This is a genomic window from Enterobacter cloacae complex sp. IR5412 (genome assembly GCF_049237385.1).
GTDB lineage: Bacteria > Pseudomonadota > Gammaproteobacteria > Enterobacterales > Enterobacteriaceae > Enterobacter > Enterobacter intestinihominis.
In genome coordinates this window covers 1-56,328 of the sequence record NZ_JBMKHQ010000014.1, presented here as the reverse complement: position 1 = coordinate 56,328, position 56,328 = coordinate 1, and the positions used below count along the sequence as shown (strand labels likewise).

At 55.5% G+C, this 56,328-nt stretch carries 55 protein-coding genes and 1 rRNA gene (1 of these 56 only partly in view); 15 read left to right on the top strand and 41 right to left on the bottom strand.

Annotation, left to right across the window (positions count from 1 at the left end):
- From sseB to trmJ, 11 genes are all read right to left on the bottom strand, one after another.
- A protein-coding gene (sseB, locus tag ACOTX2_RS20260; protein ID WP_063148285.1) for an enhanced serine sensitivity protein SseB crosses the window boundary here: on the bottom strand, positions 1 to 578 show its 5' portion. It extends 199 nt beyond the left edge of the window; only the first 578 of its 777 coding nucleotides appear in the window; the start codon lies at positions 576 to 578; its stop codon lies beyond the left edge, outside the window.
- A 96-nt stretch (positions 579 to 674) separates the two neighbouring features.
- Positions 675 to 1,961, bottom strand: coding sequence for an aminopeptidase PepB (gene pepB / locus ACOTX2_RS20255; RefSeq protein WP_022649015.1), 1,287 nt, complete (start codon positions 1,959 to 1,961; stop codon positions 675 to 677).
- Positions 1,962 to 2,014: 53 nt separating this feature from the next.
- Complete coding sequence (gene iscX, locus ACOTX2_RS20250) at positions 2,015 to 2,215, bottom strand: Fe-S cluster assembly protein IscX (protein WP_003860650.1); 201 nt, start codon at positions 2,213 to 2,215, stop codon at positions 2,015 to 2,017.
- 1 nt (position 2,216) lies between these two features.
- Entirely contained in the window at positions 2,217 to 2,552 is a 336-nt protein-coding gene (gene fdx, locus ACOTX2_RS20245; protein ID WP_003860652.1) for an ISC system 2Fe-2S type ferredoxin, read from the bottom strand.
- Position 2,553: 1 nt separating this feature from the next.
- A complete protein-coding gene (gene hscA, locus ACOTX2_RS20240; protein WP_063148284.1) occupies positions 2,554 to 4,404 on the bottom strand; it encodes a Fe-S protein assembly chaperone HscA in 1,851 nt (616 codons plus the stop codon).
- 14 nt (positions 4,405 to 4,418) lie between these two features.
- A complete protein-coding gene (gene hscB / locus ACOTX2_RS20235; RefSeq protein WP_022649017.1) occupies positions 4,419 to 4,934 on the bottom strand; it encodes a co-chaperone HscB in 516 nt (171 codons plus the stop codon).
- A 198-nt stretch (positions 4,935 to 5,132) separates the two neighbouring features.
- On the bottom strand, positions 5,133 to 5,456 hold the full coding sequence (gene iscA, locus ACOTX2_RS20230; RefSeq protein WP_003860659.1) for an iron-sulfur cluster assembly protein IscA: 324 nt from the start codon (positions 5,454 to 5,456) through the stop codon (positions 5,133 to 5,135).
- Between the two features lie 13 nt (positions 5,457 to 5,469).
- The gene (iscU, locus tag ACOTX2_RS20225) at positions 5,470 to 5,856 is read right to left on the bottom strand and encodes a Fe-S cluster assembly scaffold IscU (RefSeq protein WP_003860661.1); all 387 of its coding nucleotides are present in this window, start codon (positions 5,854 to 5,856) and stop codon (positions 5,470 to 5,472) included.
- A gap of 24 nt (positions 5,857 to 5,880) precedes the next feature.
- Positions 5,881 to 7,095, bottom strand: coding sequence for a cysteine desulfurase (iscS, locus tag ACOTX2_RS20220; RefSeq protein ID WP_006176692.1), 1,215 nt, complete (start codon positions 7,093 to 7,095; stop codon positions 5,881 to 5,883).
- A gap of 117 nt (positions 7,096 to 7,212) precedes the next feature.
- Positions 7,213 to 7,704 carry a Fe-S cluster assembly transcriptional regulator IscR gene (gene iscR / locus ACOTX2_RS20215; protein WP_003860665.1) on the bottom strand — a complete coding sequence of 164 codons (492 nt, stop codon included), beginning with the start codon at positions 7,702 to 7,704 and terminating at the stop codon, positions 7,213 to 7,215.
- 220 nt (positions 7,705 to 7,924) lie between these two features.
- Entirely contained in the window at positions 7,925 to 8,650 is a 726-nt protein-coding gene (trmJ, locus tag ACOTX2_RS20210; RefSeq protein ID WP_015572157.1) for a tRNA (cytosine(32)/uridine(32)-2'-O)-methyltransferase TrmJ, read from the bottom strand.
- 132 nt (positions 8,651 to 8,782) lie between these two features.
- Between trmJ and suhB the strand changes: the two genes are divergently transcribed.
- Positions 8,783 to 9,586 (top strand): inositol-1-monophosphatase, encoded by an 804-nt coding sequence (gene suhB, locus ACOTX2_RS20205; protein ID WP_022649020.1) that lies wholly within the window; start codon positions 8,783 to 8,785, stop codon positions 9,584 to 9,586.
- A 60-nt stretch (positions 9,587 to 9,646) separates the two neighbouring features.
- Here the strand turns inward: suhB and ACOTX2_RS20200 are convergent, their stop codons facing one another.
- A complete protein-coding gene (locus tag ACOTX2_RS20200) occupies positions 9,647 to 10,627 on the bottom strand; it encodes a nickel/cobalt transporter (RefSeq protein ID WP_063148283.1) in 981 nt (326 codons plus the stop codon).
- Entirely contained in the window at positions 10,618 to 11,256 is a 639-nt protein-coding gene (locus ACOTX2_RS20195) for a DUF1007 family protein (RefSeq protein WP_063148282.1), read from the bottom strand. Before ACOTX2_RS20195 ends, ACOTX2_RS20200 begins: the two co-directional genes overlap by 10 nt.
- Positions 11,257 to 11,381: 125 nt before the next feature.
- Between ACOTX2_RS20195 and csiE the strand changes: the two genes are divergently transcribed.
- Entirely contained in the window at positions 11,382 to 12,659 is a 1,278-nt protein-coding gene (gene csiE, locus ACOTX2_RS20190; protein WP_023300722.1) for a stationary phase inducible protein CsiE, read from the top strand.
- On the opposite strand, the gene ACOTX2_RS20185 is transcribed toward csiE, so the two are convergent.
- The gene (locus ACOTX2_RS20185; protein WP_003860673.1) at positions 12,660 to 13,799 is read right to left on the bottom strand and encodes a 3-phenylpropionate MFS transporter; all 1,140 of its coding nucleotides are present in this window, start codon (positions 13,797 to 13,799) and stop codon (positions 12,660 to 12,662) included. It lies immediately after the preceding gene.
- Between the two features lie 172 nt (positions 13,800 to 13,971).
- Between ACOTX2_RS20185 and ACOTX2_RS20180 the strand changes: the two genes are divergently transcribed.
- A complete protein-coding gene (locus ACOTX2_RS20180) occupies positions 13,972 to 14,394 on the top strand; it encodes a DoxX family protein (protein ID WP_038416512.1) in 423 nt (140 codons plus the stop codon).
- 53 nt (positions 14,395 to 14,447) lie between these two features.
- On the opposite strand, the gene glyA is transcribed toward ACOTX2_RS20180, so the two are convergent.
- Positions 14,448 to 15,701, bottom strand: a complete 1,254-nt coding sequence (glyA, locus tag ACOTX2_RS20175; RefSeq protein ID WP_003860678.1) for a serine hydroxymethyltransferase — start codon at positions 15,699 to 15,701, stop codon at positions 14,448 to 14,450.
- Between the two features lie 304 nt (positions 15,702 to 16,005).
- On the opposite strand from glyA, the gene hmpA reads away from it, so the two are divergent.
- Positions 16,006 to 17,196 (top strand): NO-inducible flavohemoprotein, encoded by a 1,191-nt coding sequence (hmpA, locus tag ACOTX2_RS20170; protein ID WP_032623756.1) that lies wholly within the window; start codon positions 16,006 to 16,008, stop codon positions 17,194 to 17,196.
- An 80-nt stretch (positions 17,197 to 17,276) separates the two neighbouring features.
- Here hmpA and glnB read toward each other — a convergent pair whose 3' ends face one another.
- From glnB to purL, 5 genes are all read right to left on the bottom strand, one after another.
- Positions 17,277 to 17,615, bottom strand: coding sequence for a nitrogen regulatory protein P-II (gene glnB, locus ACOTX2_RS20165; RefSeq protein ID WP_003860685.1), 339 nt, complete (start codon positions 17,613 to 17,615; stop codon positions 17,277 to 17,279).
- 80 nt (positions 17,616 to 17,695) lie between these two features.
- Positions 17,696 to 19,033, bottom strand: coding sequence for a two-component system response regulator GlrR (gene glrR / locus ACOTX2_RS20160; protein ID WP_015572150.1), 1,338 nt, complete (start codon positions 19,031 to 19,033; stop codon positions 17,696 to 17,698).
- The gene (qseG, locus tag ACOTX2_RS20155; RefSeq protein ID WP_022649028.1) at positions 19,030 to 19,782 is read right to left on the bottom strand and encodes a two-component system QseEF-associated lipoprotein QseG; all 753 of its coding nucleotides are present in this window, start codon (positions 19,780 to 19,782) and stop codon (positions 19,030 to 19,032) included. The genes glrR and qseG overlap by 4 nt, the downstream gene beginning before the upstream one ends.
- The gene (gene qseE, locus ACOTX2_RS20150) at positions 19,779 to 21,212 is read right to left on the bottom strand and encodes a two component system sensor histidine kinase QseE/GlrK (protein WP_032622390.1); all 1,434 of its coding nucleotides are present in this window, start codon (positions 21,210 to 21,212) and stop codon (positions 19,779 to 19,781) included. The genes qseG and qseE overlap by 4 nt, the downstream gene beginning before the upstream one ends.
- 532 nt (positions 21,213 to 21,744) lie before the next feature.
- On the bottom strand, positions 21,745 to 25,632 hold the full coding sequence (purL, locus tag ACOTX2_RS20145) for a phosphoribosylformylglycinamidine synthase (RefSeq protein WP_045308545.1): 3,888 nt from the start codon (positions 25,630 to 25,632) through the stop codon (positions 21,745 to 21,747).
- Between the two features lie 267 nt (positions 25,633 to 25,899).
- Here purL and mltF point away from each other — a divergent pair, with 267 nt between their 5' ends.
- A complete protein-coding gene (mltF, locus tag ACOTX2_RS20140) occupies positions 25,900 to 27,450 on the top strand; it encodes a membrane-bound lytic murein transglycosylase MltF (protein ID WP_032623752.1) in 1,551 nt (516 codons plus the stop codon).
- Here the strand turns inward: mltF and tadA are convergent.
- Genes tadA through murQ form a run of 4 tightly spaced genes read right to left on the bottom strand, consistent with a single transcriptional unit; the run spans position 27,338 to position 30,811 of the window.
- Positions 27,338 to 27,877: a tRNA adenosine(34) deaminase TadA gene (gene tadA / locus ACOTX2_RS20135; protein WP_022649032.1), complete on the bottom strand. Its 540-nt coding sequence runs from the start codon at positions 27,875 to 27,877 to the stop codon at positions 27,338 to 27,340. The two genes, mltF and tadA, sit on opposite strands and share 113 nt — an antisense overlap.
- Positions 27,878 to 27,901: 24 nt before the next feature.
- A complete protein-coding gene (gene yfhb / locus ACOTX2_RS20130; RefSeq protein WP_063148281.1) occupies positions 27,902 to 28,537 on the bottom strand; it encodes a phosphatidylglycerophosphatase C in 636 nt (211 codons plus the stop codon).
- Between the two features lie 3 nt (positions 28,538 to 28,540).
- On the bottom strand, positions 28,541 to 29,905 hold the full coding sequence (locus tag ACOTX2_RS20125) for a PTS transporter subunit EIIC (RefSeq protein WP_023306720.1): 1,365 nt from the start codon (positions 29,903 to 29,905) through the stop codon (positions 28,541 to 28,543).
- Between the two features lie 9 nt (positions 29,906 to 29,914).
- Positions 29,915 to 30,811, bottom strand: coding sequence for an N-acetylmuramic acid 6-phosphate etherase (murQ, locus tag ACOTX2_RS20120; protein WP_023306721.1), 897 nt, complete (start codon positions 30,809 to 30,811; stop codon positions 29,915 to 29,917).
- Between the two features lie 118 nt (positions 30,812 to 30,929).
- Between murQ and ACOTX2_RS20115 the strand changes: the two genes are divergently transcribed.
- Together ACOTX2_RS20115 and ACOTX2_RS20110 are read left to right on the top strand one after the other, a co-directional pair.
- Positions 30,930 to 31,778 carry a MurR/RpiR family transcriptional regulator gene (locus ACOTX2_RS20115; RefSeq protein ID WP_023300733.1) on the top strand — a complete coding sequence of 283 codons (849 nt, stop codon included), beginning with the start codon at positions 30,930 to 30,932 and terminating at the stop codon, positions 31,776 to 31,778.
- 56 nt (positions 31,779 to 31,834) lie between these two features.
- Positions 31,835 to 32,095 carry a YfhL family 4Fe-4S dicluster ferredoxin gene (locus ACOTX2_RS20110; RefSeq protein ID WP_023300734.1) on the top strand — a complete coding sequence of 87 codons (261 nt, stop codon included), beginning with the start codon at positions 31,835 to 31,837 and terminating at the stop codon, positions 32,093 to 32,095.
- Here the strand turns inward: ACOTX2_RS20110 and acpS are convergent.
- From acpS to rpoE, 11 genes are all read right to left on the bottom strand, one after another.
- The gene (acpS, locus tag ACOTX2_RS20105) at positions 32,092 to 32,472 is read right to left on the bottom strand and encodes a holo-ACP synthase (RefSeq protein WP_063148280.1); all 381 of its coding nucleotides are present in this window, start codon (positions 32,470 to 32,472) and stop codon (positions 32,092 to 32,094) included. The genes ACOTX2_RS20110 and acpS overlap by 4 nt on opposite strands.
- Positions 32,472 to 33,203 (bottom strand): pyridoxine 5'-phosphate synthase, encoded by a 732-nt coding sequence (pdxJ, locus tag ACOTX2_RS20100; protein WP_063148279.1) that lies wholly within the window; start codon positions 33,201 to 33,203, stop codon positions 32,472 to 32,474. The genes acpS and pdxJ overlap by 1 nt, the downstream gene beginning before the upstream one ends.
- A 75-nt stretch (positions 33,204 to 33,278) precedes the next feature.
- Positions 33,279 to 33,986 carry a DNA repair protein RecO gene (gene recO / locus ACOTX2_RS20095; RefSeq protein ID WP_015572142.1) on the bottom strand — a complete coding sequence of 236 codons (708 nt, stop codon included), beginning with the start codon at positions 33,984 to 33,986 and terminating at the stop codon, positions 33,279 to 33,281.
- 17 nt (positions 33,987 to 34,003) lie between these two features.
- Positions 34,004 to 34,909, bottom strand: coding sequence for a GTPase Era (era, locus tag ACOTX2_RS20090; protein WP_022649038.1), 906 nt, complete (start codon positions 34,907 to 34,909; stop codon positions 34,004 to 34,006).
- Positions 34,906 to 35,586: a ribonuclease III gene (rnc, locus tag ACOTX2_RS20085; protein ID WP_003860711.1), complete on the bottom strand. Its 681-nt coding sequence runs from the start codon at positions 35,584 to 35,586 to the stop codon at positions 34,906 to 34,908. The genes era and rnc overlap by 4 nt, the downstream gene beginning before the upstream one ends.
- 223 nt (positions 35,587 to 35,809) lie before the next feature.
- Complete coding sequence (gene lepB / locus ACOTX2_RS20080; protein ID WP_023306724.1) at positions 35,810 to 36,784, bottom strand: signal peptidase I; 975 nt, start codon at positions 36,782 to 36,784, stop codon at positions 35,810 to 35,812.
- Between the two features lie 15 nt (positions 36,785 to 36,799).
- Positions 36,800 to 38,605: a translation elongation factor 4 gene (gene lepA, locus ACOTX2_RS20075; RefSeq protein WP_022649041.1), complete on the bottom strand. Its 1,806-nt coding sequence runs from the start codon at positions 38,603 to 38,605 to the stop codon at positions 36,800 to 36,802.
- Between the two features lie 185 nt (positions 38,606 to 38,790).
- A complete protein-coding gene (gene rseC / locus ACOTX2_RS20070) occupies positions 38,791 to 39,267 on the bottom strand; it encodes a SoxR-reducing system protein RseC (RefSeq protein ID WP_022649042.1) in 477 nt (158 codons plus the stop codon).
- On the bottom strand, positions 39,264 to 40,217 hold the full coding sequence (gene rseB / locus ACOTX2_RS20065; protein WP_022649043.1) for a sigma-E factor regulatory protein RseB: 954 nt from the start codon (positions 40,215 to 40,217) through the stop codon (positions 39,264 to 39,266). The genes rseC and rseB overlap by 4 nt, the downstream gene beginning before the upstream one ends.
- On the bottom strand, positions 40,217 to 40,867 hold the full coding sequence (rseA, locus tag ACOTX2_RS20060; RefSeq protein ID WP_022649044.1) for an anti-sigma-E factor RseA: 651 nt from the start codon (positions 40,865 to 40,867) through the stop codon (positions 40,217 to 40,219). Before rseA ends, rseB begins: the two co-directional genes overlap by 1 nt.
- A gap of 31 nt (positions 40,868 to 40,898) precedes the next feature.
- On the bottom strand, positions 40,899 to 41,474 hold the full coding sequence (rpoE, locus tag ACOTX2_RS20055) for an RNA polymerase sigma factor RpoE (protein ID WP_006176728.1): 576 nt from the start codon (positions 41,472 to 41,474) through the stop codon (positions 40,899 to 40,901).
- A gap of 425 nt (positions 41,475 to 41,899) precedes the next feature.
- On the opposite strand from rpoE, the gene nadB reads away from it, so the two are divergent.
- Positions 41,900 to 43,519, top strand: coding sequence for an L-aspartate oxidase (gene nadB / locus ACOTX2_RS20050; protein ID WP_063148278.1), 1,620 nt, complete (start codon positions 41,900 to 41,902; stop codon positions 43,517 to 43,519).
- On the opposite strand, the gene trmN is transcribed toward nadB, so the two are convergent.
- Positions 43,504 to 44,241, bottom strand: a complete 738-nt coding sequence (gene trmN / locus ACOTX2_RS20045) for a tRNA(1)(Val) (adenine(37)-N(6))-methyltransferase TrmN (protein ID WP_022649046.1) — start codon at positions 44,239 to 44,241, stop codon at positions 43,504 to 43,506. The genes nadB and trmN overlap by 16 nt on opposite strands.
- 132 nt (positions 44,242 to 44,373) lie before the next feature.
- Between trmN and srmB the strand changes: the two genes are divergently transcribed.
- Positions 44,374 to 45,702, top strand: coding sequence for an ATP-dependent RNA helicase SrmB (gene srmB, locus ACOTX2_RS20040; RefSeq protein ID WP_022649047.1), 1,329 nt, complete (start codon positions 44,374 to 44,376; stop codon positions 45,700 to 45,702).
- A 51-nt stretch (positions 45,703 to 45,753) separates the two neighbouring features.
- Here srmB and grcA read toward each other — a convergent pair whose 3' ends face one another.
- The gene (gene grcA, locus ACOTX2_RS20035) at positions 45,754 to 46,137 is read right to left on the bottom strand and encodes an autonomous glycyl radical cofactor GrcA (protein WP_022649048.1); all 384 of its coding nucleotides are present in this window, start codon (positions 46,135 to 46,137) and stop codon (positions 45,754 to 45,756) included.
- Between the two features lie 314 nt (positions 46,138 to 46,451).
- Between grcA and ung the strand changes: the two genes are divergently transcribed.
- Positions 46,452 to 47,141: a uracil-DNA glycosylase gene (ung, locus tag ACOTX2_RS20030; RefSeq protein WP_003860729.1), complete on the top strand. Its 690-nt coding sequence runs from the start codon at positions 46,452 to 46,454 to the stop codon at positions 47,139 to 47,141.
- A gap of 39 nt (positions 47,142 to 47,180) precedes the next feature.
- Here ung and ACOTX2_RS20025 read toward each other — a convergent pair whose 3' ends face one another.
- Positions 47,181 to 48,266 (bottom strand): tRNA/rRNA methyltransferase, encoded by a 1,086-nt coding sequence (locus ACOTX2_RS20025; protein ID WP_023300740.1) that lies wholly within the window; start codon positions 48,264 to 48,266, stop codon positions 47,181 to 47,183.
- A gap of 204 nt (positions 48,267 to 48,470) precedes the next feature.
- Between ACOTX2_RS20025 and trxC the strand changes: the two genes are divergently transcribed.
- The 5 genes from trxC (at position 48,471) to ACOTX2_RS20000 (ending at position 54,192) form a co-directional block, all read left to right on the top strand.
- Positions 48,471 to 48,890, top strand: a complete 420-nt coding sequence (gene trxC, locus ACOTX2_RS20020) for a thioredoxin TrxC (protein ID WP_003860733.1) — start codon at positions 48,471 to 48,473, stop codon at positions 48,888 to 48,890.
- 70 nt (positions 48,891 to 48,960) lie between these two features.
- Positions 48,961 to 49,659, top strand: coding sequence for a tRNA-uridine aminocarboxypropyltransferase (gene tapT, locus ACOTX2_RS20015; protein ID WP_063148276.1), 699 nt, complete (start codon positions 48,961 to 48,963; stop codon positions 49,657 to 49,659).
- Between the two features lie 35 nt (positions 49,660 to 49,694).
- The gene (locus ACOTX2_RS20010) at positions 49,695 to 52,358 is read left to right on the top strand and encodes a bifunctional acetate--CoA ligase family protein/GNAT family N-acetyltransferase (RefSeq protein WP_063148275.1); all 2,664 of its coding nucleotides are present in this window, start codon (positions 49,695 to 49,697) and stop codon (positions 52,356 to 52,358) included.
- 109 nt (positions 52,359 to 52,467) lie between these two features.
- Positions 52,468 to 53,823 carry a CDP-diacylglycerol--serine O-phosphatidyltransferase gene (gene pssA, locus ACOTX2_RS20005; protein WP_023306731.1) on the top strand — a complete coding sequence of 452 codons (1,356 nt, stop codon included), beginning with the start codon at positions 52,468 to 52,470 and terminating at the stop codon, positions 53,821 to 53,823.
- 45 nt (positions 53,824 to 53,868) lie between these two features.
- Entirely contained in the window at positions 53,869 to 54,192 is a 324-nt protein-coding gene (locus ACOTX2_RS20000) for a YfiM family lipoprotein (RefSeq protein ID WP_022649053.1), read from the top strand.
- On the opposite strand, the gene ACOTX2_RS19995 is transcribed toward ACOTX2_RS20000, so the two are convergent.
- The 3 genes from ACOTX2_RS19995 to rrf form a co-directional block, all read right to left on the bottom strand.
- Positions 54,189 to 55,496, bottom strand: coding sequence for an MFS transporter (locus tag ACOTX2_RS19995; protein WP_038416531.1), 1,308 nt, complete (start codon positions 55,494 to 55,496; stop codon positions 54,189 to 54,191). The two genes, ACOTX2_RS20000 and ACOTX2_RS19995, sit on opposite strands and share 4 nt — an antisense overlap.
- Positions 55,497 to 55,647: 151 nt before the next feature.
- Positions 55,648 to 56,100, bottom strand: a complete 453-nt coding sequence (locus ACOTX2_RS19990) for a DUF4385 domain-containing protein (RefSeq protein ID WP_032622345.1) — start codon at positions 56,098 to 56,100, stop codon at positions 55,648 to 55,650.
- 129 nt (positions 56,101 to 56,229) lie between these two features.
- Positions 56,230 to 56,328: ribosomal RNA gene (rrf, locus tag ACOTX2_RS19985) — 5S ribosomal RNA — on the bottom strand; the annotation flags it as partial.

Sequence of the window (56,328 nt, the reverse complement as noted above, 5' to 3'; positions counted from 1 at the left end):
TCGGCCTCGATCCCTATCAGCAGAACAGGCTTTTCGTCAGCGCTCTCTTTGATGGAGCAGAGGAACGCGCGTTTTACCGGCTTGATGGTTTTAAACAGCGTGGTCAGGGAGTCAATCATCTGCGCGGGCGGCTCGGCCACTTCAGACAGTAGCAGCGTTTCGCCCCCTTCCAGCACCTCCTGGGTGCTGAGCGGGTTGCCCTCGTCACCAATCAGATGGCTGATTTCACGCGGAGTGAACTCTTTCCCGGTCGGCAGTTTGGCGTTGAGGAACAGCGTCTGCCCCAGGGTCATTTCGAACAGCGTGCGCACCGGCATCACCACGAACGCCTGTTCGTCTTCTACCGCTTCCTGCAAAGCCTCGAGCGAGGTAAAGAACGGGATCACCGACGTGCCGTCGTCTTTCTCCCAGTGCAGCAGATCCAGGGCGCTGTCTTCGACAACCTGCTCCCCTTCCGCGGCGGTGCCCGGCACCCAGACGGTGGATTCCAGCAGCGTGCGGAAAAAGGCCGGACGGTGGGCGGGCTCGGTCGCCGCCTGCTCCAGCAGGGTTTCTAATTCGTTTTTGGTTTCTGACATAGTTTGGCTACTTCACAATTGCCCGGCGGCGCTACGCTTGCACGGGCCTACGGATTTTGTAGGCCGGGTAAGCGTAGCGCCACCCGGCAAAAAAGATCACTCAGCCGTCAGCAGGTTCGCCACGGTACGCACACCCAGACCGGTTGCGCCTGCGGACCACTGCTCAACCGCCGCTTTACGGTAGGTAGCGGAGCAGTCAATGTGCAACCAGCCTTCATGGTAGTTCTCAACGAAGTGAGACAGGAAGCCTGCTGCTGTGCTGGCTCCCGCCGGGTACGCCGCGCTCGCGGTGTTGTTCAGCTCGGCGAAGTTAGACGGCAGCTGGCTGCGGTGGAACTCGGCCAGCGGCAGACGCCAGAACGGCTCGTTTTCCGCCGCCGCGCTGGCCAGCAGGCGAGCGGCCAGCTTGTCGTCGAAGCTGAACAGCGCATGGTAATCGTTGCCAAGGGCAGTTTTCGCCGCGCCGGTCAGGGTCGCCATGTCGATAATCAGCTCCGGCTTCTGCGCAGAGGCGTCGATCAGGCCATCGGCCAGCACCAGACGGCCTTCGGCATCGGTGTTCATCACCTCAACATTTTTACCGTTGCGGTAGCGAATGATGTCGCCCAGCTTGAAGGCGTTGCCACTCACCATGTTATCCGCGCAGCACAGGTAGAGCTTCACGCGCTTGTTCAGACCACGGGTGATGGCGAACGCCAGCGCGCCGGTAATGGTCGCCGCGCCGCCCATGTCGGACTTCATGGAATCCATGAACGCGCTCTGCTTCAGGCTGTAACCGCCGGTATCGAAGGTGATACCTTTCCCGACCAGACAGGCAAAGACCGGCGCTTCTTTATCGCCGGTTGGGTTGTAATCCAGCGCCAGCAGGACCGGAGGACGCTCGGAGCCACGACCCACGGTGTGGATACCCATGTAATTTTGTTCGCGCAGGTCTTCACCTTTGGTGATGCGGTAGGACATCTTGTCGTCCGCCACGCCGCACAGCAGGTCAACCGCGCGCTGCGCCAGCTGCTCAGGCCCCAACTCTTCCGCCGGGGCGTTGATGGTGTCGCGCACCCAGTCGATAATTTTCAGGCGGCTTTCCAGCTCTTTCTGACCGGCTTCATCGAGGTTCGCCCACTCAATTTTACGGGTGCCTTTCGGGCCTTTGTAACCCGCCCAGAAAGCCCAGCTGCGGTCTGTGTCCCAGCCTTCGCCAGCCAGAGTGACATGCTTAATGCCCAGGCCGTCAATTTTACGCGCGGCGCGCTGGATCAGGCCCAAATCATCGTTACCCGTCAGGTGCAGGGTAATACCGTCGTTATTGATGCTCCAGGTGGCTTTCTCGCCCCAGCGTGCGTCGGCTGGCTGCGTGGAGAGCGTAATCTTCATCGCTTCGGTCATTTTATTTGTCCTTATTAGCAAACGGGCCGCCTGAAGGCAGCCCGTTAAGTGATTTACTCTGCTTCATCTAACCAGACTAACAGAATCGCCTCCAGAATTTTTTCATTGGATGCGTTTGGATCGTCGTCAAAATCCTCTAAATCGCAGATCCACTGATGCATGTCGGTGAATCGTACGGTCTTCGGATCGAGATCCGGGTTCGCGTCGTAGAGCGCTTCGCCGATTTCACGGCTGTCTGTCCACTTCAGTCCCATATTAATGCTCGCGTGCGTGGTTGATGGTGTAGCGTGGGAATTCCACGACCAGATCTTCATCGGTCACCGCGGCCTGGCAGCTTAAGCGGCTGTCTGGCTCCAGACCCCATGCTTTGTCCAGCATGTCGTCTTCGTCTTCGGTGCTCTCGGCGAGAGAATCAAAACCTTCACGCACGATGCAGTGGCAGGTGGTGCAGGCACAGGATTTTTCACAGGCGTGTTCCACTTCGATACCTGCACGCAGGGCTACATCGAGAATGGTTTCACCGGTCTTCGCTTCCAGAACAGCGCCATCCGGACAGAGGTCCGCATGAGGCAAAATAACAATCTTTGGCATATTAAACCTCGTCCACGGACTGGCCTTTCAGCGCGACGCGGACAGATTTGTCCATGCGGCGAGCAGCGAAGTCCTGGGTTTGTTTATCAACGTTTTTAATGGCTTCTTCTATTGCGTCAGCGTCATTGCCTTCGGCCACGGCGCTTAAGCGCGCAGCAGCCTCGTCAATCACCTGGCGCTCAGCGGCGCTTAACAGCGCGGCATCGGCAGCAAGCGCGCCGTTCAGGCTCTCCAGCACGCGTGCGGCTTCCACTTTTTGTTCCGCCAGCATACGCGCCTTCACATCCTGCTCGGCGTAGCTCATTGAGTCCTGAATCATGGAGGCGATTTCGCCATCAGTCAGGCCGTAGGACGGCTTCACCTGGATAGACGATTCCACGCCGGTGGATTTTTCCATCGCCGTCACGCTCAGCAGACCGTCCGCATCTACCTGGAAGGTGACGCGAATATGCGCCCCGCCCGCCGGCAGCGCCGGAATTCCTCGCAGCGCAAAGCGCGCCAGAGAGCGGCAGTCCTGCACCAGCTCGCGCTCGCCCTGCATCACGTGGATGGACATCGCGGTCTGGCCGTCTTTGAAGGTCGTAAACTCCTGCGCGCGCGCCACCGGAATGGTGGTGTTACGCGGAATGACTTTCTCCACCAGGCCGCCCATGGTTTCTAAACCCAGAGACAGCGGGATGACGTCCAGCAGCAGCATTTCGCTGTCCGGCTTGTTGCCGACCAGGATATCGGCCTGGATAGCGGCACCCACGGCAACCACTTTGTCCGGGTCGATAGAGGTCAGCGGCGTGCGGCCAAAGAATTCCCCTACGCGCTCACGTACCAGCGGCACGCGGGTTGAGCCGCCAACCATGACCACTTCCAGCACCTCGTTAGCGTCAACGCCCGCATCTTTCAATGCGCGACGGCAGGCCAGCAGGGTACGCTTAACCAGAGGCGCAATCAGTTCGCTGAACTGGTCGCGGGTGATCTCACCCTGCCAGCCTGCGACGTTCACGCTGACGGACTGCGCATCGCTCAGGGCGATTTTGGCGTCGATGGCCGCATCCAGCAGTTCACGCTGGACGCGCGCATCGCTGCGATCGCTGATGCCCGCCTGCTCGCGGATGTAGTCCGCCAGCAGATGGTCGAAGTCATCGCCGCCGAGCGCGGAATCCCCGCCGGTGGCCAGCACTTCGAACACACCGCGGCTTAAGCGCAGGATAGAGATATCAAACGTCCCGCCGCCGAGATCGTAAACCGCAATCACCCCTTCCTGACCGGAATCGAGGCCGTAGGCAATGGCTGCCGCTGTCGGTTCGTTCAGCAGACGCAGCACGTGCAGGCCCGCCAGACGCGCGGCGTCTTTGGTGCCCTGACGTTGTGCATCGTCGAAGTAGGCCGGAACGGTGATTACCACGCCGTCCAGATCGCCACCGAGCGTCGCCGTCGCGCGCGCCGCCAGCGCTTTGAGGATGTCAGCGGAAACACGAATCGGGTTCAGCAGACCGGCAGATGTCGCAATCATCGGCAGGCCGTTTTCGCTGGCCTGTAACTGGTACGGCAGATGCGGATAACGGGTCTGGATATCCGCCAGCGAGCGGCCCATCATGCGCTTAACCGAGCTGATGGTGTTAGCCGGATCGCGCGCGGCATTGGCGCGGGCATCAAAGCCGACAGCGTGACCCTGCTGCTGGTAGTGGACCACGGAAGGCAGCAGATGGCGGCCCTGCTCGTCAGCCAGCGTTTCCGCCTGGCCGCTACGCACGGTCGCCACGAGAGAATTGGTGGTGCCCAGGTCAATACCGACCGCCAGACGACGCTGGTGCGGTGCGGCGCTTAAGCCTGGCTCACTAATTTGTAATAAGGCCATAATTGCTTCCGAAATTAAAAATCGAGCAGCTTTTCTTCGAGTTGTTCAGCACTGCTTCGCAGTTTATCGAGAAAACGGAGTTTGCGCACAGTGTCTGCCGCCACATCCCAGGTCTCGTTGTTCAGTTGCTCAACCATCTGCTGATGGCGGGTATCGAACATGCCCTTTACGCGCTGGAGAAAACGTTCCAGACGCGCTTCGTCTTTAGCCTGTTCAATTTCATCCAGCTCTTCGCGAAGCTCCAGCTGCTCCATCAGAAACGCGGTGTCGCGCACGGTATGCTGTTCGCTCGCCAGATCAAAACCGTGGAGCGAGAGCAGATATTCTGCACGCGCCAGCGGATGACGCAGCGTTTGCCAGGCCTGGTTGATGGTTGCGGAGTGTGATACCGCAGCCAGCTGCTCTGCCTGCGTCCCGCTGGCGAATTTATCCGGATGGTACTGACGCTGGAGATCCTGAAAACGGATCGTCAGCGCCTGGAGATCAATCGGGTATTGAGCTGGTAGTCCGAAGAGAGTGAAGTAATCCATAACAATCTCAGGGGTAGCCTGTTAGAACAAACCCCACGCGCAGCAAAGCCACGGTGGGGTTATACCTTCTTACTTCGCGCTGCAGATGCGTTGTCTGCGCTCGTTCACCCCAGTCACTTACTTAAGTAAGCTCCCGGGGATTCACTCGCTTGCCGCCTTTCTGCAACACGAATTAATCGGTATAACAGCGGAACGCGGTTAAACGTGGAAGCTTTCGCCGCAACCACACTCGTCTTTAACGTTCGGGTTCGTAAATTTGAACCCTTCGTTCAGGCCTTCTTTTACAAAGTCCAGCTGAGTGCCGTTGAGAAATTGCAGGCTTTTGCCATCGACCACCACCTTCACGCCCTTGTCTTCAAACACGGTGTCATCAGACGCCGGTTCGTCAACAAACTCCAGTACGTAAGCCATACCAGAACAGCCGGAGGTACGTACGCCCAGTCGCAGGCCAAAGCCTTTACCACGGTTCGCCAGAAAAGAGCTTACTCGCGCGGCAGCGCTGTCGCTAAGGGTAATCGACATACTCAAACCTCAATTATTTTGCTTCACGTTTGCTTTTGTAATCCGCAATGGCGGCTTTGATCGCGTCTTCTGCCAGAATTGAACAGTGAATTTTCACCGGCGGCAGTTCGAGTTCTTCAGCAATGTCCGTGTTTTTGATTGCCTGTGCTTCGTCCAGAGACTTGCCCTTCACCCACTCGGTGACCAGGGAGCTGGAGGCGATAGCAGAACCGCAGCCGTAGGTCTTGAAGCGCGCGTCTTCAATGATACCTTCATTGTTGACTTTAATCTGCAACTTCATCACGTCGCCACACGCTGGCGCGCCAACCATACCGCTACCGACAGATTCGTCGCTGTTGTCAAAAGAGCCAACGTTGCGCGGGTTCTCGTAATGATCGATAACTTTTTCGCTGTATGCCATGATTGAATTCTCCTTATGTACCGATTAGTGATGTGACCATTCAATGCTGTTCAGATCCACGCCCTGCTTGAACATTTCCCACAGTGGAGAAAGGTCGCGCAGACGGCCGATGGAGTTACGAACCAGTTTGATGGTGTAGTCAATCTCTTCTTCGGTAGTGAAACGACCTAAAGAGAAACGGATAGAGCTGTGCGCCAGCTCGTCAGTCATGCCCAGCGCACGCAGCACGTAGGATGGCTCCAGGCTTGCAGACGTACAGGCAGAACCGGAAGAAACGGCCAGGTCTTTCAGCGCCATGATCAGCGACTCGCCTTCAACATAGTTGAAGCTGACGTTGAGGATGTTCGGCGCGCCCTGCTCGAGATCGCCGTTCAGATAGACTTCTTCCATATCCTTCACGCCGTCCCAAAGACGGTTACGCAGCGTACGCAGGCGTGCCATCTCGCTTTCCATCTCTTCTTTCGCGATGCGATACGCTTCGCCCATGCCCACTATCTGGTGAACAGGCAAAGTACCGGAACGCATGCCGCGCTCGTGACCGCCGCCGTGCATCTGTGCTTCGATGCGGATACGTGGCTTACGACGAACGTACAGCGCGCCGATGCCTTTCGGGCCATAGATTTTGTGACCGGAGAAGGACATCAGGTCCACTTTCAGCTGGCTCAGGTCGATAGGCAGTTTGCCCACGCTCTGGGTCGCATCCACGTGGTAGATGATGCCGCGCGCACGGCACATTTCGCCGATGGTGGCGATGTCCTGCACAACACCGATTTCGTTGTTAACGTGCATGATGGAAACCAGAATGGTGTCATCACGCATCGCCGCTTCGAGCTCTTTCAGGTCGATGATCCCGTTGCTCTGCGGCGCCAGGTAAGTCACTTCGAACCCTTCACGCTCCAGCTGACGGCAGGTGTCCAGCACGGCTTTGTGTTCGGTTTTGCTGGTGATGATGTGCTTGCCTTTTTTCTGATAAAAGTTGGCTGCACCTTTGATCGCCAGGTTGTCGGATTCGGTCGCACCGGAGGTGAAAACAATTTCACGCGGGTCGGCACCGACCAGGTCAGCAATCTGATTACGGGCGATATCAACCGCCTCTTCAGCATGCCAGCCAAAACGGTGTGAACGGGAAGCTGGGTTACCAAAGTTTCCGTCCAGGGTCAGACACTGCATCATTTTCTCGGCAACACGCGGGTCCACCGGCGTGGTTGCGGAGTAGTCGAGATAAATCGGTAATTTCATTGCTCTATAAACTCCGTACATCGCTTCAATGCAAGGAATCAGGCAACCGGCTGGATGTACGACCGAGTACGCGGGGTGTGACCACCCCGGCCTGATTCTGAATACTTATCTTTTTAATTACGCGCGCAGTTTAACGTCGATGGCGTCCTGCGTGCGGGTGCTGCGTTGTGAATCCTGACTGTGCTGACGACCAGAAACATCCAGAACTTCCTGGTTATTAACCAGCTCACCCAGGGTGATGTTATTCAGGAAGCCGGTCAGACGGTCGCTCAGATCGCGCCACAGCGCGTGGGTAAGGCATTTATCGCCGCCCTGGCAGCCGCCTTTGCCCTGGCAACGGGTCGCATCAACGGATTCGTCAACTGCGCTAATCACTTCGCCAACCGCAATACTGCCCGCGTCTTTACCCAGCAGATAACCGCCGCCCGGGCCACGAACGCTGGACACCAGTCCATTTTTACGCAGTCTGGAGAACAGCTGTTCCAGATAAGAGAGGGAGATCCCCTGTCGTTCAGAAATATCAGCCAACGGAACCGGGCCCGCTTCGGAGTTGAGCGCAACGTCCAGCATCGCGGTCACGGCATAACGCCCTTTAGATGTCAGTCTCATGTCTTACTTAACCTCAAACTCGCCCCTGCCCGGGGTTTTTTATTGTAAAATGGGGGTATTGCATAGCAGGGCCAAGTCTGACATTCCTGACTAAATTGGTCAACTATTTACTTGACTGTTTTAGTCAGGTATTTAACCTTCTGTGCCTTCATAACAAAGGTGCGGACTGATGCCCTCACCCCGGCCCTCTCCCACAGGGAGAGGGAGAAAACACACGGCACTACTCTTTATTCTTCTGCTCAATCGACGCCAGGATCCCGCGCAGGATGTTCAGCTCCTGGCTTTCCGGACGCGCGCGGGTGAACATACGGCGCAGCTTGTTCATCACCTGCCCTGGATGGCCTTCACGGATAAAGCCGGTAGAGAGCAGCGTCTGCTCCAGGTGGCCGTAGAAGCGCTCCAGATCGTCCACCAGCGGGTAGGCCGTCTCTTCTTTAGGTTCGACCGGTTTTTCCTGCGTCGCCAGCCATGCCATGCGCACTTCGTAGGCAATCACCTGCACCGCCATCGCCAGGTTCAGCGAGCTGTATTCCGGGTTTGCGGCAATCGCCACGTGGTAGTGACACTTCTGTAGTTCCTCGTTGGTCAGGCCAACGCGTTCACGACCAAACACCAGCGCAACCGGCGCCTGTTCCGCTTCTGAGATACTTTTCAGGCCGCATTCGCGCGGGTCCAGCATCGGCCAGGGCAGCGTACGGGAGCGCGCGCTGGTCCCCACCACCAGACTGCAACCGGCCAGGGCTTCGTCCAGGGTGTCCACAATCTGTGCATTCCCGATCACGTCGCTGGCGCCGGCCGCCAGCGCAATAGCCTGAGAGTCTGGTTTCACCAGCGGATTAACCAGCCACAGGTTCGTTAAGCCCATAGTTTTCATAGCGCGGGCCACAGAGCCCATGTTGCCGGTGTGCGATGTTTCGACCAGCACGATTCGAATGTTTTGCAGCATAATTTTTAGATGTCTGGATTCAGTGTCTGAAGAATATTCGGGCATATTATCATAAACGAGAGACATAATCCGATCCCGCTGCTATACTCTGCGCCGATTTTCCTGTTCTTTAACATCCAGTGAGAGAGACCGATGCATCCGATGCTGACCATCGCCGTGCGCGCAGCGCGCAAGGCGGGTAATGTAATTGCCAAACACTACGAAACCCCAGACTCCGTAGAAACCAGCCAGAAAGGCAGCAATGATTTCGTGACTAACGTCGATAAAGCCGCCGAAGCGATTATTATCGAAACGATCCGCAAATCTTACCCGCAGCACACCATCATCACCGAAGAAAGCGGTGAACATGAAGGTACCGATCAGGATGTTCAATGGGTTATCGATCCACTGGATGGCACCACCAACTTCGTTAAGCGCCTGCCACACTTCTCTGTGTCTATCGCAGTACGCATCAAAGGCCGTACTGAAGTCGCCGTTGTTTACGATCCAATGCGTAACGAACTGTTCACCGCGACCCGCGGTCAGGGCGCGCAGCTGAACGGCTACCGTCTGCGCTGCAGCAATGCACGCGATCTGGACGGCACGATTCTGGCGACCGGCTTCCCGTTCAAGGCGAAGCAGCACGCAACCACTTATATGAATATCCTCGGCAAACTGTTCACCGAATGCGCGGACTTCCGTCGCACCGGCTCTGCTGCACTGGATCTGGCCTACGTGGCGACCGGCCGCGTTGACGGTTACTTTGAGCTGTCACTGAAGCCGTGGGACTTCGCGGCGGGCGAGCTGATCGCACGTGAAGCTGGCGCGATTGTTTGTGACTTCACCGGCGGCCATAACTATATGTCTACCGGCAACATCGTGGCAGGTAACCCGCGCGTTGTTAAAGCCATGCTGGCAAACATGCGTGAAGAACTGAGCGATGCGCTGAAGCGTTAATCCAGTCTGTTAAGCCCGGTGGCGCTACGCTTACCGGGCCTACAAACCCCTCAGGTATGGCTAAAAAGGCCGCAACCCCCTTCCCACCGGCACCGCACTTATCCACATCGTGACCGCAGCCACCAGCAGAATCACCCCGCCCGCCAGCGCAAGCGTCGTCCAGCCAACCTGTCGCCACAATACCGGCGTTTTATTGCCGCTGAGTTTTACCGCCAGCTGACGGAAGCTGTGCACCAGCAAGGCTAACGAAGAGATAGTCAGAGATGTTCCCGCCGCCATCGCCAGCGCCGAGATCATGCCCCAGCCAAATACACCTATCACTTTGCTGAACAACAGCACCATGATTGCGCCCGAGCATGGACGCATCCCCATTGAGAGAACAATCATCAGGCGCGCACGCCAGTCGTCACCATTCTGTAATTGTTCCTGCGTCGGCAGATGCTGATGCCCGCACCCGCAGTTTTCATGGTGAACGTGATGCGGCGTAAAGATTTTGAATTTTGGTTTTTGCAGCAACGCGCGCAATTTTTTCAGCGCCCGCCAGCAGAGAATCAGCCCCAGTAAGCCTACCAGCGCGTAACTTCCCTTCTCCAGCCAGAAGCTGCTCATATGCAGCTGGCGGGCCGGGAGCTGTAGCAGCGAAAGGACGACCACGACCAGCGCAATTGCCACACCGCCCTGAAGTAAAGAGGAAGCCAGCGTCAGGCCGATACTCGATTTCAGCTTCGACGGATGGGTGGCAAGCCAGGTCGTGATGACGATTTTGCCGTGCCCCGGCCCCAGGGCATGCAGCACGCCATAGATAAAGCTGAACGCCAGAAGAGAGCCGCCCGCTTTGGACGGATTTTCCGCCACGGCTTTCAGCAGCCCGCTCATCTGCTGATTAACTTCCCGCTGCCAGAGGATACTTTTCATCATCACCTGCGGCCATGCCTGCCACAGCCAGAGCGCGCCGCCAGACGCTAACAGCAAAAAGAGCGCCAGAGGCCAGAGGTGCAGCCAGCGACGCGGCTTACTGACGGGGGAGGAGATCACTGACATTGCAACGTCACCTCCTGCGCAAACTGTTTTCCTAATTCCATGTCTTCTGGAGGCGCATCTTCTTTATCAAGGGAAACGGCAAAGTTCAGCGTCTCTTCACTGGGCGTCGGCGTGTGCACGGCAATTTTGCAGCTTTTTTGCAATATTTCTGGCAACTGCACGTCGCTGTCCTGGGCGTAATGCATATCGACATAGTAGGTTGGGTCAAACGTGGAAAACCTGTACTTCTGCCCGGCCAGCGGCTGAGGGTGCGCCAGCGCAAGGATAAACGTCAGCACCGCCTGATGGCCGTCGCGGGTCATACCGTACTCCGTGGGACGGTTAAGAAATTTCACCTTTTGTCCGTTGTGCCAGAACTCGGTGAAGTAGTGCTGACCCAGCACGTTGGCCATGACTTCCGCCGCCAGCTTTTTCCAGATCTCGTCGACGGGCTTTGCGTTTCCGGCATCGTACAGCAGGTCGGCGGAGGTGATTTCATCCATCGTCCAGCGCATCTTCAGGCCGCTGAGCTGTGTGCCGTCCGTCACCAGTTCGGTTTTCAGGCTGATAAAGCTGTGAGGATGTGCGCTGGCGGCGGAGGTGATAACCGCCAAAAATAACGCTGTCACGCTTTGTTTAACTGTTTGCATCAATTCCTCACGTCAAAAATTCTGTGATGTTCGCCAGCAATCCTGAATGAAAGGCCTGCCGGCGCGCTTTTCAGCGCCCATCCTTTAACTATTCTTATCAAACATTCACACTGGATACCCGACAGATGATGACGACGCTTGAAATTCCATCTGTGCTTTCCAGTTCGCAGCGCCGTTGCCAGGTGCTTTTGATGCTTTACCTGCCCGATGCTGCCGTCACCGCACAGAGCATAATCGCTGCCAACGGCGTGGACGACGTCCTGGCACGGCAAGATATAGCCGAGACGCGCGATGAAATCCAGCGCTATCATCGGCTTGATATCGTCACGCACCATGACGGTTGCTACCGTATTGAGGGCTCCGCCCTGAATCAGCGTTTGTGCCTGCTGCACTGGCTGCGCAGGGCGCTTCGGCTGTGTCCACATTTTGTCGCCCAACAGTTTACCCCTGCCTTAAAAACCGCGCTCAAACAGCACGGCATTGCCCGCCCGCTTTATGACGATGCGAACCTTCGGGCGCTTATCAACTTTTGCGCGCGCAAGCTTCAGCGCCAGTTTGAGTCCCGCGACGTACAGTTTTTACAGCTTTATCTGCAATATTGTCTGATTCAGCATCATCTGGGCAATACGCCGGAGTTTTCACCCGTTCAGCGCAGCTGGACGCAATCGAGAGGGGAATACTTTACGGCGCAGGAAATTGTCCGTCACTGGAAACGGCGCGTCCCGCAGGGAACGCACTGTGATGAACAGCTGTTCCTGGCGCTGCTGTTTATGATGCTCCGCACACCCGACCCGGTACTGGATAAACACCAGCAGGATCAGCGCCTGCGTCGGGCCATCGTGCGTATGATTGCCCGTTTCCGGGCGCAAACCGGGATGAACTTCAGCGATGAGCAAGGGCTGACCGATCAGCTGTATATTCATCTGGCTCAGGCGCTGGACCGCTCCTTATTTGACATCGGCATCGACAACAGTCTGCCGGAAGAGATCCACCGTCTATACCCCCGGCTGCTGCGCACCACTAAAGAGGCGCTGTTTGAGCTGGAAGCCGAATTTGGCCTGCGATTCTCCGGTGAAGAGATGGCTCTGGTGGCGGTGATTTTTGGTGCCTGGCTGATGCAGGAAACCGATCTTCATGAAAAACAGGTGGTCCTGTTAACGGGGGAAGATAAAGCCTGCGAGGAGTTAATTGAGCAGCAGCTTCGCGAGCTGACGCTGCTGCCGCTCAATATTCGTTATCTTAGCCTGGAAGCGTTTAAGAAGGAGGGCGCCCCCCGCGAGGCGGCGCTGGTTATTACGCCTTATCCAACCGCCCTGCCGCTGTTCTCGCCGCCGCTCATTCATGCCGTTGAGACCCTGAACACGCAGCAGCAGGAACATATTCGCGTTATGCTCGAATCCTAGTTACGTGCGAGCAGCGACTTTAGGGCGGATGACAATGGCCGGTAAAGCGACCAGCGCCATCACCCAGAACACACCGTGGCCCAGGTGCTGATAGAGGAAACCGGCAAATACGGTCATCACCGCAATACTGCCGCCCATCGCCACCGCTGAATAGACTGCCTGAAGACGAATAACGTCCCCACCCTCTCGCGCCGCGATATAGCGCATCGCCGCCAGATGGCAGACGGTGAAGGTTCCGCAGTGCAGAATTTGCGCCACAATCAGCCACGGCAGCTCCGTCGTCCAGCCCATAATGCCCCAGCGCGCTACGCCGCAAACGGCGGAAAGCAGCAGCAGGTCACGCGCCCCGAAACGACGGAACAGTTTTTGGCTCAGCGCGAAGATAATGACCTCCGCAACCACGCCGAGCGACCACAGGTAGCCTACCGCAGAAGCCGAGTAGCCCGCCCCCTGCCAGTAGATGGCGCTGAAGCCGTAATAGGCCGCATGCGCCCCCTGAAGCAGACAGACGCAGGCCAGGAAACGCCAGCTTTGCGCCACCAGCGAGCGCCAGGCGGGCCAGCCAGCGCTCTCCTGATGGCGGCTTTCGCCCTGCGGCATCACCGACGGACGCAGCAACATACCGAGCAGCATCGAGGCGATGCCGAGCGTTAACAGCGCCAGAATGGCGCGATAGTCATAGAGGCTGACCAGTTTCCCGACCAGCGCAGAGCCAATCACGAAGGCAATCGATCCCCACAGGCGCACGCGTCCATAGTCCATGGTGATCTGCTTTTGCCAGGTGTTCGCCAGGGCATCCGTCAGCGGCACCAGCGGGGAGAAGAACAGATTAAAGCCAACCATCACCACCATCAGCCAGGCAAACTGGTGGCTGACCCAGAAGCAGGCCGCAAAGACCAGCGTCAGCAGGGCCAGAATTCGCACCGCTTTAATCAGTAAGGAGGGATCGCTGACGCGGGGCGCTATCAGCAGGCTACCCAGGAAACGTGCCACCAGCCCCGCGCCCAGCAGGATGCCGATGGTCTCAGGCGTCAGACCAATTCCCTTGAGCCAGACGCTCCAGAAAGGCAAAAAAATACCGTAACTAAAGAAATAGGTGAAATAGCTGAGCGCCAGCCAGCGCGTGGAATGCAAGACCATGAATCCCTCCCGAAATGGAGGCGATAGTCTGGCGTTAATCCCTGACTTTAGCAAGTCGTTAGCGCGCTATAAATTAACTAAAAATTAACATCATCACCAGCCGTACAGCGTATGGCGAGAGCGGTAAAACTGTATTACGTTTATAAGACATCGCCTGAAGAGGTCGTTTGCCATGAACAGCTTACGTTATTTCGATTTCGGATCCTCTCGTTCTCTCCTGCTTTTAATTGCCCGCATTGCTATCGTGGTCCTGTTTATTATTTTCGGTTATCCCAAGCTGACGGGGTTTAGCGGCACCGTTCAGTACATGACGTCGCTCGGCGCCCCCATGCCCATGCTGGCCGCGATTATTGCGGTGGTAATGGAAATCCCCGCCGCGATTCTGATCGTTCTGGGCTTTTTTACCCGCCCCCTCGCGGTGATCTTTGTCTTCTATACGCTGGGAACGGCGGTGATTGGACACCACTACTGGGATATGACGGGCGATGCGGTCCTGCCAAATATGATTAACTTCTATAAAAATGTGAGTATCGCTGGCGCCTTTATTTTGCTGGCGATTACCGGGCCGGGGGCCATCTCCCTCGACCGACGTTAGCCCATAAAAAAAGGCCGCATGAGCGGCCTTTTTCAGTTCTGAAACGCAGAGAATTATGCGTACACCGGGAAGCGTGCGCAGATGTCCAGCACTTTACCTTTAACGCGCTCGATAACCGCGTCGTCATTGATGTTGTCCAGAACGTCACACATCCAGCCCGCCAGCTCTTTCACTTCCGCTTCTTTAAAGCCACGGCGAGTTACGGCCGGAGAACCGATACGGATACCGGAAGTCACGAACGGGCTCTTCGGATCGTTTGGCACGCTGTTTTTGTTCACGGTGATGTTGGCGCGGCCCAAGGCTGCGTCAGCTTCTTTACCGGTCAGGTTCTTATCGACCAAATCCAGCAGGAACAGGTGGTTTTCAGTCCCACCGGACACCACTTTGTAACCACGGTTCAGGAACACTTCCACCATCGCTTTGGCGTTCTTAGCAACCTGCTGCTGGTAAACCTTGAACTCTGGCTCCATCGCTTCTTTCAGCGCGACGGCTTTCGCGGCGATAACGTGCATCAGCGGGCCGCCCTGGGCACTTGGGAACACGGCGGAGTTCAGCTTTTTGTACAGCTCTTCGTCACCGCCTTTCGCCAGGATCAGGCCACCGCGTGGACCCGCCAGGGTTTTGTGGGTGGTGGTGGTCACAACGTGCGCATGTGGAACCGGGTTCGGGTAAACGCCAGCGGCAATCAGACCGGCAACGTGCGCCATGTCGACGAACAGGTACGCGCCGATGCTGTCAGCGATTTCACGCATTTTTGCCCAGTCAACGATGCCGGAGTAAGCAGAGAAGCCACCGATGATCATCTTCGGCTTGTGCTCTTTGGCCTGCTTCGCCATGTCTTCGTAGTCAATTTTACCGGACTCATCAATACCGTAAGGGATGATGTTGTACAGTTTGCCAGAGAAGTTAACCGGAGAGCCGTGAGTCAGGTGGCCGCCCTGCGCCAGGTTCATACCCAGAACGGTATCGCCCGGCTGCAACAGCGCGGTGTAAACAGCGAAGTTAGCCTGAGAGCCAGAGTGCGGCTGGACGTTCGCGTAGTCAGCGCCAAAGAGTTCTTTCGCACGGTCAATCGCCAGCTGCTCAACGATATCAACGTATTCGCAACCGCCGTAGTAGCGCTTGCCCGGGTAACCTTCAGCATATTTGTTGGTCAGCTGAGAACCCTGCGCCTGCATCACGCGCGGGCTGGTGTAGTTTTCGGAGGCGATCAGTTCGATGTGCTCTTCCTGACGTACTTTTTCCTGCTCCATAGCCTGCCACAGTTCGGCATCATAATCGGCAATGTTCATTTCACGCTTTAACATCCGCATCTCCTGACTCAGCTAACAAGTAAATTTTTGGCCTGAAAAGGCAGTCCTGTTGGACGACGGGCAACAGTATAACTGAATAGTTCTGCGATAACAGGTCTTGACAAACGATTTTACGCAAACGTTTACCTACACGCCACGCAAGGGTTTGAGCAATAAAGCTCTCGCCATTTTCAACGGATTTCTTTTCAGCTTTGTGATGCATATTTTTCACGATGCAAAGAACCATTTACATTGCAGGGGTATTTTTATAAGATGCATATAAAATACATCATTAAAGTAACATCAGAAGGAAGCTGCTATGCTCGACGCCCAAACCATCGCTACCGTGAAAGCCACAATCCCCCTGCTGGTTGAAACGGGTCCTAAACTGACCGCTCATTTCTACGATCGCATGTTCGCGCATAACCCGGAGCTCAAAGAGATTTTCAACATGAGCAACCAGCGTAACGGCGATCAGCGCGAAGCGCTGTTTAACGCTATTGCCGCCTATGCCAGCAACATCGAAAACCTGCCGGCTCTGCTGCCTGCGGTGGAAAAAATCGCCCAGAAGCACACCAGCTTCCAGATCAAACCTGAGCAGTACAACATCGTGGGCAGTCACCTGCTGGCAACCCTGGACGAAATGTTCAGCCCGGGCCAGGAAGTGCTGGATGCCTGGGGTAAGGCATACGGCGTGCTGGCAAACGTGTTCATCAACCGTGAAGCGCAGATCTACAGCGAAAACGCCAGCAAGAATGGCGGCTGGGAAGGCACGCGTGCTTTCCGCATCGTTGAGAAAACCCCGCGCAGCGCACTGATCACCAGCTTTGAGTTTGAGCCGGTGGACGGCCAGCCAGTTGCCGATTACCAGCCGGGGCAGTATCTGGGCGTCTGGCTGAAGCCTGAAGGCTTCCCGCACCAGGAGATTCGCCAGTACTCCCTGACCCGCAAGCCAGACGGCAAAGGCTATCGCATTGCGGTTAAACGTGAGGAAGGCGGTCAGGTATCCAGCTGGCTGCATAACGTCGCCAGCGTGGGTGATATCGTTCATCTGGCCGCGCCAGCGGGTGATTTCTTTATGGCGGTGGAATCGGGTACCCCGGTGACGCTGATTTCCGCAGGTGTTGGTCAAACGCCAATGCTGGCGATGCTGGATACGCTGGCAAAATCAAACCACAGCGCGCAGGTTAACTGGTTCCACGCGGCCGAAAACGGTGATGTGCACGCCTTTGCAGATGAAGTGAAAGCGCTCGGAGCGGGTCTGCCACACTTTACCGCGCATACCTGGTATCGTTTACCCACGGAAGCTGACCGCGCAGCGGCACGTTTTGACAGCGAAGGCCTGATGAATTTAGGGCAGCACGAAGGTGCGTTTAGCGCACCGGGGATGCAGTTCTACGTGTGTGGACCGGTAGCGTTTATGCAGTATGCCGCGAAGCAGCTGGTAGACCTGGGCGTGAACAAAGACAACATTCATTACGAATGTTTCGGCCCGCATAAAGTGCTGTAATCGCCCGGCGGCGCTGCGCTTGCACGGACCTGCGAAGGGTTCTGTAGGCCGGGTAAGCGCAGCGCCACCCGGCAAGAATGTTAAATCGCCGCGTCGTCTTCTTCGCCGGTACGGATACGGATCACGCGCGCCACGTCAAAGACGAAGATTTTCCCGTCGCCAATTTTACCGGTCTGCGCCGTGCGGATGATGGTATCCACACAGGTATCGACGATATCATCGCTCACCACGATCTCGATTTTCACTTTCGGCAGAAAGTCCACCATGTACTCTGCGCCACGGTATAGCTCGGTGTGGCCCTTCTGACGACCAAAACCTTTCACTTCAGTTACGGTCATCCCGGTGATGCCTACTTCTGCCAGCGCTTCACGTACATCATCCAGTTTGAAAGGTTTAATAATCGCATCAATTTTTTTCATGGTGGGTCCTTAAACTCTTGCCAGTAAGCAGCCTCGTAATCGGTTGCTCACAGTATCATATTCAGGCGAATTTTGCGGTATTACTCTTTAAAATCGTTCGCTTCCAGCTCGTGGCGTGAGAGCAATTTATAGAACTCGGTACGGTTACGCCCGGCCATGCGCGCCGCGTGGGTCACGTTGCCTTTGGTGATTTGCAGCAGCTTGCGCAGATAGTTCAGCTCGAACTGATTTCGCGCTTCCGCAAATGTCGGTAAGGCCGTGTTTTCCCCCTCGAGCGCCTGCTCCACCAGCGCATCGCTGATCACCGGCGATGACGTCAACGCCACGCACTGCTCAATCACGTTCACCAGCTGGCGTACGTTACCCGGCCAGCTTGCGGTCATCAGGCGTTTCATCGCATCGGTGGAGAACGCGCGCACAAACGGTTTGTGGCGGTCAGCGGCCTGGCGCAATAGGTGATTTGCCAGCAGCGGGATGTCTTCCGCACGCTCGGCCAGCGCCGGGATTTTCAGGTTGACGACATTCAGTCGATAGTAGAGATCTTCGCGGAACTCGTTGCGCGCCATCACCTTGGGTAAATCACGGTGGGTGGCGGAAATAATACGCACGTTGATATCGATATCGCGGTTGCTGCCAAGCGGACGCACTTTCCGCTCCTGCAACACGCGCAGCAATTTGACCTGCAGCGGCGCGGGCATATCGCCAATTTCATCAAGGAACAGCGTGCCCCCCTCAGCCGCCTGGAACAGCCCTTCACGGCTGCTCACCGCGCCGGTAAAGGCGCCGCGGGCATGGCCGAAGAGCTCTGATTCGAGCAGCTGTTCCGGCAACGCGCCACAGTTAATGGCAATAAAAGCATTTTTACTGCGCGGGCTGGCGTTGTGGATCGCCTGGGCGAGGATCTCTTTCCCGGTCCCGCTCTGGCCGTTGATCAGCACGCTAACGTCGGATTGCGCCACCATCCGCGCCTGTTCCAGCAGGCGCAGCATTACAGGGCTACGCGTCACGATGGATTCACGCCAGGCGTCGTCGCCGGATGGCGCCGCGTGCTCAAGGGCGCTGTCGATCGCTTTATAGAGGGCGTCTTTATCCACCGGTTTGGTGAGGAAGCTGAATACCCCCTGCTGCGTCGCGGCCACCGCATCAGGAATAGATCCGTGAGCGGTGAGGATAATCACCGGCATCCCGGGCTGCTGCTTCTGGATCTCCGTGAACAGTTGCAGGCCATCCATTTCATCCATGCGCAAATCGCTGATCACCAGATCGATTTTCTCACGGCTGAGCACCTTCAGCCCCTCCTGCCCGCTTTCAGCGGTGACCACGCTGTAGCCTTCGCTGACCAGACGCATCCCCAGCAGCTTTAACAGCCCGGGATCGTCATCCACCAGTAACAGATGGGCAGGTTTACGGCTTGTCATGGCTTCACATCCTCTTGTTTCGGCATCTCACTGTCTGGCGTCGTGGCAGAGTTGCCTTTCGACCCATCGGGCAGATAGCTGCCTGCCGGCTTACGCGTCGAGAGCTGTCTTTCGATATCGGTCAGATTTTCAAGCTTGCGGGTGGTGGTATCCAGCTGCTCGCGCAGCGACTCCTGCTGCTGGCGAAGCGCATCAAGCTCGCTGTCGCTCGACTGCTGCAATTTGCTGTAGCGGAAACGCTCTTCGGACAGCTGTAATTGCAGGGTTTGTCCGTCCCGCCAGAGCTGATAGACCGGGCGCACCTGGGGGGGAATATTGATCACGTAAGTATCCAGCCGCGTCACGTTGGCGCGGCGTTCGACAGGCGTGATTCTGGCATCCGCCATCACGATCCCGCGTTTAAACGCGTCCTGCCAGGTATCGTCCACCAGCATCGCCGCCTGGGCACGGGCCTCAGCGGGCGCCAGCCGCTGGGCGCAGTCTATTCCGCGCAGCCAGAACAGCGGATTGGATTCAACATCACGCCCCGACAGGCTCCAGATATCATCGCAACGTGTTGAAAGGAAATCGGCCAGCTGTTTTTGCGGCCATTTATCTTCCTGTTTGTGGCTAATTGCACTTTTCGGTGCATGGGTTACACAGCCTGCCAGCAGTAAGCAGGGCAGGCTGAGGCGCACATTTTTGCTGGAAAACACCGCGCGCAGTGCGCGGTAAAAGACGTGTGACATACTCACAAGGTTGTTATTCATTTCATTGATTTTTCCGGCTCAAGAGGCAGTTCGATACGAAAACAGACATCGGCGCGTTCATCACTCACGATGTTAAGCTCACCCTGCATGCGTCGTATGCAGTCGCGGGCAATACTCAGCCCCAGACCACTTCCTTTTACCGCACCTTTTCGCTGATGACTCCCCTGGAAGAAGGGTTCAAAGATCATCGTTTTTTCATCATCCGGAATCGGGCTTCCGGTATTCGCTACGTCAATAAATACCCGCGAACCGTTGTTATTGCTTCTGATATAAATGGTACCGGATTCAGTACCATAGTGCACCGCATTGGAATAAAGATTATCCAGTACGCTCATTAACAGCATCGGTTCTGCAAGACAGGCTGGCGCGTTGAGTTCCACCTGGGTATGCATCATTTTAGCTCTTGCTGGCAGGCTATGGGCGGAGATCACCATGTCCACCAGCGGTTCAATCTCAACGCTTTCAAGCACCACAGCACCATCCGCCAGCTTGCGGTTATAGTCCAGCAGTTGTTCAATAAGCTTTTGTAAATTGCGGCTGCTGGCATCCAGAATCGCCACGATCTCTTTTTGCTCAGGGGTTAACGGCCCCGCCACTTCGTCGGCCAGCAGTTCCGTACCTTCACGCATGCTGGCCAGCGGCGTTTTGAGTTCGTGTGAGATATGGCGCAGGAACTGGTGGCGCTGCGATTCCAGCCACGCCAGGCGCTCTGAAAGCCAGATGATGCGTTGACCGACCGAGCGCAGCTCGCGCGGGCCTTTAAAAACGACCGTATCCCCGAGAGATTTACCCTCCCCCAGGCGGTTAATCATCCGCTGGATCCCCTTCACGGGGCCGATGATCATGCGGGTAAAGAGCAGCACCAGCCCCAGGCTGACGAGGAACAGCACCAGCGCCTGCCAGCCGAAGAACTGGCCGCGCTCGGCAATCTCCTGCTGGAGCTGCTGACCACGGGAAAAGATAACCGTACGGGTGGACTGAACCATCTCCGTATTGGCGTTCGCGAAGGCTTCAAGTCGGGCGGCGGCGGCGGCATCAGGACCGCTGTTTTTGCACTGGAGCTGCGCCAGATCGTTCAGATCCTGACGCAGCGCCTGATAGAGTTTGTCATCTGGCAGCACCCCGGCGTGGGCGTCCAGCATTTCGCTGTAGCGTTTACGCTGGTTCTGATAGACCCTCTCCAGCGTGCGATCGTCCAGCACGCAGTACTGGCGATAGCTACGCTCCATCTCAAGCGCGGCGTTGGTCATCGCCTCGCTACGGCGAGCATCAATAAGCGTGGTGCGGTTAGTCAGGGCCGCCTGTGCACTTAACGCGTTCAGGCTTTGCCAGGCCTGCCAGGCCAGAACCAGCAAAGGTAGCAGGATCAGCAGGAAGGCCATCATAACGAGCTGTCGCAGGGAGCGAGGGAAAGCGGGCCAGCGTTTCAACACATTACTCTCTTCATCCGGGTTTGAGGAGAGCGTAACTGAGTCTGCCCTTCAGATACAACAAAGCCGGGTAAAAACCCGGCTTTGTCATGGAATAAGGCGGTGCCTAACTCGACGTTTCGCCCTGGCCTGATAAAGCATTGCAATAATCAGTAGTTGGACGGCAGGCACCTTTTTGTGCGTCATTCGAAGTTTATGTAGCACGTCCCGAAGGGGCTGACATAAGAAGGTGAATGAGCCACTGGTTACTATTATGCAACACGCGTGCCAGATTGCAAAAATTAATGCTATCCTTATGATTAGTAATATTTTTATTATCAAAACGTATTGATTGTTACGTAAATGATTTCCAGGCTAAGTGTCGCTATTAAGCAACACCTTAACGGGAACCTGTCCTGCCGCATATAAATCAACAGGTTAAATGTCTCCTTTTGGAGACACTCAGACCAGAGAGTTGTCGCGATTTTGCGACAGAGACAAAAAAGCCCGGTGGCGCTCGCGCTTACCGGGCCTACAGTCAGGGCGTTGAAACTTAACCTAGTTGTTTACGTGCGTTGCGGAAAATGCGCATCCACGGGCTGTCCTCGCCCCAGTTTTCCGGGTGCCAGGAGTTGCTCACGGTACGGAAGACACGCTCCGGGTGCGGCATCATAATCGTCACCCGACCGCTTTCGCTGGTGACCGCGGTAATGCCATTTGCCGAACCGTTCGGGTTAGCCGGATAGGTTTCGGTGACCTTGCCAAAGTTATCAACAAAGCGCAGCGCCACCAGTCCTTTGCTTTCAAGCTGAGCCAGGTGCGCCGCATCACGGACTTCAACCTGACCTTCACCGTGCGAAACCGCGATTGGCATCTGCGAACCGACCATCCCCTGCAACAGCAGAGACGGGCTTTGGGTTACTTCTACCAGGCTGAAGCGCGCTTCAAAGCGGTCAGACTGGTTACGCACAAAGCGCGGCCAGGCTTCGCTGCCCGGGATCAGCTCGCGCAGGTTAGACATCATCTGGCAGCCGTTACACACCCCCAGCGCCAGCGTCTGCGGACGGTGGAAGAAGGTTTCAAACTCGTCACGTACGCGGCTGTTGAACAGGATGGACTTCGCCCAGCCTTCGCCCGCGCCCAGCACGTCACCGTAGGAGAACCCCCCGCAGGCTACCAGTGCCTGGAAATCATCCAGCCCGGTACGCCCTGCCAGCAGGTCGCTCATGTGGACGTCGATGGCGTCAAAGCCCGCCCGGTGGAAGGCCGCTGCCATCTCAACGTGGGAGTTAACGCCCTGTTCGCGCAGCACGGCCACTTTAGGACGCGCACCGGTCGCAATGTACGGCGCGGCAATGTCTTCGTTGATGTCGAAGGTGAGCTTCACGTTCAGGCCAGGATCGTTGTCGTTCGCCTTCGCGTTATGCTCCTGATCGGCACATTCCGGGTTGTCACGCAGGCGCTGCATCTGCCATGTGGTTTCCGCCCACCACATACGCAACGTGGTGCGGCTTTCGCTGAACACCGGGTGGCCGTCGGCTTCAATCACGAAGCGGTCGCCCTGCACCGCTTTACCGAGATAGTGCACGCAGTCTGCCAGACCGTGCTGCGCCAGAATCGCTTCCACCGCGTCGCGATCTGCGGCGCGTACCTGAATGACGGCACCCAGCTCTTCGTTAAACAGCGCCGCCAGGCGGTCTTCACCAAGCGTTGCAATGTTTGCTTCAACGCCGCAGTGGCCGGTGAAGGCCATCTCTGCCAGCGTCACCAGCAGGCCGCCATCGGAACGATCGTGGTAGGCAAGCAGCTTACGCTGCGCCACCAGCGCCTGAATTGCGTCGTAGAAGCCTTTCAACTGTGCGACGTCCCGCACGTCGGCTGGCTTTTCGCCGAGCTGGCGATAAACCTGTGCCAGCGCGGTGGCACCCAGCGCGTTATGGCCTTTGCCGAGGTCAATCAACAGCAGGGCGTTATCATCAGTGGAAAGCTGCGGCGTAACGGTATGACGCACGTCTTCCACGCGCGCAAACGCGGTGATCACCAGCGACAGAGGCGAAGTCATCTCGCGCTGCTCGCTGCCTTCCTGCCAGCGGGTTTTCATCGACATGGAGTCTTTACCCACCGGAATGGTCAGGCCGAGCGCAGGACACAGCTCTTCACCCACCGCTTTTACCGCTTCGTACAGGCCCGCGTCTTCGCCAGGGTGACCGGCAGCGGCCATCCAGTTCGCGGAAAGTTTGATGCGTTTGATGTCGCCAATCTGCGTCGCGGCGATATTGGTCAGCGCTTCACCGACCGCCAGACGGGCAGAAGCGGCGAAGTCCAGCAGAGCCACCGGGGTGCGTTCACCCAGCGCCATCGCTTCGCCGTAGTAGCTGTCGAGGCTCGCGGTGGTCACGGCGCAGTTAGCGACCGGGATCTGCCACGGGCCGACCATCTGATCGCGTGACACCATACCGGTCACGGTACGGTCGCCGATGGTGACCAGGAAGGTTTTCTCCGCCACCGCAGGCAGGTGCAGCACGCGGTTAACCGCTTCCGCCACAATAATGCCCTGACGATCCAGCGCTTTACCCGCCGCTTTGCGGGTTGTAACGTCGCGGGTCATCTTCGGCGTTTTGCCGAGAAGCACGTCGAGCGGCAGATCGATCGGCTGGTTGTCGAAATGGGTATCACTGAGAGTCAGGTGCTGCTCTTCGGTAGCTTCACCGATGACGGCATACGGCGCGCGCTCGCGGCGGCACAGCTCGTCAAACAGCGGCAGCTGATCGGCAGCAACCGCCAGCACGTAGCGCTCCTGGGATTCGTTACACCAGATTTCCAGCGGGCTCATGCCTGGCTCATCGCTCAGGATATCGCGCAGGTTGAAGCGCCCGCCGCGACCGCCGTCGCTCACCAGCTCAGGCATGGCGTTAGAGAGCCCACCCGCGCCCACGTCGTGGATGAACAGAATCGGGTTGGCATCGCCGAGCTGCCAGCAGCGGTCGATCACTTCCTGACAGCGGCGCTCCATTTCCGGGTTGTCGCGCTGCACGGACGCGAAGTCGAGATCCGCATCAGACTGGCCGGAAGCCATAGACGAGGCTGCACCACCGCCCAGACCAATGTTCATGGCCGGGCCGCCGAGCACGATCAGCTTCGCGCCCACGACGATCTCACCTTTTTGCACGTGATCGGCGCGAATGTTGCCGATCCCGCCCGCCAGCATGATGGGTTTGTGGTAGCCGCGCAGCTCTTCGCCGTTGTGGCTGTCCACTTTCTCTTCGTAGGTACGGAAGTAACCGTTCAGCGCCGGACGACCAAATTCATTGTTGAACGCCGCGCCGCCCAGCGGGCCTTCGGTCATGATATCCAGCGCGGTCACAATGCGCTCTGGCTTGCCGAAATCTTCTTCCCACGGCTGTTCAAAGCCCGGGATACGCAGGTTGGAGACGGAGAAACCGACCAGACCCGCTTTTGGTTTCGCGCCGCGACCGGTCGCCCCTTCGTCACGGATTTCACCGCCGGAGCCGGTCGCCGCACCCGGCCATGGGGAGATCGCCGTCGGGTGGTTGTGGGTTTCCACTTTCATCAGGATATGCGCGGGCTCCTGATGGAAGTCATAGCGCCCTGCTTCGCGATCGGCGAAGAAGCGGCCCACCTCGGAACCTTCCATCACCGCGGCGTTGTCTTTATAGGCAGACAGCACGTGGTCAGGGGTTTGCTCCATGGTGTTTTTGATCATTTTGAACAGCGACTTCGGCTGCTGTTCGCCGTCGATAATCCAATCGGCGTTGAAAATCTTGTGGCGGCAGTGCTCGGAGTTGGCCTGCGCGAACATATACAGTTCGATGTCGTTCGGGTTGCGATTCAGCTTAACGAATGCATCCTGAAGGTAGTCGATTTCATCCTCTGCGAGTGCCAGACCAAGACGCAGGTTTGCGTCGATCAGCGCCTGACGCCCCTGCCCCAGCAGATCCACGCTCTGTACCGGCGCAGGCTGATGGTGGGAGAACAGTTTCTGCGCATCATCCAGAGAGTCAAACACGCTCTCCATCATGCGGTCGTGCAGCTCCGCTGTGACGGCCTGCCACTGCGCGTCGCTCAGGGTTGACGCTTCCACATAGTACGCCACGCCGCGCTCCAGACGGTTAATCTGGCTCAGGCCGCAGTTGTGAGCGATGTCGGTGGCTTTGGAAGACCAGGGGGAGATGGTGCCAGGACGTGGCGTGGCGAGGATTAATTTGCCGGTCGGCGTATGGCTGCTCAGGCTTGGGCCATATTTAAGCAGACGTTCCAGCTGTACGCGCTCCTCTGCATTCAGGGGGGCATTCAGGTCAGCAAAATGGACATACTCAGCGTAAATATTGCTTACCGGAAGGTCGGCCGCCTGAAAACGTGCCAGCAGTTTATTAATACGGAAGGCAGACAGTGCAGGCGAACCACGCAGAATTTCCATCATAAGTCTCTCGTCTTCGAAGCGCCGGGGCGCTTACAGTGTGCGCAAGGGGGGAAAACGGGCGTCATTATAGAGAATCCTGAGCGCCGACGAAACCGTTTGCGTCGAAATAAAATCATCCTTTTTGTTTAACAATAGATGTGACCTGTCTCTCTAATTGGTTGCCAACTGGCGCTACTTTGCGCAAAATGCCGCTCAATCAATGGCAAACTCTACTCTTAACATGACTACAGCACACTGAGGCAACCGGCGTCGCAGAGAATTAACTAATTGAAAAAATTAAAGATTAATTATCTGCTCATCGGCATTGTTACATTGCTGCTGGCAGTGGCCCTCTGGCCGTCTATCCCCTGGTTCGGCAAAGCCGAAAACCGTATCGCCGCCATTCAGGAGCGGGGGGAGTTGCGCGTCAGTACCCTCTCCTCTCCGCTTATATACGACGATATCAACGGTAAAACCATTGGTCTTGATTACGAACTGGCACAGCTGTTTGCGGACTATCTGGGCGTGAAGCTTAAAGTCACCGTGCGGCAGAACATCAACCAGCTGTTTGATGATTTAGACCATGACCGAGCCGATATTCTCGCCGCAGGTCTGGTGTACAACAGCGAACGCAGCAAAAATTATCAGCCGGGCCCGACCTATTACTCTGTGTCGCAGCAGGTGGTTTATCGTGTGGGTAGCTTGCGCCCGCGCTCACTGGCCGACATTACCGACCAACAATTGACCATTGCGCCGGGCCATGTGGTGATTGACGATCTGCGGGCGTTGAAAGAGAAAAAATACCCGAACCTCAGCTGGACGGTCGATCCTAAACTCGGCACTACCGAATTGCTGGAGCAGGTAAAAGATAAAAAGCTGGCCTATACCATTGCTGATTCGGTGGCGATCAGCCTTTTCCAGCGCGTTCATCCTGAAATCGCCGTGGCGCTGGATGTGACCGATGAACAGCCGGTAACCTGGTTTACCCAGTTAGACGACGATCAAACCGTCTCTGCGGCTATGCTCGATTTCTTTAATTCCATCAATGAAGACGGCACCCTGGCGCGTCTGGAAGAGAAATATCTCGGTCACGGTGACGATTTTGATTACGTTGACACCCGCTCCTTCCTGCGCGCGGTGGATAGCGTGCTGCCGGACCTGCAACCGCTGTTCGAGAAGTACGCTCAGGAGATTGACTGGAAGTTACTGGCGGCAATTTCCTACCAGGAATCGCACTGGGATGCTCAGGCCACCTCCCCCACGGGCGTGCGCGGGTTGATGATGCTGACCAAAAATACCGCGCAGAGCCTCGGCATTAGCGATCGAACCGATGCGGAACAGAGCATCAGCGGCGGCGCGCAATATTTACAGGATATGATGGCGAAAGTGCCGGAGACGGTCCCTGAAGGGGAGCGGATCTGGTTTGCGCTGGCCGCCTATAACATGGGTTATGCCCATATGCTCGACGCGCGGACGCTGACGGCAAAAACCAAAGGTAACCCGGACAGCTGGTCAGATGTAAAACAGCGCCTGCCGCTGCTTAGCCAGAAACAGTGGTACCAGAAGCTGACGTACGGCTATGCGCGCGGGCATGAAGCGTATGCCTACGTGGAAAATATTCGTAAGTATCAGATAAGCCTGGTGGGATATCTGCTGGAGAAAGAAAAAGAGGCGGCCGAGGCGCAACAGCTGGCTGAAAGCTATCCGGTGGTCGCACCGGACGAGCTTAATCATCCTGCGGTTTCAATTCTGCCTTTTGTTGCTTTTTCTGCTGCCGACGCATTCGAAAAAAGTCACTTAACAGACCCGAACATTCTGGTGCAAGTACCCCGCCGATAGTTTTCACCTGGTGGTTCATCCCCGGATGCCCAAGTACGTCCATCAGTGAACCAGCAGCGCCCGTCTTTTCATCCCGCGCGCCAAACACCAGCGTACCGATTCGGCTGTGCACCATCGCCCCGGAGCACATTACGCACGGTTCAAGGGTGACATACAGGGTGGTATCAAGCAGACGATAGTTTTGCAGCACCAGTCCGCCCTGACGCAGCGCCATAATTTCAGCATGCGCGGTAGGATCGTGACGGCCAATCGGACGGTTCCACCCTTCACCAATTACCTGATTGTTATGGACCAGCACCGCGCCCACGGGAACTTCGCCCTCTTCCCAGGCGCGCTGAGCCAGCGCCAGCGCGTGGCGCATCCAGTATTCATGATTGTGTTCAGGGTTGGACAAGGGCTGATACTCCAGTCGAAAAGCGGGCGGCATTATACACAGCCGGTACAGATAAGACTATTCGAGTTGCTGAAGTTCGCCCAGAGGCGTGACGCGCCAGCGGTGCTGGCAAAAATAGAGCAGCGGGTTGTCCTGCTTGCTGTCGCTGTAGCCGCTGTACAGACGCAGCGGCGTACCGATGCGTTTCTCCAGCTGCACCACTTTTTCATGTCCGAGGCAACGCAGGGTAAGCACCCAGCCGCCGTAGCCGCGCGCGATCTGCGTGGCGATAAGGTTTACGCGCGGCAGCCAGGGCGTATCAAAATAGACCTGCTCCACCAGCGTCTGCGGGGAGCCGGTAATCAGCCAGATATCGGCATCGTTGGCGTCGAGATAGCTGGTCAGGCGCGCCTGGACCACGGGAAACGCGGCGACGTGCCCGCGAAACCAGTGGGCAAAATCCTGTTCAAGCTGCTTAAGACGCGCTTCGCTATGACCAAACGTACATCCCCAGAGCAGCAGGCTCATCGGCCAGCGCGCTGAACGGCCTTTCACCAGTAGCGCGATGCCAATAACGGGTAACAGGGGCAATAACAGCAACGCGTTAAGGGGCTGGCGCCGCAGCAGATAGCGCATAAAGGTGCCGAACATATCCTGCTGATGCAGCGTTCCATCCAGATCAAAAAAGACAACGCGACGCTCGTGATTTGCCAAACCTTACTCCTCTGGGTCGTTGAATCCTAATAGCCAGGTAAACAGGAACCCGGCGATCACCGCTACCAGATAGCCTAACAGATAGAGCATCACTTTTCCGGTCACGATGGTTAATGCCAGCGGTAAACCGGAAATCCCGAAGGTGATAACGGTCGCCACTTTCCAGTAGCTAATCAACGCCCCGCCCACCGCGCCACCGAGACAGGCGGCCAGGAACGGCTTGCCCAGCGGCAGCGTAACGCCGAAAATCAGCGGCTCGCCGATACCGAGCAACCCGACCGGCAACGCCCCTTTAATGACCTTTTTCAGACGTGCGTTGCGGGTTTTCATCAGCACCGCGATGGCCGCGCCGACCTGCCCAACGCCCGCCATCGACAGGATCGGCAGCAGGGCGTTATAGCCGTGCGCCTGTACCAGTTCGACGTGAATCGGCACTAGCCCCTGATGCAAACCGGTCAGCACTAACGGCAGGAAGGTTCCGGACAGCACAGCCCCCACCAATAACCCACCGCGATCGATAGCCAGAGACGCGCCGTGGGCGATGGCTTCAGAGATGGCGCCGCCTAACGGTTGCAGCGCCACAATCGCCACGCTCCCGGTAATCAATGTGGTCAGCAGCGGGTTGAGGATCAGCTCAATCGAGCCTGGCAGCACCGCGCGCAGCTTTTTCTCGATCCAGCACATCAGAATGACCACCAGCAGCACGGCAATCACCCCGCCGCGGCCAGGCTGAAGCGCCTCGCCAAACAGCGTAATCTGCGCCAGCTGCGGGCTGGAGAGGATACCCGCCATAACGCCGCCCATCGCCAGCGAGCCGCCAAACACTTTGGCCGTGTTCACCCCCACCAGAATGTTCATGATGGCAAACACCGCGCTGCCGAAAATCGCCAGAATACCCAGCAGGTTCGGATACTGCGTGGCAAAATCCCCGACAATATCCGGACGCTTAAGAATATTGATAATCCCGGTGATCAGCCCCGACGCGATAAACGCCGGGATCAGCGGAATAAAGACGTTAGCCAGCTGGCGCAGCGCATCGCTCATAGGGGCTTTGTATTTGGCTTTCGCCTGCGCTTTGGTGCGTTCCGCATCGTCAAAGGCGGGAGCCGTTTCACCGCCCGTCATCAGGGCGCGCATGGCATCTACCACCTGCGCCGCTTTGCCCGGACCGACAATCAACTGGTGCTGTTGCCCCTGCTTAACGTACCCGCTCACGCCGGGAAGCTGCTTAAGGCGCGTCAAATCAAGCTGTTCGTCGTTATGCACCTCGACGCGAACACGCGTCATACAGTTCTCAAGACGCTGAATATTTTTTTCCCCACCGATCCCGAGCAGGATGTCGCTGGCGAGCGCTGCTGTTTTGTCCATACACGCCTCTTATTGGTGTTCTAATGCCGCCCGTAAAAACCCGTGATGGGCTTCGAGTCTGGCTCTGGCCGCGGCTGCATCCAGCCCGGTTAATATCATCAGAATGGCGGGTTTTACATCGTGATCGGTCTGCTGAAGCACCTTTTCCGCCTCTTCACGACTGGCGCCTGTCGCTTCCATCACCATGCGACACGCTCTGTCCACCAGCTTGATGTTAGTGGCCTGCATATCCACCATCAGGTTTTGGTAGACCTTGCCAAATTTCACCATCGCGCCGGTGGAGATCATATTGAGCACCAGCTTCTGCGCGGTACCCGACTTCAGCCGTGTGGAGCCGGTGAGCGCTTCCGGCCCGACGACCGGAGAGATGGCAATGGCGGCCACCTGCGCAATCGGCGAGCCCGGGTTACAGGAGATGGCCACTGTGGTGCACCCGGTCTGTCTGGCATATTCCAGTCCACCAATGACGTACGGCGTACGACCAGAAGCCGCCAGCCCGACCACCAGATCCTGCGCGGTCAGGTTTAGCGCCCTGAGATCATCTTCCCCAAGCTGTTTATTGTCTTCTGCCCCTTCTACCGCTTTCAGCAGCGCGCCGGGGCCACCGGCAATCAGGCCAACGACCAGCCCGTGCGGAACGCCAAAAGTCGGCGGACATTCTGAGGCATCCAGCACACCGAGGCGCCCGCTGGTTCCCGCTCCCATATAAATAATGCGTCCTCCTGCTTTGAGAGCGTCGGCAGCGGCGTCTACGGCTTTTGCTACCTCAGGCAATGTCTCTTTGACTGCCAGCGCGACGAGGGTATCCTGTTGATTAAAGCGGTTTACCAGCTCCAGCGTGGACAGTGCATCAAGATCCATGGTTTGCGGGTTACGCGTTTCAGAAACAAGAGAGCCAAGATTCATGTTGTTTACCTCTGGAATTTTTAATTCATAATAAACGCACTATAATGGAATATAAAATTCATTCAGGCGAGCAAAATTCGTATTTGCGCGGGTAATCACATTTTCGCCAGGAGACCGTATGAACTGTTTAATTCGTATTCGTCAGCGCTACGCAGGGTTTGCCCAGAGTGATAAAAAGCTGGCGGATTTTTTACTTTCTCAGCCCGATCGCGCGCGACACCTCAGCTCCCAGCAGTTGGCAGGCGAAGCCGGGGTGAGCCAGTCGAGCGTGGTGAAATTCGCCCAGAAAATAGGCTATAAGGGCTTTCCGGCGCTAAAGCTGGCGATCAGTGAAGCACTGGTGAGCAACCCGAATCCGCAGTCAATGCCGGTGCATAACCAGATCCGTGGCGACGATCCGATGCGTCTGGTGGGCGAAAAGCTGATCAAGGAGAACGTGGCGGCAATGCATGCCACGCTGGATGTGAACACGGAAGAGAAGCTGCTGGAAAGCGTAGCCATGCTTCGCGACGCGCGGCGCATTGTGTTGACCGGGATCGGCGCCTCCGGACTGGTTGCGCGTAACTTTGGCTGGAAGCTGACAAAAATCGGCTATAACGCCATCGTTGAACAGGATATGCACGCGCTGCTGGCGACCGTGCAGGCCATGGATCCTGACGATTTACTGCTGGCCATCTCCTATTCCGGCGAGCGACGTGAAATTAATATGGCCACTGACGAAGCCCTGCGCGTAGGGGGAAAAATTCTGGCGATTACCGGATTTAGCCCGAATGCGCTCCAGCAACGGGCAACCCGCTGCCTGTATACCATTGCCGAGGAACAGGCCACTCGCAGCGCGGCGATTTCGTCGACGAGTGCGCAGATGATGCTGACGGACCTGCTGTTTATGGCGCTGGTTCAGCAGGATCTGGAGCGTGCGCCAGAACGTATTCGGCACAGCGAAGAGCTGGTAAAAAAACTGGTTTGAACAACGAATGAGCGTATAATGCCCGCCCTGTTTGTGATGTTTCTGAGAATTTCCTGATGGCGCTGTTAATCACCAAAAAATGCATCAACTGCGATATGTGCGAACCCGAATGCCCGAACCAGGCGATTTCGATGGGCGACAGCATTTATGAGATTAACAGCGACCGCTGCACCGAATGCATCGGCCACTATGAAACGCCGACCTGCCAGAAGGTGTGCCCAATTCCCAATACGATCTTAAAAGATCCGGCACACGTCGAGAATGAAGAACAGTTGTGGGATAAGTTTGTCCTGATGCACCATGCGGACAAAATTTAACTCTCAATAATCACCGTCGCACAGGCATAGTGGCGTTCATCTGCAAGCGTTACGTGCATGCGCGCCACGCCCAGCTTTTCCGCCAGCTTAAGCGCCTCGCCCCATAAGCGCAGACGTGGCTTACCCAGCTCATCGTTAAACACTTCAAACTGGTTAAACGCCAGGCCGTTACGAATGCCCGTGCCGAACGCTTTCGCCGCCGCCTCTTTTACCGCGAAGCGCTTTGCCAGAAAGCGCACCGGCTGTTGATGCGCCTCCCAGATAGCCCATTCGTTATCGCTCAGCACGCGTCTTGCGAGGCGATCGCCGCTGCGGGCGATCACCGCTTCAATGCGGGCTATTTCAACGATGTCGGTGCCTAAGCCCAGAATAGCCATTACTGACGCGCTTCCAGCATCAGGCGCTTCATCTCGGACACCGCCTCTTTCAGGCCGCTCATCACCGCACGACCAATAATGGCGTGGCCAATGTTCAGCTCATGCATTTCCGGCAGGGCAGCAATGGCTTTTACGTTGTGATAGGTCAGGCCGTGTCCGGCGTTAACCTTCAGTCCCAGGCTCGCGGCGTAGATTGCCGCTTTGGCGATTCGCTCCAGCTCTTTCGCCTGCGCTGCGTCGTTTTCGGCATCGGCATAGCAGCCGGTGTGAATTTCAATATACGGCGCACCCACGTCGGCAGCGGCTTTAATCTGGGTGAAATCAGCGTCGATAAATAAAGATACCAGGATACCGGCATCCGCCAGGCGTTTGCAGGCATCGCGCATTTTGTCGAGCTGCCCGGCCACATCGAGACCGCCTTCGGTGGTCACTTCCTGACGCTTTTCCGGCACCAGGCAGCAGAAATGCGGTTTGGTCTCGCAGGCAATCGCCAGCATCTCTTCTGTCACCGCCATCTCCAGGTTCATGCGGGTATCCAGCGTCTGACGCAGGATGCGCACGTCGCGGTCAGTGATGTGGCGACGATCTTCACGCAGGTGGACGGTAATGCCGTCGGCGCCAGCCTGCTCAGCGATAAATGCCGCCTGAACCGGATCGGGATACGCGGTACCGCGTGCATTACGTAACGTGGCGATGTGATCGATATTGACGCCTAACAGTAATTCAGCCATGACAATCCTCGGTATTTTTGGTCATTTACCTTCTCCCTCTCCCTCCGGGAGAGGGCTGGGGTGAGGGGTAAAACATTAGCGTTTCGGCATAAACTGCCTGAATAATTCGCGGCTCTTTAAAGGTTTGCCCCCAAGATACGGCTTGAGCGCGATTCGGGTAAAGCGTTTTGCCGCACGCAGGGTGTCGGCGTCCGGGAACTCGCGTTCATACAGTGCTCTGAGCTGGCGCCCGGTAAAAGTGCTGTTATCGACGACGACACTGGCAATAAAGCCCTTTTCCTCACGATAGCGATAGGTCATGGTGTCTTCTACCTCGTCTCCGCTTCCCGCACAGTGCAGAAAATCAACGCCGTAACCAAGGTGCCCGAGCAGCGCCAGTTCGAAACGACGCAGCACAGGCTCAGGGGTGCCGGTTGCGCCAGCAAGTGCCTGAATACAGTGCAGGTAATCAAAGAAAAGTTCAGAGAAGCGGGTCTCATGTTCAAGAACCCGTGAAATGAGTTCGTTGACATACAAACCGCTGTAGAGCGTGATACCAGAAAGAGGAAGCGCCAGGGAGACGGCTTCAGCACTGCGCAGGGTTTTGACTTCCCCTCGCCCGCCAAAGCGGACCAGCAGCGGGGTGAAAGGCTGCAAGGCACCTTTCAGATTAGAACGTCTGGAACGTGCGCCTTTGGCAACAAGGCGCACGCGACCGGACTCTTCCGTGAAGACGTCCAGCATCAGGCTGGTTTCGCTCCAGGGACGACTATGCAGGACAAAGGCGCGCTGCCATCCATCCATATGCTCGTCGTCTTAGGTTACTGATCTTCGCCGTAACCGAGGCTGCGCAGCGCACGCTCATCATCGGCCCAGCCAGATTTCACTTTCACCCACAGTTCCAGGTGAACCGGTGCTTCAAACATGTCCATCATGTCTTTACGGGCTTCGATTCCGATAGTTTTGATCTTGGCACCTTTATTGCCGATCACCATCTTCTTCTGACCTTCACGCTCAACGAGGATCAGACCGTTAATATCGTAGCCGCCACGCTCGTTGCTCTGGAAACGCTCGATCTCCACCGTCACAGAGTACGGCAGTTCAGCGCCCAGGAAACGCATCAGCTTCTCACGGATGATTTCAGACGCCATAAAACGCTGAGAGCGATCGGTGATGTAGTCTTCCGGGAAGTGATGAGTCGCTTCCGGCAGATGTTTACGCACGATGCCCGCGATGGTATCGACGTTCAGACCCGTTTCCGCAGACAGCGGGACGATGTCCAGGAAGTTCATCTGGCTGCCCAGCCATTGCAGATGCGGCAGCAGATCGGCTTTTTCCTGCACGTTGTCCACTTTATTGACCGCGAGGATCACCGGCGTTTTGCCGTCACGCAGCTTGTTCAGGACCATTTCGTCGTCCGGCGTCCAGCGGGTGCCTTCCACAACGAAAATCACCAGCTCTACATCGCCAATGGAGCTGCTCGCCGCCTTGTTCATCAGACGGTTGATGGCACGCTTCTCTTCCATGTGCAGGCCCGGGGTATCGACGTAGATCGCCTGATACGCGCCTTCAGTATGGATACCAACGATGCGGTGACGCGTGGTCTGCGCCTTACGCGAGGTAATGGAAATCTTCTGTCCAAGCAGATTATTCAACAGGGTGGATTTGCCAACGTTCGGACGTCCGACGATGGCAATAAATCCGCAATACGTTTTTTCTTCGCTCATTCCAGCTCCAGCATTTTTAACGCCTGTTCGGCGGCAGCCTGTTCAGCCTTACGACGGCTTGAACCCGTGCCGACCACCGGTTCACTCAGGCCACTGACCTGGCAATGGATGGTAAATTCCTGATCGTGCGCTTCGCCACGTACCTGCACCACCAGATAGGATGGCAGCGGGAGGTGACGACCCTGCAAATATTCTTGCAGACGCGTTTTCGGATCTTTTTGTTTATCGCCCGGGCTGATTTCGTCCAGACGGGTCTGATACCAGTTCAGGATCAGCTTTTCTACGGTCTGGATATCGCTGTCCAGGAACACGCCACCGATTAATGCCTCGACCGTATCGGCAAGAATGGATTCACGACGGAACCCACCACTTTTCAGCTCACCCGGCCCCAGACGCAGACACTCACCCAGCTCAAACTCGCGTGCGATTTCAGCGAGGGTGTTGCCACGCACCAGCGTGGCGCGCATGCGGCTCATATCACCTTCATCCACACGCGGAAAACGATGATAAAGCGCATTTGCAATCACGAAACTTAAAATAGAGTCGCCTAAAAACTCGAGACGCTCATTATGTTTGCTGCTGGCACTGCGATGGGTTAATGCCTGTTGCAACAACTCCTGATGATGAAAAGTGTAGCCCAGCTTCCGTTGAAGCCGATTAATTACGATGGGGTTCATGCGATACCAATAAATGAATGCGTCAAAAATGCAGCACACGAAACCGACCTGAGAAAACCAACGCGGTTTCGTGTGCCGTGGCACCCTTGCAGGGCCAACCTTAAACTTCGGGGGAATATTCTATACGCAACGACAGGGGATGTCGTTAGTTCAAAGAGATTTATCGCTGAAATAATTCACGTAGCGGCGAATAAAAGCCGCTACGTGTTATTTTTGACGAAAATTAATGAATTCCGCCAATACGATTCAGGCGAACGCCGGTCGGCCACTCGCCTTCCTGCTTCTCGAAACTCATCCAGATAGCGGTTGCTTTACCGACCAGATTCGCTTCCGGCACAAAGCCCCAGTAACGGCTGTCCGCAGAGTTATCGCGGTTGTCACCCATCATGAAGTAGTGTCCCGGCGGCACAATCCAGGTCGCCAGCTGCTGGCCTGGCTGCTGGTAGTACATTGCCAGCTGGTCCTGTGCGATTGGCACGGTCAGAATGCGGTGAGTGACATCGCCCAGCGTCTCTTTGCGTTCAACCAGACGAATACCGTTCTCTTTGGTTTCACCTTTTGGCACCTGGAAGAATCCGCTGGTCGCTTCACCGCCATTACGGCGGGCGAAGGTCTGCACAAAATCACCTGGCTCAACGTTGGAGTAAGTGACTGGCAGCGCATTTTCACATGCAGTTCCAGAGCTACAGCCTGGCTGAATCCTCACTTCCTTCGCTATCGGATCGTAGGTTACTTTATCGCCCGGCAGACCTACCGCGCGTTTAATATAATCCAGCCGTGGATCTTCCGGATATTTAAACACCACGATGTCGCCACGTTTCGGATGACCCGTTTCGATCAGCGTTTTCTGGTAGATCGGATCTTTGATGCCATAGGCAAACTTCTCAACCAGAATGAAATCACCGATCAGCAGCGTTGGCATCATCGATCCTGACGGGATCTGGAACGGTTCATAGATAAATGAACGCACCACCAGCACAATCGCCAGCACCGGGAAGACCGATGCCCCTGTTTCCAGCCAGCCCGGTTTTGGGCCGACTTTTTTCAGGGTTTTCGCGTCCAGCGTATCGCCCGCGGCAGCCTGCGCGGCAGCCTGACGTTCACGGCGTTTTGGGGCGAAGATAAACTTATCCAGGCACCATAACAGACCTGTTACCAGGGTAGCGATGACCAGGATCAGGGCAAACATGTTCGCCATGCCAACTCCTTAAGGTTATTTACCGTTTCCGTCTTTACCAACATGAAGGATGGCAAGGAATGCTTCCTGCGGCAGCTCAACGTTACCGACCTGCTTCATACGCTTCTTACCTTCTTTCTGCTTCTGCAACAGCTTTTTCTTACGGCTGACGTCGCCGCCGTAGCACTTAGCCAGAACGTTTTTACGCAGCTGCTTCACGGTTGAACGGGCAATGATGTGGTTACCAATGGCCGCCTGAATCGCAATGTCAAACTGCTGACGCGGGATCAGCTCTTTCATCTTCTCAACCAGCTCACGACCACGGTACGGTGCGTTATCGTTGTGGGTGATCAGCGCCAGGGCATCAACTCGCTCGCCGTTGATCAGCACGTCCACGCGAACCATGTTCGAGGCCTGGAAGCGTTTGAAGTTGTAGTCCAGTGACGCATAGCCACGGGAGGTAGACTTCAGACGGTCGAAGAAGTCGAGCACCACTTCCGCCATCGGAATTTCATAGGTCAGCGCCACCTGGTTACCGTGGTACACCATGTTGGTCTGCACGCCACGCTTCTCAATACACAGGGTGATCACGTTGCCGAGGAACTCCTGCGGCAGCAGCATGTGACACTCTGCGATAGGCTCGCGCAGTTCCTGAATATTATTCAGCGGCGGGAGCTTGGAAGGGCTGTCGACGTAGATGACCTCTTTCGACGTGGTTTCTACTTCGTAGACAACCGTCGGGGCGGTGGTGATCAGATCCAGATCGTATTCACGCTCCAGACGTTCCTGAATGATCTCCATGTGCAGCAGACCGAGGAAGCCACAGCGGAAGCCGAAGCCCAGCGCCGTTGAGCTTTCTGGCTCATAGAACAGGGAAGCATCATTGAGGCTCAGCTTTCCGAGCGCATCGCGGAAGTTTTCGTAATCGTCGGAGCTGACCGGGAACAGACCCGCATAAACCTGCGGTTTCACCTTTTTGAAGCCTGGCAGCGCTTTATCTGCCGGATTACGTGCGCCGGTCAGGGTATCGCCCACTGGCGCGCCGAGGATGTCTTTAATTGCACAGACCAGCCAACCCACTTCGCCGCATTTCAGTTCGGTACGGTCAACCTGTTTTGGCGTGAAAATGCCAAGGCGGTCAGCGTTGTAGACCTGCCCGGTGCTCATGACCTTGATTTTGTCGCCTTTACGCATGGTACCGTTTTTAATACGCACCAGCGAGACAACACCCAGGTAGTTATCAAACCAGGAGTCGATGATCAGCGCCTGTAGCGGCGCATCCGGGTCACCTTCCGGCGGCGGAATGTCACGCACCAGACGTTCCAGTACATCCGGAACACCTACGCCGGTTTTTGCCGAGCAGCGCACTGCATCGGTCGCATCGATACCGACGATGTCTTCAATTTCTTCCGCTACGCGCTCAGGATCGGCGGCTGGCAGGTCGATTTTATTCAGAACCGGCACCACTTCGAGATCCATTTCCATGGCGGTATAGCAGTTTGCCAGCGTCTGGGCCTCTACGCCCTGCCCGGCATCCACCACCAGCAGCGCGCCTTCGCAGGCCGCCAGCGAGCGTGACACTTCATAAGAGAAGTCAACGTGCCCTGGGGTGTCGATAAAGTTCAGCTGGTAGGTTTCACCATCGGAAGCCTTATAGTCGAGCGTCACGCTCTGGGCTTTAATGGTAATACCGCGTTCGCGTTCCAGGTCCATGGAGTCCAGAACCTGGGCTGCCATTTCACGATCAGACAGGCCACCGCAAATCTGGATAATACGGTCAGACAGCGTCGACTTACCGTGGTCAATGTGAGCAATGATCGAAAAGTTACGTATGTTCTTCATATAGTTAAATAATTATGCCTTACGAATTCCTGGAGGCCGCTGTTCTTAGCCTGACGTTTTTCAGTGCGAAAACGCAGCATTCTACACTACAACCTCGTCTGCTGGAAATGCACTTAGAGTCAGGTATAGCGCGAAGAGACGGCGTTTACTTTATTGCGATGTAAATAATAATAAAGCCCGGCAGATCACCGGGCCTCAGAAGAGAGCGTCTCAACACGAAGTTGGTCGGGTGCCAGTGCAACGCTGAGAATGACGGGCTGCCAGGCTTCCCGGGCGGTAAGCCTTGGGGAAACGCCTTTAGCAAGCCAGAACCCGCCCACACCGCCCAAGGCGGCACCGCACATGGCGGCCAAATCTGTGCCGAACAGCATCTGGAAAACCCCGCCCATCACGAAAAGTCCGGCGAGCGGAGAAAGGTAAACCAGTATGGCGGAAGTGAGCAGGCTGCCTTCAGCGATGCCGAGCTCCACTTTTTGCCCTGCCACCAGCGGCTGATCGCTCGACACAGCAATAGTGTGCGACGTTTGCGGCCCCAGCTTATTCAATACGCGGCTGCCGCAACCGGCTCGCGAAGCGCAGCTGCTGCATGATGCTTTAACGTCACAGCTGACAAGCGCTACGCCATCCTGCCAGGATACGACCGTCGCCCACTCTTTAATCATTGCGCAGCCCTGAATTTAATGCTGTCTGAAATACGTTTTGCTGTTGGCGGCGGTAATTCACCAACAATGGTAATTTCCGCATTATCGCGTACCGTCGTGCTAACCGTCCGGCGACCGGTACGGAGCATCTGTTCGGAACTGTTCGCCGTAGCGCGATTGATATTCACCGAGAAGCTAAATAGCCCATCGGAATAGAGGCGCGACTCAACCGGTGTTTCGATAGTCGGCAGCTGGCGACGGCTGCTGGATACTTCGCTGAATCCTTGCGGGATCCAGGAAGGTACCCAGTTGAAATTGACAGAATCGCCGGCAGGTACGGAAAGCAAAGGCGGCAGGCTGGCTTTGGCCAGATTCTGCATACTGTTGCCAACCTGACCGTTCACGTCGAAGGAGATCACGCGGAACTGCTCCAGCGTTTCACCGTCGCGATCGAGCAGATCAACGCGCATCGGCAGCTTCGTCTCTGCATCAATCCAGACGATATAGCTGTAACGTGTCCCATCCCGCGCGACTACGCGGATCACTTCGCACAACCTGTCGGCAATACGCGTTCGCCCCACCGAGATAAAATCATAGTAGGGGGCGAGACGTTTAAAATCGGTGTAAATGAGCGATGGCAGGGAATCAACGATGTAGTCACCATTGAGCGTAAACGGCTCAAGGCCTGGCTCGAAATAGCTGATTTCGTTCCCACGCTGGACCACTTCCCGACGCGGGCCATCCATCTGTAAAAGCTGGGCGAGCGGCTGATTATCAAGGCGGGCGTGGCGATAGCGTAACGATTCGACACCCTGCTTATTGATGCTAATAAATGCCAACTCGTAATTGAGTGACTGGCTGGCCAGATTCATTTGCTGCAACAACGCCCCGGATGAAACATCAGCCGAGGCGTTAGCAGAGAAGAACAGGCTACCCGCCATCAAAGACATGGCGAACCAAAGTTGCTTCATTACTGCGATTGCGTTCCTAAAGTTTGGTTTCCTGGCACCTGCACAGCAGCCTGCTGGGTTTGGGCCTGCTCAAACTGAAGCTGCTCGGAGTGCAGACGACGCTGCAACTCGTAATCCTGCAACATCGCATTAATGCGACGACGCTGCTCCTGTACCTGCTGTTGCTGTCCGCCGCTTGCGGAGGCATCTGCCGGTACGCCCAGGCTAACCGGACTGGCTTTACCCATCATCGGCAGCGTATTGAACACTGGCGCTTCAGGCTGCTGACTGGCTTCAGACTGGGTATTATAGTGCTGGACCCCAACGATAACTGCAAGCGATACACACGCAGCGACTCCCATCTGGGTGAGCTGGCTGGCCCATGGACGCACCTTGTGCCAGAACGGCATTTTCTGCCATTGGTGAGGTGCAGGCTGCGCTTCAGGAATAAGCGGCGTGGTCTGATGAACAGGTTCGTTCTCAATGGCCGCCATAACGCGTGCTGAGATATCGAAATGGAGAACATCGCTGGTATCACCCCGCAGAGTGTCGCGGATAAGATGATAGTTCTCCCAGGTCTGTTGCATTTCGGGAGAATGAGACAACTCATCGAGCAGCTCACTATCCAGCATTTCACCATCCATTAAAGCGGAAAGTTTTTCTTTCTGCATGCCTAATACCTTTTCCAGTATCCCGCTATCGTCAACGCCTGATAAGCGGTTGAACTTTATTATCAATGGCTTCTCGCGCACGGAAAATTCGTGAACGAACCGTGCCGACCGGACAATCCATGATGGCGGCTATCTCTTCATAGCTTAGGCCATCCAGCTCCCGTAACGTAATTGCCATGCGTAAATCTTCCGGGAGCGACTCGATCGTGCGAAAAACGATTTGTCTCAGTTCTTCTGACAACATTAAGTTCTCAGGGTTCGAAATTTCTTTCAGCGCGCCGCCACTTTCGAAGTTTTCTGCATCGATAGCGTCAACATCACTTGAAGGCGGACGACGCCCCTGAGCAACCAAATAATTCTTAGCCGTATTGACTGCAATACGATACAGCCAGGTATAAAAAGCACTATCCCCCCGGAATGAATCCAGCGCGCGATAGGCCTTAATAAAAGACTCTTGTACCACATCAGGAACATCGCCTGACGGTACATAGCGGGAAACCAGACTCGCTACCTTATGCTGGTAGCGCACCACCAGTAGGTTAAAAGCTTTCTGATCTCCCTTCTGGACCCGTTCAACCAGGACCTGGTCCGTTAACTGCTCGCTCATCCGAGGTAATGTCTCCCCAAACCAAATTCCACGCGTTATCGAAACGCCACTCTAACAACATTGCACTTTGAGCAAGCACCGAATTAGAGCGTCTGTTCTTCAATAAGTTCCGTAACGCCTTTGTTTTTGTTCATCGCGCCGTAGACCGTTCATTTTCTCTCATTATAAGTCTGTTCACGATACGCACCCGCTTTCTGACAAGAATCATTAACTTTATCGTCAGAAGAGTAACGCAACACAGGCTTTATTTCACCACAAAATCTGAAGCTAACGATCTGCTTCGCAAAATAATTCCAGTCATTTAGCGATGATTTAACTTCCGGCCATCCGTTTAGTCATTGCAACACGCTTCAAAAAAAACGTGCGATAACTCGCATCACAATGCTATTCTGCCCAGACCATGTTTAGTAAATTAAACAAACATCATGAATACAACGCCTGAACTCCATTGTGATGTACTGATTATCGGCAGCGGTGCTGCTGGCCTCTCCCTCGCGCTGCGCCTGGCGGAACATCAGAACGTAATCGTGCTGAGTAAAGGGCCGATGAGCGAAGGTTCCACCTTCTATGCACAAGGCGGTATTGCCGCCGTGTTTGATGAAACGGACAGCATTGCCTCACACGTAGAAGACACTCTGATTGCCGGTGCCGGGATCGTGGATGAGCATGCCGCAGAGTTTGTCGCCAGCAATGCCCGCCACTGCGTGCAATGGCTTATCGACCAGGGCGTGCTGTTTGATACGCAGGTTCAGCCTAATGGTGAAGAGAGCTATCATCTGACCCGTGAAGGCGGGCACAGCCATCGCCGTATTCTGCACGCTGCTGATGCAACAGGAAAAGCGGTTGAAACCACATTGGTCAGCAAAGCCCTCAGCCATCCCAATATTCGGGTGCTGGAGCGCTGTAACGCCGTCGACCTGATTATTTCCGATAAAATTGGCCTGCCCGGCACGCGCCGTGTTGTCGGCGCATGGGTGTGGAATCGGAATAAAGAGAAGGTGGAAACCTGCCAGGCTAAAGCCGTTGTGCTGGCGACCGGCGGCGCCTCCAAGGTTTACCAGTACACGACTAACCCGGATATCGCCTCCGGAGACGGTATCGCCATGGCCTGGCGCGCAGGCTGCCGCGTAGCGAATATGGAGTTTAATCAGTTCCATCCTACCGCCCTGTTCCACCCGCAGGCACGTAACTTCCTGTTAACTGAAGCGTTGCGCGGCGAAGGCGCGTATCTCAAGCGACCGGACGGTTCCAGGTTTATGCCGGACTTCGACCCCCGAGGTGAACTTGCCCCGCGGGATATCGTGGCCCGCGCCATTGACCACGAGATGAAGCGGCTTGGCGTGGACTGTATGTATCTGGACATTAGCCATAAACCGGCAGACTTTATTCGCCAGCACTTCCCGATGATTTATGAAAAGCTGCGGAGTCTGGGTATCGATTTAACCCGCGATCCGGTGCCGATTGTGCCTGCCGCCCACTATACCTGTGGCGGGGTGATGGTTGACGATCATGGTCGTACCGACGTGGATGGTTTGTATGCGATCGGCGAGGTCAGTTACACCGGCCTGCATGGTGCGAATCGCATGGCATCAAACTCATTGCTGGAGTGTCTGGTGTATGGATGGTCGGCTGCGGAAGATATAACCAAACGCATGCCCTATGCACGTCCAACAACGCACCTGCCAGCATGGGATGAAAGTCGGGTAGAGAACCCGGACGAACTGGTGGTTATCCAGCATAACTGGCACGAGCTGCGGCTTCTCATGTGGGATTATGTCGGGATTGTACGCACAACGAAGCGTCTGGAACGCGCGTTACGCCGCATCATGATGTTGCAGCAGGAAATTGATGAATATTACGCCAACTTCCGCGTTTCCAATAATCTGCTGGAGCTGCGCAACCTTGTGCAGGTTGCCGAGCTGATTGTACGCTGTGCGATGATGCGCAAAGAGAGTCGTGGCCTGCATTATACGCTGGACTATCCCGACCCGCTGGAAACGTCCGGCCCGTCGGTGTTGACGCCGCAGGTTCACATAAACAGATAAAAGGCCTGGGTCAGGGCAGTGTAATCTTCGGAATAACGCTGGTCTGGCCCGCGAATAACCATCCTGTCGGTAAAGCACTCCCCCTCTTTCGGCGAGAGCGCCAGCAACACGCGGTGCGGTAAGCGACCTTCCGTATCCGAAATATCGGTACGAAGACGCAAACTCCAGCCGATATCCCGAGCGATCTCAATGAAGGTGTTACCCGTGCTTTCGGGCAAGACCACGCAGAAAAATCCCTCTTCCGAGATGAGTTCCGCCGCGCTGGTCAGTAGCGCCTTGTGATCGAGCGAGCCGGTGTAACGTGCCTGCTCGCGTTCCGGCGTTCCACACTCCACACCTGGCGTGAAATACGGCGGATTGCTGACGATCAAATCGTAACGCGCAGTCTGCTCCGGTGCCCAGGTCAGGACATCGGCACAATCCACCCTGATCCGTTCTGCCCACGGAGAATCGGCAGCGTTTTCGCTTGCCTGCTGGGCCGCCTGAGGATCAAGCTCAACGGCGTCGATAGTGACGTGTTCTTCGGTACGCTGCGCCAGCATCAGCGCCTGAAGTCCGCTGCCCGTACCAATATCCAGAATGCGTTTTACACCTGCGACAGGGGCCCATGCACCCAGTAAAATACCGTCTGTACCGACTTTCATTGCACAACGATCGTGCGCCACAAAAAATTGTTTAAACGTAAAACCATCGCGGCGCAACTGCGCTTTGAGTTGAGACATGTCAGGGCAACCTTCTGTGTGAAACTGGAGTAGCATAGGGGAAAGCGAAGTGGTCGAAAAGCGATATCCATACAAACAGATGAAGATTACAGCCGTAACGTCTATAATCAGCGCCCCACACAGAGGTAGAACATGACTGTAACGACTTTTTCCGAACTTGAACTCGATGAAAGCCTGCTCAATGCTCTTGAGAGTAAAGGCTTTACACGCCCGACCGCCATTCAGGCCGCGGCCATTCCGCCTGCGCTTGAGGGCCGCGATGTGCTCGGTTCTGCGCCAACCGGCACGGGGAAGACAGCAGCCTACTTGCTGCCTGTGTTGCAGCATTTGCTCGATTTTCCGCGTAAAAAATCAGGGCCGCCGCGCATTTTGATCCTGACCCCGACCCGTGAACTGGCGATGCAGGTTGCCGAACACGCGCGTGAGCTGGCGGCGAACACCCATCTGGATATCGCGACCATCACCGGCGGCGTAGCGTATATGAACCACGCCGAAGTGTTCAGCGAAAACCAGGATATCGTTGTCGCGACGACAGGCCGTCTGCTGCAATACATAAAAGAAGAGAACTTCGACTGCCGGGCGGTGGAAACGCTGATTCTCGATGAAGCTGACCGCATGCTGGACATGGGCTTTGCCCAGGATATCGAACACATCGCGGGTGAAACGCGCTGGCGTAACCAGACAATGCTGTTCTCGGCAACCCTTGAAGGGGATGCCATTAAAGATTTCGCCGAACGTCTGCTGGAAGATCCGGTGGAAGTGTCCGCTACGCCATCGACGCGTGAGCGTAAGAAGATCCACCAGTGGTACTACCGCGCAGATAACCTTGAGCATAAGGTTGAGTTGCTGAAACATCTGCTGAAGCAGGAAGAAGCAACCCGTACCATCGTCTTCGTACGTAAACGCGAGCGCGTGCATGAGCTGGCAGAAATGCTGCGCAACGCTGGCATCAACAACTGCTATCTCGAAGGTGAAATGGCACAGGTTAAGCGTACCGAAGGGATTAAGCGCCTGACCGATGGTCGCGTGAATGTGCTGGTTGCAACCGACGTTGCCGCGCGCGGGATCGACATCCCGGACGTGAGCCATGTGATCAACTTTGATATGCCGCGCAGCGGTGATACTTACCTGCACCGTATTGGTCGTACCGGCCGTGCGGGCCGCAAAGGGATTGCTATTTCTCTGGTAGAAGCGCACGACCATCTGCTGCTCCAAAAAATTGGCCGCTACGTTGATGAGCCGCTAAAAGCTCGTGTGATTGACGAACTTCGTCCGACGACACGTGCGCCGAGTGAAAAAATGACGGGTAAACCGTCCAAGAAAGCGCTCGCGAAACGTGCTGAGAGAAAAGAGAAAGAAAAAGAGAAGCCGCGCGTGAAGCAGCGCCACCGCGATACCAAAAATATTGGTAAGCGCCGTAAGCCAAGTTCTGCTGCGCCAGAGACAAAAACTGAAGAGTAAAAAAAGCCGGGACATTCCCGGCTTTTTTATTCCACCCCCGAAGCTGAAACCTTACAGGCTTTCAGTAAAGGTACGGGCGATAACGTCGCGCTGCTGTTCCGGAGTCAGAGAGTTGAAACGCACCGCATAGCCAGACACACGGATGGTCAGCTGCGGGTATTTTTCTGGGTTCTCAACAGCATCCATCAGCGTTTCACGACGCAGGACGTTAACGTTCAGGTGCTGACCACCTTCCACGCGCACTTCTGGTTGCACTTGCATTGGAATTTCACGGTATTCAATTTCGCCCAGTTTGCTCACCGGAACGATTTCGTCTTCCGCAAAACCTGCTTTCGCTACTACACAGCGCGCTTCGTTTTTCTCGCTGTCCAGCAGCCAGAAAGAGTTCAGCAGATCGTCATTTGCAGCTTTAGTAATCTGGATACCTGTAATCATGTGTTGCCTCCCTTAGGCTACATTAACTGATGCTGGCCTTTTGCGGCCAATTGGTAAAACCATTGTTTGTTGTGTGTATATATAACATTCAGACCCGGGTGATTTATTGATTTAAATCAACAAAATCACTAACCACATAAAGAGTGTGGTCTGAATTTTTTGTTTTAGATCAATTTTAATGATTTACCAATTCAACTTACCCTGCCTGGTTTTCAACATAAATTGAGACACTTAGCCGCTTTTCAGCGGGTAATTTTGCTCACCAGGCATTAGCAGGTAAGCTAGGCAGAGAATGAAATTCGCAGGAGAGCGAGATGACAACACCTTTAACCTGGCATGACGTGCTGGCAGAAGAGAAGCAGCAGCCCTATTTTATTAATACCCTCAGTACCGTTGCGGCTGAACGGCAGGCCGGCCAGACAATTTATCCACCGCAGAAAGATGTATTTAACGCCTTTCGCTACACCGAACTGAGCGACGTGAAGGTGGTTATACTGGGGCAGGATCCGTACCATGGTCCCGGGCAGGCTCACGGACTGGCATTTTCCGTGCGTCCGGGCGTGGCCATTCCCCCTTCTCTACTGAATATGTATAAAGAGCTGGAAGGAACGATTCCGGGTTTCACCCGCCCTAATCACGGTTATCTGGAAAGCTGGGCGCGCCAGGGCGTGCTATTGCTGAATACCGTATTAACCGTCCGGGCGGGTCAGGCACACTCCCACGCCAGTCTGGGATGGGAAACCTTTACCGATAAGGTTATCAGCCTGATCAATGAGCATCGTGAAGGCGTCGTGTTTTTACTCTGGGGTTCACATGCCCAAAAGAAAGGGGCGATTATCGATCGTCAGCGTCATCACGTACTGAAGGCACCGCACCCGTCGCCGCTGTCTGCGCATCGCGGTTTCTTTGGCAGTAACCATTTTGTTCTGACGAATGAGTGGCTGGAAAAGCGTGGCGAAAAGCCGATTGACTGGATGCCTGTGTTACCGGCAGAGAGTGAGTAGGGTTTGAATGTGCCGGGTCAGGCCCGGCACATAAAAGGCTTATGCTTTGTTCTGACGCCACCATTCGGCCAGCAGCACGCCGGTCGCAACGGATACGTTCAGGCTTTCAACGTTGCCAGTGCCGTCGATAGAAACGCTCATGTCAGCGCTGGAGAGTGCCGCATCAGACAGACCATCGCGCTCCTGACCTAACACCAGCACCATTTTGCGCGGCAACGTCGCTTTAAACAGCGGCGTAGCGGCACGGCTTGAGGTGGTGACAATGGTGTAGCCCGCGTTACGGAATTGCTCAAGGGCCTCCAGCACGCTGTCGCCGGTGATCGGCTGAACATGCTCAGCACCGCCTTCCGCGGTACGGATTGCCGCACCGGATTCCAGCAGCGCGGCATCCTGCAACAGAACGCCTTTCACGCCAAAGTGCGCGCAGCTACGCATCATAGCGCCCAGGTTATGCGGGTTACCCACATCTTCCAGCGCCAGCACACAGTCATCGGCATCCGCCTGGCTGACCCACTGCTGCACGGTGGTGCCGTTACGTTTTTTGATCAGGAAGCAGACGCCGCCGTGGTGTTCAGTCCCGGACGCTTTTGTCAGCTCGGCATCGTCAACCACGTGGTAGGCTTTACGGTTCGCCGCCATCCAGCGCAGCGCTTCTTTAAAGCGCGGGGTCACGCTCTGGATAAACCATGCGCGAACGATACACTCCGGGCGGCTCTGGAACAGGGCCTGACAGGCGTTCTCACCGTAGACACGGGTCTCTTCCGCACGCTGACGACGCAGCACTTCCGGATCGATAAAGCTTTTTCCGCTGATACCGCCGTGATCGGCTTTTTCGGTCGCCTCTTCACCGGGCGCGCGAGAAACGGTACGCCATGGCGATCCACCGTCGCGGACAAAATCATCGCGTTTGCGATCGTCACGCTTACGGTCATCACGTTTGCGGTCATCGCCGCGGTTATTTCTGTCATCGCGGGCGGGGCGACGGCCACCGTCTGCACGAGAAGACGCCGGACGCCCGCCACCTTTTCCGGTACGCGGATTTTGGGTGCGTTTATCAGAGTCATCATCACTGCGGACATACATCACTTTGACCTTGCCGCTTTTGTTTTTCATTTCGTCGTTCATGCTTTTCTCCACCAGCGCTGCGCGAAGCGCGCAGATTACCCGATGTGCAAGCTCATAGCCATAATTTCGTACAAAAGCCTGTGACTATTGTTCCCATTGAATAAAACGCGTTGTCGATTTATACAGGCTCACTGATAATATGTAACATATCAGAAACATTATCGGCGTTCTGCCGTTGTTCCAAGGCTCTATCAGAGGTTAGTTATGAATACCGTATGTGCCAACTGTCAGGCTTTAAACCGCATTCCGGACGATCGGATGGATGACGGTGCGAAATGCGGGCGTTGTGGCCACGAATTATTTGATGGCGATGTCATTAACGCGACGGGTGCTACGCTGGACAAACTCCTCAAGGACGATCTGCCGGTTGTGGTCGATTTCTGGGCACCGTGGTGCGGCCCCTGCCGTAACTTTGCGCCCATCTTCGAAGACGTGGCTGAAGAGCGCAGCGGGAAAATGCGTTTTGTTAAAGTGAATACCGAAGCGGAACGTGAACTCAGCGCCCGTTTTCGCATTCGCAGCATTCCAACCATTATGATTTTCAAAAATGGGGAAGTGATCGACATGCTCAATGGTGCAGTACCGAAGGCGCCTTTCGACAGCTGGTTAAACGAATCCCTGTAACATTCACGGGGCACATCTTGTGCCCCGTTCTCTCCTCTGCGAAAATGGGGTTTTTCCTGCCTTTTCGCCCATGACTGATAACGCTGTACTTCAATTACGCGCCGAGCGCCTTGCGCGCGCAACCCGCCCTTTTCTGGCCCGAGGCAATCGTATTCGCCGCTGCCAGCGCTGCCTTTTACCGCTGAAAGTGTGTCTGTGCGAAACGCTTACACCGAGCGAGGCGAAAAGCCGCTTTTGTCTGGTCATGTTCGATACCGAACCGATGAAGCCCAGCAACACGGGGCGTTTGATCGCCGATATTCTGCCCAACACCGCAGCGTTTCAGTGGTCGCGCACTGAGCCACCTCAGGCTCTGCTTGACCTGGTGGCAAACCCGGACTATCAGCCCATGGTCGTTTTCCCGGCATCATATGCAGGCGAACAACGGCAGGTGCTTACGGCGCCACCATCCGGTAAGCCGCCGCTGTTTATTATGCTCGACGGCACCTGGACCGAAGCAAGAAAGATGTTTCGCAAAAGCCCTTATCTTGATGCGCTGCCGGTGATTTCCGTCGATCTGTCGCGCGTTTCGACCTATCGCTTACGAGAAGCGCATGCCGAGGGTCAATATTGCACCGCTGAAGTCGCCATTGCGCTACTGGATCTGGCGGGCGATACCCAGGCGGCCAGCGCATTAAGCTCCCACTTCTCCTGCTTCCGCGAACGTTATCTGGCAGGAAAAACCGTTCATAAGGGTAGCGTCACAGCAACAGAGACAGAAAGCGTTTAAAATCATCAGGTCGCTTGCATTCACAGGAGGCCTGCATGAGCCAGAGAGGGTTAGAAGCGCTACTCCGTCCGAAATCCATTGCCGTTATTGGCGCCTCGATGAAACCGGACCGCGCAGGGTATCTGATGATGCGTAACCTGCTGGCTGGCGGGTTTAACGGCCCGGTCATGCCCGTTACGCCCGCTTATAAAGCGGTACAGGGGGTGCTGGCGTGGCCGGACGTGCAAAGTTTACCGTTTGTTCCCGACCTCGCCGTGCTCTGTACGCATGCGAAACGAAACCTCGAATTGCTTGAGTCGCTCGGTCAGAAAGGCTGTAAAACCTGCATTATTCTTTCCTCGCCTCCTGAACAGCAGCCCGAACTGCTGGCCTGCGCCAGCCGCTACCAGATGCGCATTCTTGGTCCAAATAGCCTCGGTCTGCTTGCGCCCTGGCAAGGGCTGAATGCCAGTTTTTCCCCGGTTCCGATCCGTAAAGGCAAACTGGCCTTTATTTCACAGTCGGCAGCGGTATCCAATACCATCCTCGACTGGGCGCAGCAGCGTGAGATGGGCTTTTCCTATTTCATCGCCCTCGGCGAAAGCCTGGACATTGACGTCGATGAGCTGCTGGATTTCCTGGCGCGTGACAGCAAAACCAGCGCTATCCTGCTCTACCTTGAACACCTGAGTGACGCCCGTCGTTTTGTGTCGGCGTCGCGTAGCGCATCGCGTAATAAACCGATTCTGGTCATCAAAAGCGGGCGCAGCCCCGCGGCTCAGCGCCTGCTGCAATCCCATTCCGGGATGGATCCCGCATGGGATGCAGCGATCCAGCGCGCCGGTTTACTGCGGGTACAGGATACGCACGAGCTTTTTTCCGCCGTCGAAACGTTGAGCCACATGCGTCCCCTGCGCGGTGAAAAGCTGATGATTGTCAGCAACGGAGCCGCTCCCGCCGCCCTGGCGCTGGACGAGCTCTGGCTACGCAACGGCAAGCTGGCCACGCTGGGTGAAGAGACGCTCCAGCGCCTGCGGGACGCGTTACCGGGAAGCGTTGTTCCCGATAATCCCCTCGATTTGCGCGATGATGCCAGCAGCGATCGTTACATTAAGGCGATCACGATTTTGCTGGATAGCCAGGACTTTGATGCGCTGATGATTATCCATTCGCCCAGCGCGGTTGCGCCAGGCAGCGAAAGTGCACGAACGCTGATTGAGGCTGTCCGAAACCATCCGCGCGGCAAATACGTCACCCTGCTGACCAACTGGTGCGGCGAGTTCTCCTCGCAGGAAGCGCGACGTCTGTTTAGTGAAGCCGGGTTGCCAACCTACCGTACGCCAGAGGGCACCATAACCGCGTTTATGCATATGGTTGAGTACCGCCGCAACCAGAAGCAGCTGCGTGAAACGCCTGCCCTACCGGGCAACCTCACAGCAAATTCGGTGGACGTACACAGTTTATTGCAACAGGCCATTGAAGAGGGCGCCACTTCGCTTGATACGCATGAAGTGCAACCCATTCTTGGCAGCTATGGGATGCAAACACTGCCGACCTGGATTGCCGGTGACAGCGCTGAGGCGGTACATATCGCTGAGCAGATTGGCTATCCGGTCGCGCTGAAGCTGCGCTCCCCCGATATTCCGCACAAATCGGATGTTCAGGGCGTCATGCTGTATCTGCGCACCGCGACAGAAGTACAACAGGCCGCGGATGCCATTATCGATCGCGTTAAAATGACGTGGCCACAGGCCCGGATCCACGGCCTGCTGGTGCAGAGCATGGCTAACCGAGCAGGTGCGCAGGAGCTGCGCGTGGTCGTCGAACACGATCCGGTTTTTGGTCCACTTATTATGCTGGGTGAAGGCGGCGTTGAATGGCGGCCAGAAGAACAAGCGGCTGTCGCGCTTCCACCTCTAAACATGAACCTGGCGCGTTATTTGGTTATTCAGGCCATCAAAAGTAAAAAAATCCGCGGCAGAAGCGCTCTGAGGCCGCTTGATATCGCCGGGTTAAGCCAGTTTCTGGTGAAGGTCTCCAACCTCATTGTTGACTGTGCGGAGATCCAGCGCTTGGACATCCACCCGCTCCTCGCTTCCGGAAATGAATTCACTGCCCTCGACGTGACGCTGGAAATTGCGCCATTTGTCGGTGACCGGGAAAGCCGTCTCGCCATTCGTCCTTATCCTCTCCATCTGGAAGAGTGGGTGGAGATGAAAAATGGAGAGCGGGCACTGTTTCGCCCTATCCTGCCGGAAGACGAGCCGCTGCTGCGAACGTTCATCTCGCAGGTGACGAAAGAAGATTTGTACTATCGCTATTTCAGCGAAATTAATGAATTTACCCACGACGATTTAGCCAATATGACCCAGATCGACTACGATCGAGAAATGGCGATTGTGGCGGTCCGCCGTTCCGCAGAGGGAGAAGAGATCCTCGGCGTGACGCGTGCCATTTCCGACCCGGATAACGTGGATGCGGAGTTTGCCGTACTGGTGCGTTCCGATCTTAAAGGTTTGGGTTTGGGCAGACGGCTGCTCGAAAAACTCATTGGTTATACGCGCGATCACGGATTGTCACGGCTCAATGGCATTACTATGCCAAATAATCGGGGTATGGTGACCCTGGCGCGGAAGCTCGGTTTTGACGTTGATATCCAGCTGGATGAAGGCATTGTCTCTTTGTCCCTCAGCCTGACTTCGACGGATAAACAAGAGTAAGCTGCTGGAAATGTTACCCACTTTTCCCGGCACTGGGGTATCATTGTCCGCTTATGTTGTTTGCCTGGTACAGACAACCCTTCAATGAACAGAGAAGAAACGCACTGTGATGTTGTCAAAATTTAAGCGTAATAAACATCAACAACACCTTGCTCAACTACCGAAGATTTCTCAGTCAGTTGATGATGTAGAGTTCTTTTATGCTCCCGCTCATTTCCGGGAGACGCTTCTTGAAAAGATTGCCAGCGCTACGCGACGTATTTGCATTGTGGCGCTCTATCTTGAACAAGATGAAGGTGGGCGTGCGATCCTGAACGCGCTCTATGAAGCGAAACGTCAGCGTCCGGAACTGGATGTTCGCGTGCTGGTTGACTGGCACCGTGCTCAGCGTGGCCGTATTGGTGCGGCTGCCTCGAATACCAATGCTGACTGGTATTGCCGCATGGCCCAGGAAAATCCGGGTATTGATATCCCGGTATATGGCGTACCGGTGAATACCCGTGAAGCGCTTGGCGTTCTTCATTTTAAAGGATTTATCATTGATGACAGCGTCCTTTATAGCGGCGCCAGTCTGAATGATGTGTATCTCCATCAGCTCGATAAATACCGTTACGATCGCTACCATCTTATCCGTAATCCGCAGATGACCGACATCATGTTCAACTGGGTTGATAAAAACCTGGTTCATGGCCGGGGTGTGCACCGTCTTGACGATCCTCATCGCCCGAAAAGCCCGGAAATCAAAAACGACGTTCGCTCCTTCCGCCAGGAGCTGCGCGATGCGGTTTATCGTTTCCAGGGTGATGCCAATAATGAAGAACTGTCCGTTACGCCTCTGGTAGGCCTGGGTAAATCCAGCCTCCTGAACAAGACTATTTTCCATTTGATGCCGTGCGCGGAGCATAAGCTCACCATCTGCACCCCGTACTTCAACCTTCCCGCCGTTCTGGTGCGTAATATCATTCAGCTGCTGCGTGATGGTAAAAAGGTGGAAATCATTGTCGGGGATAAAACGGCAAACGACTTTTTCATTCCGGAAGATCAGCCTTTCAAGATCATCGGCGCACTGCCTTATCTCTATGAGATTAACCTGCGCCGCTTTCTGAGCCGTTTACAGTACTATGTGAACACGGACCAGCTCGTCGTGCGCCTCTGGAAAGATGAAGATAACAGTTATCATCTCAAAGGAATGTGGGTTGATGACGAGTGGATGCTGCTGACCGGTAATAACCTGAACCCACGCGCCTGGCGTCTGGATTTGGAAAACGCCATTCTTATTCACGATCCTCAGCATGCGTTAGCCGCAAAACGCGATCGTGAGCTGGAGCTTATACGCACGCATACCACAGTGGTTCGTCATTATCGCGATCTGCAAAGCATCGCTGATTACCCGGTGAAAGTTCGCAAGCTGATTCGCCGTCTACGTCGGATCCGTATCGATCGCCTCATCAGCCGCATTCTGTAATACACGAGCCCTGTCATCGACGGGGCTTTTTTATGGAGCCTGTTAATGCGTACGCCTTGCCTGATAATCCCTCTTTTGCTGACAGGTTGCAGCCATATGGCTAATGATAACTGGTCGGGTCAGGATAAAGCTCAGCACTTTCTGGCGTCTGCAATGATGTCCGCTGCGGGTAATGAGTATGCGCTGCACCAGGGTTATAGCAGGGATCGAAGTGCCACAATAGGCCTGATGTTCTCCATCAGCCTGGGGGCATCAAAAGAACTTTGGGATAGCCGCCCCTCGGGAAGCGGCTGGAGCTGGAAAGATTTTGCCTGGGACGTAGCCGGGGCAACAACCGGCTACGCCGTCTGGCAGATGGCGCATTATTAAAGACGGATACCTTTTCCTTTGCGATGCAGCATCAGCGAGACAATAAACGCCAGCGCCCCCATAACGGTGACATACCAGAAGAAGGTCGTTTCACTGCCCCATGACTTAAGGGATAACGCGACATACTCTGCCGAACCGCCGAACAGGGCGTTTGCAACCGCATAAGAGAGGCCTACGCCCAGCGCCCTCACCTGTGCGGGAAACATTTCCGCTTTCAAAATGCCACTGATTGCCGTATAAAAACTGATAATAATGAGCGCCACCATGATTAAAGCGAAAGCGGCATACGGAGAGGTTGTATGCTGTAGCGCCGTCAAAAGCGGAACGGTACCCAGGGTGAGCATGCCGCCAAAGATCAGCATGGAGGTACGGCGACCAATTTTGTCCGACAGCGCGCCGACAATTGGCTGGATGAGCATAAAGACCAGTAACGCCACCGTCATGACGACACTCGCAACGTTTGCATGCATGCCCGTAGTGTTGACCAGATATTTTTGCATATAGGTGGTGAAGGTATAGAAGCTTAGCGAGCCTGCGGCGGTAAAGCCTAATACCATCAAAAATGCTTTGCGGTTACGCCACAGCCCTTTCATCGAACCAGCTTCTTTAAGCGCCCTGACCTCCTGTTGTGAGGTTTCATCAAGCTGACGGCGTAGCCACAGGGCGACAACCGCCAGGGCAGCGCCCATAGCAAACGGGATGCGCCAGCCCCAGGCGCGCAAATCTTCATCGCTAAGGATTTGTTGCAGGATCACCACAACCAGTAACGCCAGCAGCTGTCCGCCGATGAGGGTTACATACTGGAATGATGCATAGAAACCTTTGCGCCCTTCAACCGCCACTTCGCTCATGTATGTCGCACTGGTGCCATATTCGCCACCGACCGATAGCCCCTGGAACAGACGTGCCAGCAACAACAACGCCGGTGCCCATGTTCCGATAGTCTCATAACCGGGCAGGCAGGCAATCACCAGCGAGCCGACGCACATCATGCATACAGAGATGAGCATGGATGTCTTGCGCCCTTTCCTGTCCGCGATCCTGCCGAATAGCCATCCACCGATAGGGCGCATCAGGAACCCGGCGGCAAAAACGCCTGCGGTTTGCAAAAGCTGAGTTGTGGTGTTCCCTGACGGGAAAAAGATATGCGCAAAGTAGAGTGAACAAAATGAATAGACGTAAAAGTCAAACCACTCTACAAGGTTTCCTGATGAGGCCCCAACGATTGCCCAAACCCGACGGCGAGTATCCTTACCTGCCAAATTGGTGTTATCCGTATCTGCACTGGCTACGGTTTCTGTCATTTTAATATCCCCTGTCTCACATTGCGGGCCTTTGCCCACAAACAGTAAAACCGGATTTAAAACGAATCGTTAGGTAAATAAAATGTTTCCAATATGTTTCATTGCGTTTTGTGAAGTCGATCAGCTATCTAATTATTAGCGGACGCAGTAATTATCCCCAGGACTGCTGGTGGGCCTTTTTTCGCTGCAAGTAATCTTCGTCTGCACGAATTTTATCCCACCACTTTTTGAAGACTGCGGCTGCTTCTGCTTTCACTGGATCGTGATCGAGGGGTTTGACTTGTCGTTCCGCATCATACTTTTTACCGCCCTTATGATTCGCGTATCGCCGGGCGCGGGTATAGCCCATTTGTATGAATTTACGCGCCATATCCATACCTACAAAATCGTTTTTACTGCGGTACTCTTCAAAGAGAGCGTATATCTCTTGTGCCGAACGCGCTGCGACTTCAGAATTTTTAAAACGCCAGTGTGGAAGGATTTCGCTTTTATAAGGCTCGACCATCAATACGCCCTGCTCACCCCGGCCAACCTGATACCGTTCGGGATGTTCGCGAAAATTTATATTTGCAAAATCTTGTTGGTAATCAAAAGGACGAGTCAAAGCGGCACCTTTGTTAAAATCGTTTTAACAATTGTAGGCCGGATAAGGGGAAGCCGCCATCCGGCATGTTTTTCCGCGCACAAAGCAAAAAACCCCGCACCTTCCGGTACGGGGTTCTTTCTGTTTGATGCCTGGCAGTTCCCTACTCTCACATGGGGAGACCCCACACTACCATCGGCGCTACGGCGTTTCACTTCTGAGTTCGGCATGGGGTCAGGTGGGACCACC

Bases quoted from the DNA above. Each gene is read 5' to 3' on its own strand.
- pepB (WP_022649015.1), bottom strand. From the start codon at position 1,961: ATGACCGAAGCGATGAAGATTACGCTCTCCACGCAGCCAGCCGACGCA.
- iscX (WP_003860650.1), bottom strand. From the start codon at position 2,215: ATGGGACTGAAGTGGACAGACAGCCGTGAAATCGGCGAAGCGCTCTAC.
- fdx (WP_003860652.1), bottom strand. From the start codon at position 2,552: ATGCCAAAGATTGTTATTTTGCCTCATGCGGACCTCTGTCCGGATGGC.
- hscA (WP_063148284.1), bottom strand. From the start codon at position 4,404: ATGGCCTTATTACAAATTAGTGAGCCAGGCTTAAGCGCCGCACCGCAC.
- hscB (WP_022649017.1), bottom strand. From the start codon at position 4,934: ATGGATTACTTCACTCTCTTCGGACTACCAGCTCAATACCCGATTGAT.
- iscA (WP_003860659.1), bottom strand. From the start codon at position 5,456: ATGTCGATTACCCTTAGCGACAGCGCTGCCGCGCGAGTAAGCTCTTTT.
- iscU (WP_003860661.1), bottom strand. From the start codon at position 5,856: ATGGCATACAGCGAAAAAGTTATCGATCATTACGAGAACCCGCGCAAC.
- iscS (WP_006176692.1), bottom strand. From the start codon at position 7,095: ATGAAATTACCGATTTATCTCGACTACTCCGCAACCACGCCGGTGGAC.
- iscR (WP_003860665.1), bottom strand. From the start codon at position 7,704: ATGAGACTGACATCTAAAGGGCGTTATGCCGTGACCGCGATGCTGGAC.
- trmJ (WP_015572157.1), bottom strand. From the start codon at position 8,650: ATGCTGCAAAACATTCGAATCGTGCTGGTCGAAACATCGCACACCGGC.
- suhB (WP_022649020.1), top strand. From the start codon at position 8,783: ATGCATCCGATGCTGACCATCGCCGTGCGCGCAGCGCGCAAGGCGGGT.
- ACOTX2_RS20200 (WP_063148283.1), bottom strand. From the start codon at position 10,627: ATGTCAGTGATCTCCTCCCCCGTCAGTAAGCCGCGTCGCTGGCTGCAC.
- ACOTX2_RS20195 (WP_063148282.1), bottom strand. From the start codon at position 11,256: ATGCAAACAGTTAAACAAAGCGTGACAGCGTTATTTTTGGCGGTTATC.
- csiE (WP_023300722.1), top strand. From the start codon at position 11,382: ATGATGACGACGCTTGAAATTCCATCTGTGCTTTCCAGTTCGCAGCGC.
- ACOTX2_RS20185 (WP_003860673.1), bottom strand. From the start codon at position 13,799: ATGGTCTTGCATTCCACGCGCTGGCTGGCGCTCAGCTATTTCACCTAT.
- ACOTX2_RS20180 (WP_038416512.1), top strand. From the start codon at position 13,972: ATGAACAGCTTACGTTATTTCGATTTCGGATCCTCTCGTTCTCTCCTG.
- glyA (WP_003860678.1), bottom strand. From the start codon at position 15,701: ATGTTAAAGCGTGAAATGAACATTGCCGATTATGATGCCGAACTGTGG.
- hmpA (WP_032623756.1), top strand. From the start codon at position 16,006: ATGCTCGACGCCCAAACCATCGCTACCGTGAAAGCCACAATCCCCCTG.
- glnB (WP_003860685.1), bottom strand. From the start codon at position 17,615: ATGAAAAAAATTGATGCGATTATTAAACCTTTCAAACTGGATGATGTA.
- glrR (WP_015572150.1), bottom strand. From the start codon at position 19,033: ATGACAAGCCGTAAACCTGCCCATCTGTTACTGGTGGATGACGATCCC.
- qseG (WP_022649028.1), bottom strand. From the start codon at position 19,782: ATGAATAACAACCTTGTGAGTATGTCACACGTCTTTTACCGCGCACTG.
- purL (WP_045308545.1), bottom strand. From the start codon at position 25,632: ATGATGGAAATTCTGCGTGGTTCGCCTGCACTGTCTGCCTTCCGTATT.
- tadA (WP_022649032.1), bottom strand. From the start codon at position 27,877: ATGCCGCCCGCTTTTCGACTGGAGTATCAGCCCTTGTCCAACCCTGAA.
- ACOTX2_RS20125 (WP_023306720.1), bottom strand. From the start codon at position 29,905: ATGGACAAAACAGCAGCGCTCGCCAGCGACATCCTGCTCGGGATCGGT.
- murQ (WP_023306721.1), bottom strand. From the start codon at position 30,811: ATGAATCTTGGCTCTCTTGTTTCTGAAACGCGTAACCCGCAAACCATG.
- ACOTX2_RS20115 (WP_023300733.1), top strand. From the start codon at position 30,930: ATGAACTGTTTAATTCGTATTCGTCAGCGCTACGCAGGGTTTGCCCAG.
- ACOTX2_RS20110 (WP_023300734.1), top strand. From the start codon at position 31,835: ATGGCGCTGTTAATCACCAAAAAATGCATCAACTGCGATATGTGCGAA.
- acpS (WP_063148280.1), bottom strand. From the start codon at position 32,472: ATGGCTATTCTGGGCTTAGGCACCGACATCGTTGAAATAGCCCGCATT.
- pdxJ (WP_063148279.1), bottom strand. From the start codon at position 33,203: ATGGCTGAATTACTGTTAGGCGTCAATATCGATCACATCGCCACGTTA.
- recO (WP_015572142.1), bottom strand. From the start codon at position 33,986: ATGGATGGATGGCAGCGCGCCTTTGTCCTGCATAGTCGTCCCTGGAGC.
- era (WP_022649038.1), bottom strand. From the start codon at position 34,909: ATGAGCGAAGAAAAAACGTATTGCGGATTTATTGCCATCGTCGGACGT.
- rnc (WP_003860711.1), bottom strand. From the start codon at position 35,586: ATGAACCCCATCGTAATTAATCGGCTTCAACGGAAGCTGGGCTACACT.
- lepB (WP_023306724.1), bottom strand. From the start codon at position 36,784: ATGGCGAACATGTTTGCCCTGATCCTGGTCATCGCTACCCTGGTAACA.
- lepA (WP_022649041.1), bottom strand. From the start codon at position 38,605: ATGAAGAACATACGTAACTTTTCGATCATTGCTCACATTGACCACGGT.
- rseC (WP_022649042.1), bottom strand. From the start codon at position 39,267: ATGATTAAAGAGTGGGCGACGGTCGTATCCTGGCAGGATGGCGTAGCG.
- rseB (WP_022649043.1), bottom strand. From the start codon at position 40,217: ATGAAGCAACTTTGGTTCGCCATGTCTTTGATGGCGGGTAGCCTGTTC.
- rseA (WP_022649044.1), bottom strand. From the start codon at position 40,867: ATGCAGAAAGAAAAACTTTCCGCTTTAATGGATGGTGAAATGCTGGAT.
- rpoE (WP_006176728.1), bottom strand. From the start codon at position 41,474: ATGAGCGAGCAGTTAACGGACCAGGTCCTGGTTGAACGGGTCCAGAAG.
- nadB (WP_063148278.1), top strand. From the start codon at position 41,900: ATGAATACAACGCCTGAACTCCATTGTGATGTACTGATTATCGGCAGC.
- trmN (WP_022649046.1), bottom strand. From the start codon at position 44,241: ATGTCTCAACTCAAAGCGCAGTTGCGCCGCGATGGTTTTACGTTTAAA.
- srmB (WP_022649047.1), top strand. From the start codon at position 44,374: ATGACTGTAACGACTTTTTCCGAACTTGAACTCGATGAAAGCCTGCTC.
- grcA (WP_022649048.1), bottom strand. From the start codon at position 46,137: ATGATTACAGGTATCCAGATTACTAAAGCTGCAAATGACGATCTGCTG.
- ung (WP_003860729.1), top strand. From the start codon at position 46,452: ATGACAACACCTTTAACCTGGCATGACGTGCTGGCAGAAGAGAAGCAG.
- ACOTX2_RS20025 (WP_023300740.1), bottom strand. From the start codon at position 48,266: ATGAACGACGAAATGAAAAACAAAAGCGGCAAGGTCAAAGTGATGTAT.
- trxC (WP_003860733.1), top strand. From the start codon at position 48,471: ATGAATACCGTATGTGCCAACTGTCAGGCTTTAAACCGCATTCCGGAC.
- tapT (WP_063148276.1), top strand. From the start codon at position 48,961: ATGACTGATAACGCTGTACTTCAATTACGCGCCGAGCGCCTTGCGCGC.
- ACOTX2_RS20010 (WP_063148275.1), top strand. From the start codon at position 49,695: ATGAGCCAGAGAGGGTTAGAAGCGCTACTCCGTCCGAAATCCATTGCC.
- pssA (WP_023306731.1), top strand. From the start codon at position 52,468: ATGTTGTCAAAATTTAAGCGTAATAAACATCAACAACACCTTGCTCAA.
- ACOTX2_RS20000 (WP_022649053.1), top strand. From the start codon at position 53,869: ATGCGTACGCCTTGCCTGATAATCCCTCTTTTGCTGACAGGTTGCAGC.
- ACOTX2_RS19995 (WP_038416531.1), bottom strand. From the start codon at position 55,496: ATGACAGAAACCGTAGCCAGTGCAGATACGGATAACACCAATTTGGCA.